Consider the following 55,069-nt stretch of genomic DNA (forward strand, 5'->3'; position numbering starts at 1 on the left):
ACGGATGTTCTCGTCGCTGGCGGGGATGCCGCTGTCGGAGTACGTCCGGCGACGGCGCATGACGGTGGCCGCGGGCGACCTCGTCGGCGACGAGGAACTCCTGACCATCGCGGTGCGCCACGGGTACGGCTCGACAGAGGCCTTCTCTCGGGCGTTCCAGGCGGTGCACGGCATCGCCCCCGCCGCGGTGCGACGCAACGGTGGCCCCCTCCGCACACAACCGCAGCTCAGGTTCCGCCTGACCGTAGAAGGGAGCATCCCCATGGACACCCGCATCATCGACCGGCCCGCGTTCCGCCTCGTCGGCCACGCCGCCCGCGTGCCCCTCGTGCATCGCGGCGCGAACCCCGCCATCCAGGCGCACATCGCGGCCCTCCCCGTGTCGGAGCACGCACGGCTGAAAGGGTTGAGCGACACCGAGCCGGCAGGCCTGCTGCAGGTGAGCGCGGACGTCGACCCGGACTACACCGAAGGAAGCGAGCTGACCTACCTGCACGGCGTGGCGCGCGCGGGGAACAGTCCGACTTTCGACGACCTCGACGTCATCGACGTCCCTGCCGGGACGTGGGCCGTGTTCCGCACCAGCGGCGCCTACCCTGATGCGCTGCAGACGACGTGGGCCTCGACGGCGACCGACTGGTTCCCCGCGAACCCGTGGCGGCTACGTCCCGGCCCGTCGATCGTGTCGGTGCTCGATCGGGCGGACGACTTCTCGACGGCGACGTGCGAGCTCTGGCTGCCGGTGGAGCGCGAGCGTCAGCCGTAGTCGGGGGCGGGCTCGAGCCCGAAGAACTCCTCGAGGGTGTGGAAACCGCCGTCGTGATAGGCGCCCGCCAGCTCGCGCCCGACGAACCTCAGGTGCCACGGCTCGGCGGAGTATCCCGTCGTCTCGGTGTGTCCGTCCTCGTACCGGACGATGAAGCCGTAGCGCCAGGCGTTGGCGGCGATCCAGTCCGATTGCGCCGTGCCGCCGAAGCCGTCGTGGTCGCCGCACCCGGAGTCGCACGCCACGACGTCCACAGCGAGCCCTGTCTGATGCTCGCTGTGGCCGGGGCGTGCGCTCCGGAGGTCGGCCGCCGCCTTGCCGCGCATCGCGACGTAGCGGTTGTAGGTGTCGACCTGGAAGTCGTAGGGGCGGAATCCGCTGCTCACACCGATGCTGCCCGCTGCGTCCCTCACATCGGCTGAGAGCTCGTCCAGCGCTTCCGCCGTCTGGTCGAGCAGCCATCCCCCCGCGATGATCCGGGTGTCCTGCGGACGTGCCTGAGGGGTCGGCCAGTAGTCGACCGGGTTCAGCGGATGCCGCTTGTTGGCGACCACCCAGATGCGCCCTGCCTCGTGCAGGTCGACGCACGGAGCGTCGCCCTCGGCGATCGCGGCGCGGAACTGCTCGGCTCCCCCGAACGCGGCGATCACGTCGCGGTCGGAACCATCCTCGAGCGCGGCGGCGACGGCATCCGTCTCGCACAGCGGGGTCTCCACCTCGGGCACCGGCGGTGTCGACGTGGGTGTCGCGGCGGGCGCGGGCGATGACGGAACCGGAGCGGATGCCGGCTCGGCCGCGGCGTCGGCGGGCGTGAGAGCGCGAGGGAGGATCACGACGAGCGCGGCGATCACCGCGGTGACCAGGCCCAGCAGGACCAGTGCGCGACGCTGGCGGCGCCGACGGAGCACCCGCCGCCGGGCGGCGCTCCTCGACTCTGACACGACACCATTGTTCCAGCCGACCCGCCGTGTCCTCGATGTTCTAGACAGCCGGGCGCGCCGTTGACGCATCATCGAATGTGTGTTCGACTGGGATTCATGCGGTGGCAGGGGCAGGATATCTCGACGGTCGACGACGCCGCCCTGCCCGGCCTCGAGTCCATGGGCGGTCTCGTCCGCTCGGTGACGACGCCGGAGTTCGCCGGGATGACGTTCCACGAGGTGGTCGCGAAGTCCGCCCTCAATCACGTGCCGAGTGGTTCCGCGATGCCGTTCTCGTGGACGGTGAACCCCTATCGCGGCTGCTCGCACGCGTGCACGTACTGCTTCGCCCGCAACACGCACACGTACCTCGACCTCGACGCGGGCGCCGACTTCGATTCGCAGATCGTCGTGAAGGTCAACGTCGCAGATGTGCTCGCCCGCGAGCTCGCCAAAGCGTCCTGGCGGCGCGAACCGGTCGCCCTCGGCACGAACACCGACCCCTATCAGCGGGCCGAGGGGCGTTACCGGCTGATGCCGGGCATCATCGATGCGCTCACCTCCAGCGGCACGCCGTTCTCGATCCTCACGAAGGGCACGCTGCTGCGACGCGACCTGCCTCAGCTGACGGATGCCGCGACCCGCGTCCCGATCCACATCGCCATGTCGATCGCGATCCCCCACGAATCGCTGCGCCAGCTGCTCGAGCCCGGCGCGCCGTCCTTCCAGGCGAGGCTCGACACGGTGAAGGCAGCGACGGACGCCGGATTCTCCGTGACGGTGTTCCTCATGCCGATCGTGCCGCACCTGACCGACGGAGTCGACGTCCTCGACGACGCGATCGGTCGGATCGCCGCATCCGGCGCTCGACGGGTCGTCTTCGGGGCCCTGCACCTGCGGCCGGGGGCGAAGGAATGGTTCTGGCAGTGGCTGGAACGCGAGTGCCCCGACCTCGTGCCCGCGTACCGCGGACTGTATCCGGGGGTCTCCGTCTCGGCACCGAAGGGCTACCGCTCGTGGCTGTCCGCGCGGGTGCGTCCACTGCTGCGTCGACACGGACTGCACGGCAGGCTCGAGGAGGAGGACGTCCCGCCGCGCGGCGGACCGGGTCCCGTGCGCGCCACGGGGCCGGTCATGAAGACCGCGACGCGCGAGCAGGCCGCGGCGATGCTCTTCTGACTCAGTCGTCCGGGATGAGTCGCTTGCCGAGCACCGAGGTCGCGTCCCGGGCGTAGCCGATGGCGTCGTAGAAGTCGGCGACCGCGTCGTTGCCCTCGCGGACCATGAGCATGACCTTCGGACACCCCAGCGTTTCGAGCCGTCGTTCCGCCTCGGCCACCAGCATCCGGCCGATCCCCTCGCCCCGGCGATCGGGAGCCGACGCCAGGTAGTACAACCAGCCGCGGTGCCCGTCGTATCCGGCCATCACCGAGCCGACGACGCGGTCGCCGTCGGAGGCCACCAGGAGCAGCTCGGGCCAGACGGCCCGTGCCCGCGCGATGTCGCGATGCGGGTCGTTCCACGGACGGGTCAGGCCGACTTCGTGCCAGAGGGCGACGACCTGATCGACGTCGGGATCACCGAGGGGGCGGATGACGATCGGCATCCGCCCACCCTAGTGAACCGCTCAGGCGTCGACGTTCGCGGCCTGACGGCCGGTGATCTCCTCGAGGACGTCGTCGCCGACGCGCGCCTCCTCGAACGGCGCGTCGATCTCGGCGCGCTCGAGCATCTCGGTCATGCGCCGGCGACGCTGGCGCGTGATGAGCGTCACGACCGTGCCGGCGCGACCGGCGCGACCCGTGCGACCCGAGCGGTGCGTGTACGTCTTGTACTCGTCGGGGGCGTCGGCCTGCACGACGAGGTCGATGTCGTCGACGTGGATGCCGCGGGCCGCGACGTCGGTCGCGACGAGCACGGTGACCTTGCCGTCGGTCAGGCGCTGCAGGTTGCGCGTGCGCTTGGCCTGGTTGAGGTCGCCGTGGAGGGCGACGGCGGCGATCCCGGCATCCTCGAACTGCTCGACGAGCATCTCGGAGTACGCGCGGGTGCGTGTGAACACCAGCGTCTTGCCGTCACGGTCGACGAGGGAGGTGAGGATCTCGGCCTTGTCGCGGTGGTCGATGACGAGGACGCGGTGGTCGATCGTGCTGGTCTCCTGGGTCTCGCCGGCGACCTCGTAGACGGCCGGGTCGACGAGGAACTCGTCGACCAGCGCCGCGACCTCGCGGTCGAGCGTCGCCGAGAAGAGCAGCTTCTGGGCGTCGTCCTGCACGAGACGGAGGATCCGCTGCATCGGCTCGAGGAAGCCGAGCTCGCTCATGTGGTCGGCCTCGTCGAGGACGACGATCCCGATCTCGGAGAGGTCGAGCTTGCCCTGCTTCTCGAGGTCCTCGATGCGGCCGGGGGTGCCGATCACGATGTCGACGCCCTTCTTGAGCGCACCGACCTGACGACCCTGGGGGACGCCGCCGTAGATCTGCGTCGTGAACAGCCCCACGCTCTGTGCGAGCTCCTGCACCGTACGGTCGATCTGCAGCGCGAGCTCGCGCGTCGGCGCGAGGATCAGCGCCTGCGGTGAGCGACCCCAGGCGCGGCGCTTGCCGGCCTGGCCGCGCAGCACGCGCTCGACGAGCGGCGCACCGAAGGCGATCGTCTTGCCCGAACCGGTGCGACCGCGCGCGAGCACGTCACGGCCCTCGAGGATGGGACGGACGGTGGCCGCCTGGATCGGGAACGGGCTCGTGGCGCCGAGGCCGTCGAGGGTCCGGACGATGTTCTGGCCGAGACCGAGGTCGGCGAACGAGAGCTGCTCGACGGATGCGGCATCCACGGCCTCGGCCTGCAGCCGCTCGTGGACGACGTCGACGTGGTCCTGGTGCGCCTTCGACTTCTCGGCGGCACCCCAATCCGACCGGTTCGGCCGCTCGTCGCGGCGCGGACGGTCGTCGCGGCGCGGACGGTCGTCGAAGCCCCGGGCCGGGCGGCCATTGCCTCGGAGATCCTGTCGGTCACGGCCGTATCCGGCGTCCCGAGGGGCGCGACGATCCGAATCTCCGGAGTTGTTGCCGCGCGACCGGTCGAACCGCGGGCTGTCGTCGCGGCGCGGGCGGTCGTCGAAGGACCGCGCCGGGCGGCCGTAACTCCTCGTGTCCTCGCCGGATCGGCGCGAGTCCGCGCCGCGCGCGGACCGACCCGCAGAATCGGAGGAGTTACGGTCGAACCGCGGGCGGTCATCCCGGCGCGGACGGTCGTCGAACGAGCGCGCGGGGCGCTCGGCGCGGTCGAACGAGCGCGCGGGACGCTCGGCGCGGTCGGAACGCGGCCGGTCGTCGAACGAGCGCGCGGGACGCTCGGTGCGGTCGAAACGCGGCCGGTCGCCGTCGGCGTCGCGGCGCGGGCGGTCGTCGAAGCGACGGTCGCCGCGGGCGTTCGAGCGGATGCCGCGGGCCTCGGCCCGGCCGGCGCGGTCCTGCTCGGTCCAGCGCGCCTTCTGGGGTGCTGCATCGTCGGTCGCGCGGTAGCCGCGGTGCTTCGGGCTCTTACTGCCGGTGGTGCCGGCGGAAGCCTGTCCGGGACGACGCTTGGCGTCCTGGTACGAGGTCTTCTTGCCGTAGCGGGGCTCGAAGTTCTGCGCGCGGCCGCCGGCCGGCTTCTTGTTCTTGGGCATGCGTGTGCTTTCTGGGTTCTCGCACGAAACAGCGCCGTGCGCGCACGCACGGTGAGACCCGGACTTCCGTCGGCCGGGGGCCATTCCAGTTACTGGTTCCGACACCACGGAGCGGGTGTCGGGATCGGCCCCGAGGACTACACAAGATGCCCGCGCACAGCGCGGTGTCCTCCGCCGACTCCCCCACGATACCGGGCCCACCTGGGAACCCGCCGCGCCGATACGCTGACCGCATGACCGCCGACCCCACGGGAACCCGCTTCACCCTCCACGCCGCCGACGTCTCCGCCGAGATCACCGAGGTGGGCGCAGCCCTCCGGGCGCTGCGCGTCGGCGCGGTCGACCTGGTCCCCGACTACCCCGACGACGTGCCGACACCGGCGGCATCCGGGATCGTCCTCGTCCCCTGGCCGAATCGGATCCGCGACGGCCGCTGGGAGGACGACGGCGAGCTGCGCCAGCTCGCGATCACGGAGCCGAAGCTCGGCAACGCGTCGCACGGGCTGCTGCGGTTCACCGCCTACCGCCTCGAGGAGCAGACGGATGCCGCGCTCACCCTGCGCGCAGACGTCGTGCCGCAGACCGGCTACCCGTATCACCTCGACACCCGCGTGACGTACCTGCTCAGCGAGCGCGGCATCCGTGTGACGCACGAGATCCGCAACATCGGCGCGGGCGACGCGCCGGTCGCCCTCGGGACGCACCCCTACTTCCGCATCTCGGATGTCGACACCGCGGACCTGTCCGTGCAGCTCGAGGCGCGCACCTGGTTCCGCCTCGACGACCAGAGCATTCCCGTCGCCGAAGAGCCGCTCGACGCCGAGCACGACCTGCGCGAGCCGCGTCGCGTGGGCGACCTCGCGCTCGACGTGGCCTTCGCGGGTCTTCCCCGCCGGGACGGACGGATCGAGGCGCACCTCGTCGCGCCGGACGGGCGTCGCGTGACCGTCTGGGCGGGCGAGGGGTTCGAGTACATGCAGGTTTTCACGACCGACCGCTTCCCCGGTCACGACCTCGCCGTCGCGATCGAGCCGATGACCGCGCCCGCCGACGCCTTCAACTCCGGACGGAGCCTGCGGCGACTCGCACCCGGCGAGACCTGGTCACTCGAGTGGGGCGCCCACCTCGTCGGCTGAGCCTCAGTCCTCGCGGCGGGGCTCCTCGTCGGACGACGCGGACCACTCGACGGCCGGGATCTCGACGTCCGGGGACTCCTCGATGACGAGCGCCGTGTCCACGGCCGCCGCGCCCGTGACCGCAGCTGCCGACGCGGCCGCATCCCGTCGTGCGCGCCGCGTCAGCGGAGCCTCGCTCGCAACCGCCGCCGCCGATGCCGTGTCACCGCGCTTCGCGGCCCGACGCTCCTTGGCGCCCTCGACGAGGTTGTAGAGCGCGGGCAGCACGAGCAGTGTCAGCACGGTCGACGACACGAGTCCGCCGATCACGACGATCGCGAGCGGCTGCGAGATGAATCCGCCGTGGCCCGTGATGCCGAGGGCCATCGGCGTCAGCGCGAAGATCGTGGCGAGGGCCGTCATGAGGATCGGCCGCAGTCGTCGCGCACCACCGGCGAGGACCGCCTCGGGGGTCGACAACCCCTTCTCGCGGTACTGGTTCACGAGGTCGATGAGCACGATCGCGTTGGTGACGACGATGCCGACGAGCATCAGCACGCCGATGAGCGAGGCGACGCCCAGCGGCACGCCTGAGACGATCTGCAGCAGGATCGCTCCCGTCGCGGCGAACGGCACCGACACCAGGAGCAGCACCGGCTGCCGCAGCGACTTGAAGGTCGCGACCATGACGATGTAGACGATGAGGATCGCCGCGAGGATCGCGAGGCCCAACTGCGCGAATGCGTCCTGCTGCTGCGTGACGACACCGCCGATCTGCGCGTCCGCGCCCTGCGGCAGGTCGACGTCGGCGAGCGCCGCGGTGACGGTCGCGTTCGAGGCGTTCAGGTCGTCGGTGGCCGGGGTGACGGTGACGGATGCCGTGCGCTGACCGCGCTCGCTGGTGATGGACGACGGCCCCTCGGACTGTTCGACCGTCGCGACCTCGTCCAGGCGAACGAGCCCCGACGCGCTCGCGATCTCGAGCCCGCGCAAGTCCTCGATGGTCTGCGGGATGTCGGCGGCTTTCAGGTAGACCGTGAGCGACGCGTCATCGATCTCCACGGTGCCGATCTGCCGGGGCTGCATCGTGTTCGACACGAGCCCGCCGACGGCGACCTCCGAGAGGCCGAGCTCCGCCGCCTTGTCGCGGTCGACCGCGACCGAGACGAACGGGAGGGATGCCGACAGGTTGGAGTCGACCTGCTCGATGCCGCCCGCGTCCGTCAACGCCGCGACGACCGCGTCCGTCGCGTCGCGAAGCACACCGGCGTCCGGCGCGGTCACGTCGACCTCGATGTCGGTCGAGCCGAAGCCGCCCTGCGACGCCGAGACGACGATCTCGCCGGCATCCGGGAGGTCGGTGACGGCCTGCTGCACGTCGGTGCGGATGCGCTCCTGGTCGGCGTCGGGGTCGGTCGTGATCGAGTAGGTGATGCCCGCGCCGCCGCCCGAGAAGGCGTCGCGGAGGGCGGAACCGGTCGAGCCGATGGAGGTCTGCACGGTGTCGATGCCGTCGACGTCGAGCAGGACCTCCTCGACGCGCTCCGCGGCGGCGTCCTGCGTCTCGAGGCTCGCGGTGTCGCCGACGTTCTGCGTGACGGTGAAGGTGTTCTGGCCGGAGTCGCCGAGGAAGTTGACCTTCATGAGCGGAGCGACAGCGATCGTCCCACCGAGGACGACCCCGGCGAGCAGCAGGGTCACCGCCGAGTGGCGCAGCGTCCAGCGCAGCACCGGCAGGTAGGACTGCTGCAGCCGACTCGGCGGAGCGGCGGGGTCCTCGGGGTCGATCGCCCGACCCGCGGCATCCGTCACCGGCTTGCCGGGCCGGAGGAACCAGTACGCGAGGACGGGCACGATCGTCAGCGCGACGAAGAGCGAGGCGAGCATGGCGATCGTGACCGTCAGCGCGAACGGTCGGAACAGCTCGCCGGTGAGGTCGCCGACGAAGGCGATCGGCAGGAAGACGGCGACGGTCGTGAGGGTGGATGCCGTGATCGCCGCCGCGACCTCGCGGACCGCGAGGAGGATCGACTGCAGCTTGTCGGCGGCGCCGACGTAGTGCCGTTTGATGTTCTCGATGACGACGATGGAGTCGTCGACGACGCGACCGATCGCGATCGTGAGCGCGCCCAGCGTGAGGATGTTGAGCGAGTAACCGAACGCCTGGATGCCGATGAAGGTGATCAGCACGCTCGTCGGGATCGAGATCGCCGTGACGAGCGTCGAGCGGACCGACAGCAGGAAGATCAGGATGACGACGACGGCGAAGGCGAGCCCGAGGAGACCCTCCTGTGCGAGCGCCTCGATCGACTGCTCGATGTAGGGGGCCTGGTCGAAGACGACCGTGATGGTCGCGCCGCTGCCGATGTCGTCCTGCAGGGTGTCGATCGAGTCGCGCACGAGGTGCGAGACGTCGACCGTGTTGGCCGCGGGGAGCTTGGTGATCGACACCGTCAGGGCGGGCTCGCCGTCGACGCGCGAGATCGAGGTCACCGGGTCGGTGTCGAGCACGACGTCCGCGACGTCACCGACGGTCACCGCTCCGGCGGCGAACTGGTCGGCGTCCGTGGGGACGAGCGGGAGCGCGGCGATCTCGTCGACCGAGTCGAGCTTCGTTCCGGTCTGGACGGTGAGGGTCTGGTCGCCTTCGTCCACCGTGCCACCGGGGAACAGGACGCCGTTCTGATCGAGGGCGTCCGTGATGGCGGTCTGCGTGTAGCCGGCGGCGGCGAGCTCAGCCTGGTCGGGGGTGATCGTCACCCGCGAGGTCTGTCCGCCGACGATCTGGGCTGCGGCGACTCCGTCGAGGTCCTCGATGTCGGGGACGACGGCGTTCTCGAGACGCGTCTGCACCTCGGTCGCATCCTCGTAGCCGGTGACGGCGAGGGAGATGACGGGGAGGTCGTCGGTCGAGAAGGCGAGCACGCTCGTGTCGAGACCGTCCGGCAGCGTGTCGTCGATGCGGTTGATGGCCTGCAGGATCTTCTGCTCCGCCGTCGCCAGGTTGGTGCCGTAGGCGAAGGATGCCCGGACGATCGACGCATTCGTCGTGCTCGTCGACGACGTGGACTCGAGATCGGGCACGGCCTGGATCGCCTGCTCGATGGGGGTGGAGACGTCGTTGTTCACGACGTCGGGCGATGCGCCGAGATACGTGGTGAGGATCGACAGCTGCGGCAGCTGGATCGGCGGGATGAGCTCCTGCTTGAGGTTCGTGAGGGCGAGCCCGCCGAAGATCGCCGCGACGATCGTGATGAGGGCGATGAGCGCACGGTTCTTGAGGCTCAGGACAGCGAGGTTCGACAACGAAGGCCCATTTCCACGGTGCAGGTGAAGGGTGCAGGGAGGGGCAAGTATCCCACGACGCCCTGCGCCTCCGGCTGGAAGTCAGGCCATGATGAGCGTGCGGATCGCCGACTCGGGCGAGACGTTGGTGTCGAGCAGGATGCCGCGCCGATAGCGGTCGAACACGCGCGGATCGATGTACGAGCTCCGCGCGACCGAGGGGGTGTTCCCGAGCGCCTCGGCGGTGATCTTCACCGCCAGCACCTCGTTCTTCTTGAGATCGGACTTCTTGACGGCGGGTCCGATGCGGGCGAGCGCGTCGGCGGCGGTGATCGTGCCTCGCAGCGTGCGGAAGTCCTTCGCGGTGAAGATCCCGCCCGTCATCGACCGCACGTAGAGGTTGACGTCCTTGGGAGTGAGGGCCACCCGGCGTCGTCCGCGGAGGTAGGCGAGCAACGGGGAGCTGGGACGGCCGGCGACGAGCAGCTCGACCGCTGCGGCCAGATCGGGGTCGTCGACCTCCATCTCCTGACGCTGCCCGCTCTTGCCGGGGAAGCGCAGGGCGACCACTGTTCCGTCGACGAGCGCGTCGCGGCGCAGCAGGGTGGTGAGCCCGCGACTGCCGTGCTTGACGAGGTACTTCTCGGCGCCGACGCGCGGTGCGGCGAGGTCGAGCAGCCGGAAGGCCGCGGCCAGGACGCGCTCCTGGTCGATGTCCTCTCGGCGGATCGAGGTGGTGACCCGCCCACGGGCCCGGGGCAGTGCCTCGGCGAGCTGGAGAGCTCGGGCGTACTTGCCCTTGTCGCGGCCAGCCGTCCACTGCGGGTGGTAGCGGTACTGCACCCGACCGGCTTCATCGATGCCGGTCGCCTGGATGTGGCCGTACGGATCGGAGCAGATCCACACGTCCTGCCATGCGGGCGGCAGCACGAGGGCGCGCACGCGGTCGGCCTCCGCCTTCGGCAGGGCATCGCCGTCGGCATCCACGTATCGGAACCCGGTCCCGGAGCGGAGCCGGCGGTACCCGACGTCGGTGCCCGGGCGCACCCGCTTCAGTCGCGGCACGTCAGTGGGACCGGAGCATGTCGATGAGGTCCGCCTTGCGCGCGTGCGAGTACCCGCGGATGCCGAGTTCCTTGGCCCGGGCGCGGAGGTCGGCGACCGTCCAATTCTCGTAATCGCCGGACTCGCCGCCCCGGCGACCGACCGCGCCGCGTCCATCGCGCGCTGCCGCGTTCGAGATGCGGGCCGCTTTCTCCTTCGACGCGCCGTCCTTGCGGAGCTCTTCGTAGAGCTCAGGGTCCTTCAGGCTGTTCGAGCCACGTCCTGCCGGCATGATGCACCCGCCTCACATGATCGCAGCGGGCAGAGAGCGCCCGCGTCCGGCCACGTTATGTCACCGGCCGCTGCGCCTGTCAAGGGCCTCATCCGGCTGAGAGAACGCTGATAGCAATGTGTACGACGCACACCCGCGTCACCCCCGCTCCGGCGGACAACGGAGACAAACAGAGGGAGCCTCCAATGAACCTCGCACTTATCATCATCATCGTGATCGCCATCGTGCTGGCGATCGTGGGTGGCATCACGGAAGGTCTCCAGTTCCTGCTCTGGGTGGCCATCATCGTGGGTGTCATCGCGCTGATCGCCTTCTTGCTGCGGGTACTCCGCCGCAACACGTGATCGTCTGACGCGCACCCCCAGGCGCGTCAGCGGCGCTCTCCCCCAAGGGCGCACCGAGGCCCCCTCCCGATCCAGGTCGAGGGGGCCTCGTCACGTCCGCTCACGAGTGGTCGATGTGGTGGCGGAGTGCGGCGCGGACGAACTCCGCGCCGCGGGTGCCGCCGTAGTTCGCGGCGAACCGGTCGTCCGCCACGTACATGTCCGCAAGTCCCAGGACGTATCCGCGGAGATCACCGCCGTCGGCAGCGGGAGTGCCGGGGATGCCCTGCAGCCAGGCCACGTGACGCGCGGCGAGCTGCCGAGCCTCGTCGGAATCGGGACGGATGCCGCGCGCCGCCGCGTCGCTCCAGTCGGAGGTCAGCTGCGCGCTCCGCTCCATCCACGCCTTCTTCTCGTGGGCCGACATGCCGCGCCACCAATCGTCGGATCGCACGTAGGCGTCCGCACCCCACCGTTCGGTCACCTCCTCGCGGTGCACGGTGTGATCGAAGCCGTCGAACATGTTCTCGGGCATGGGTTCCTCTCCTCTTCTCCTCGCGTCGAGGGTCGATGCGACAGCGGCGATCTGCCGGTCGACGCGCGCGCGTTCGGTCTCGAGCCAGCTCAGGTGGATGGCCAACGCCTCGACTTCGTCGATGTCCTCGGAGAGGACCTCGGCGATACGGGGCAGTGCCAGTCCCAGCTCGCGCAGGAGCAGGATGTGCTGGAGGCGACGCAGGGCCGCGGCGTCGTAGAACCGGTAGCCCCCGGCGCCCGTCCGCGTCGGCGGCAGGAGTCCGATCTGGCCGTAATGGCGCAGCGTCCGACTCGTCGTGCCGGCGAGCCGGGCGAGTTGCTGGATCGACCATTCGCGCGTCATGACGGCCACGCTAGGAGTTGACGCCGCGTCAAGGTCAAGTCCTCCGACGGAAGAGATCTCGACAACTCGAGATATATCGTGTTACCGTGATCGCAACGCGATATATCTCGATTCGCGCTAGACCGCAGGAGACAACATGACTCTCGAGAAGTGGCTGATCCAGCCCGGGGAGACCCGCATCATCGACCTCGACGGCATCCGTCGACTGAAAGTGGGACTCGTCGGCGGGCAGGTCGACGTCGTCGCCCACGACGAGCCCGGCGTTCGCATCGAGGTGCACTCCGTCACCCAGAAGGAGTTGCGCATCGAGGCCCGAGACGGCGCCATCGAGATCGATCACGCACAGCTGCGATGGGACAACTTCCTGTCCTCCTTCCGCAACTTCGGCAGCGGCGGGCCCCAAGCCGAGGTGAGCATCGCCGTTCCGCGCGACGTCGCCCTCAACCTCGGCGTCGTCAGCGCGAGCGCCCTTGTGGCCGGGCTCGCCACCGACGCGAAGCTCAACACCGTCTCGGGCGACATCATCGTCGACGGCCTCACCGGCGACGTGACGGTGAACTCCGTCTCGGGCGACGTGCAGATCCGCGGCCTGACCGGCACCTTGAGCGCCAACGCGGTCTCCGGCGCCATCACCGCAGCCGGGGAGATCCGCACCGCATTCGCCGACACCGTGAGCGGCGCCGTCCTCATCGACTCGAGCGGGCCGACCCAGAACGTGTCGTTCAACACCGTCAGCGGTGCGGCAACGCTGCGGCTCGACGAGGCCGTGGCGGCGAAGTACACACTCCGCACCGTCAGCGGAAAGCTGCTCGTGGACGGTGTCGATCGCTCGCAGAGCGGCATCGGGTCCAACTACACCGGATCGGTCGGCGAGCTCAGCGGCTCGTTCGCGGAGGTCCGTGCCAACACCGTGTCGGGCGACGTCTCCGTCATCCGCCGTGTCACGTCGGCGATCACCGACGAGGCCCCCGTCGCGGAGGAGTACTGAGATGCCCCCCGTCTTCTCCCACGGCGACCTGCGTCTCTATCTCCTGAGCCTGCTCGACGAGGCCCCCCGCCACGGGTACGACCTCATGCAGGCACTGTCCGATCGCACGGGCGGCACGTACACGCCGAGCGCCGGCACCATCTATCCGCGTCTGTCGAAGCTCGAAGAGGAGGGCCTCGTCACCAAGACGGTGGACGGACGAAAGACGGTCTACGAGATCACGGATGCCGGTCGCGCCGAGGTGGCGTCGCGCTCCGGCGACCTCGCGGGGATCGAAGCCGGATTGGCCGACAGTGTCCGCCTCATCGCCGACGAGGTACGCGCCGGAGTGCGCGAGGCGATGCGCAGTCTGCAGGCCGACCTCGCCGCGGCATCCGCTGCGCCCCGCCGGCCCGCGGCATCGACGACACCCGATCCCCGTGCCGCCTCGCGTGAACAGGTACGACGCGCGGACGAGCTCCTGTCCGAATTCCGGGCGGAACTGCGCGCCGACCTGCGTGCCCACGTGGCACGCGGCGGCGAGCTCGCGGCATCCGTCGTCGACGAACTCGCGACAGCCCTCGACGACGCGGCGGACGCCGTCCGCCGAGCGCTGCGCGGCTGAGTCAGCCGCCGGGCCAGAGCTCCTCGGGCCAGTTCTGCCGCTCCCGCCAGGGATCCTCGTCGTCCTTCACGGGCTCGCCCAGGGGGACGACGAGGACCGGGCGCGGCTGCCGGTGCGCGAGGCGGGCCGCGACCGATCCCGTGAAGAACTCCCGGATCGAATCCCCGATACCGCGCTTGCGTGTGCCGACGACGATGAGGCGGGCCTCGGTGCGCTCGGCCAGGTCCTTCATGGCCAGTGCCGGGTCACCCGCCAGCATCTCGAGCGACCACGTGACCTCGACGCCCGACAGGGCGGCGCCGGCCTGGTCGCGCAGCTGGGATTCGAGCGCCTCGCTGGGGATCGCGTCGAGGTTGATCGGCGCGGTGTGGACGTACCCGTCGGGATCCTCGTACGAGACGAACCGGGTGATGTCGACGTGGGCGACGAGCAGCGCGGCGCCGTGCAGCCGGGCGTACTGAGCCGCCTCACGGAGGACACGCGGAGGCTGCCCGGGAACGATGCCCGCGATGACGGGGCGGTGGGGACGCCGGGTCTGCGGCTGCGATACGGCATCGGACATGTCGGATCACCCTTCCTGGATCCCCGCCGCGAGGGCGGCGGGAACGCTCCGTGGTAACCTGAATGCTACTCTTCCCGGCCATTGCCGGACTGTGACTCGTCGGGCTGCCGGACCAAGCCCGCACTCGTGAAATGAGGGGGTTACGCATGGGGCGTGGCCGTCAAAAGGCGAAGAACACCAAGATCGCCCGTGAGCTGAAGTACGACACGTACAGCTTGAACATCAACGCGCTCGAGCGAGAGCTCGGCGCGCCCGGTGACGAGCAGTACGAGGACAAGTGGGCCGACCAGTACGCCGACGAGGACGACGAAGAAGACCCGTCTGCTCCGGCCTCGGCCTCGTTCGAGAAGGCCTGACCGCCCCTCGCCGACTCACCACGCTCCGTGGCGCTGTTCCCACTCCTGTTCCACCGTCTTCCGTCGCGCGATCACGACGCCCGCCGGCACGGCGAGCAGTGAGATCGCGAGCAACATGATCAGCGGCACTGTCCACGATGCCGTCGCGTCGTGGATCAGGCCCACGCCGATCGGCATCAGCATCGTCACGCCGTAGCCGAGGCTCTGCGCGAACGAGCTCAGCGCGACCGTCGCGTCGTGGGTGCGCGTGCGCAGACCGACCGACGTCAGCACGAGCGGGAACAGCAGCGGCAGGATGCCGAGCAGCGTGACCCAGAGCCACGGAGCGGATGCCGGGGCCACCAGCAGCCCGCCTGCTCCGAGCACCCCGGAGGCCGACGCGATGAAGAAGAGCGGCAGCACGACACCCCGCCGGGCGACGAGCACCGGCACCACGAGCGACGCGGGCAGCCCGATCAGCGCGAAGAGCGACAGCAGGGTGCCGGCGACCTGCGGCGTCACGCCCGCGGTGTCGACGAGGATCTTCGGCAGCCACGCGAACGACGTGTAGGCGACGGCGCTCGAGACGAAGAAGGTGACGGCGAGGGCCCACGCGGTGGGCAAGCGCCACATCCGGCCGAACACCCGAGTGCTGACGGGTTCGATGTCCACCTCGGCGAGGGCCGCACGGCGGGCGCGCACCGCGAGCACGATCCAGGGCGCGAGACCGGCGAGCGCGAAGACCGCCCACAGCCCCAGCGACGTGCGCCAGCCTGCGGCATCCGCCACGGGCACGGCGATGAGCGGGGGCACGAACGTGGAGATCGCCATCATCGTCGAGTAGACGGTCGTCATCAGGCCGATGCGATCGGGGAAGTACTTCTTCACGAGCGCGGGCAGGAGCACGTTGCCCACCCCGACGCCGGCGAACACGAGCGCGGACCCGAGCAGCAGACCGTAGGCGTCGACCGCCGCGGCACGCGCGACCAGCCCGAGGGCCACGGCGCTCAGCGCGACGAGGGTCGTGCGCTCCAGGCCGAAGCGCCGCTCGAATCCGGAAGCGAGCAGACCGAAGACGGCGAAGCAGAGCGGCGGCACGGTGCCGATCAGACCGAGTACAGCGGCGGGGAGGACGAAATCCTCGCCGATCGCATCGAACAGCGGCGACAGCGAAGCCACCGCGGAGCGCAGCGAGAAGGCGAGGAGGACGATGCCGACGAGGGCGAGGATCCGACCCCGTCGCACGGCGAGGGGATCGGGGGACGTCACCGATTCAGCCTAGGCGGCTCAGGACTCCTGCGTGCCCTCGACCCAGGCGAGGTACTCGTCGCTCACGGTTCCGGTGACGTAGCGACCGTCGAAGCAGCTCATGTCGAGATCCTCGACGTCCGGCGCTCCCTCGAGGATCGCGGCCTTCAGATCGTCGATCTCCTGGTAGACGAGGTAGTCGCAGCCGAGCTCCTCGGCGATCTCGGGGATCGTGCGGTTGTACGCGACGAGTTCGTGGCGCGACGGCATGTTGATGCCGTAGACGTGCGGGAAGCGGATGGGGGGCGCTGCCGACGCGAACGTCACCGACTTCGCCCCGGCATCCCGCGCCATCTGGATGATCTCCCGAGAGGTCGTACCGCGGACGATGGAGTCGTCGATGAGGAGGACGTTCTTGCCCTTGAACTCGGTCGACATCGCGTTGAGCTTCTGGCGCACGCTCTTCTTGCGGATCGCCTGACCCGGCATGATGAACGTCCGACCGATGTAGCGGTTCTTGTAGAAGCCCTCGCGGTACTCGATGCCGAGCTTGCGGGCGACCTGCATCGCGGCGGGGCGCGAGGAATCCGGGATCGGCATGACGACGTCGATCGACCCCTCGGGGGTGTACTTGGCGATCGTGTCGGCGAGCCGCTCACCCATGCGCAGTCGGGCCTCGTAGACCGAGATGCCGTTCATGACCGAGTCGGGGCGGGCGAGGTAGACGTACTCGAACGAGCAGGGGACGAGCTGCGGGTTGGTGGCGCACTGCTTGGTGAAGAGGTTGCCGTCGAGGTCGATGAAGACCGCCTCGCCGGGCTCGACGTCGCGGACGACCTCGAAGCCGCCGTTCTCGAGGACGAGCGACTCGGAGGCGACGGTCCACTCGTACCGGCCGTTCTCTGCTCGACGCGTGCCGAGGATGAGGGGACGGATGCCGAAGGGGTCGCGGAAGGCGAGCAGTCCGTACCCCGCGATGAGCGCGATGGCGGCGTACGAGCCCTCCACGCGCTGGTGCACCCGCGTGACGCCCTCGAAGATCTGCTCGTGGTCCAGCTCGAGGCCCGAGATGACCGCCTGCAGCTCGTTGGCGAGGACGTTCACCAGCAGCTCGGTGTCGGAGCTCGTGTTCAGGTGACGCCGGTCGGTGCGGAAGAGCTCCTCGGTGAGCTCGCGCGTGTTCGTGAGGTTGCCGTTGTGGACGAGGACGATGCCGTACGGCGCGTTGACGTAGAACGGCTGCGCCTCCTCCTCGTTCGAGGCGGTGCCCTTGGTCGCATATCGGACGTGGCCGAGGCCGATCGTGCCGAGGAGCGAGCGCATGTCACGGGTGCGGAACGCCTCGCGCACCATCCCGCGGTTCTTCGCGATGTGGAAGACACCGCTCGGCTCCGCGGTCGCGATGCCGGTGGAGTCCTGACCGCGGTGCTGCAGCAGCAGCAGCGCGTCGTAGACCTCCTGGTTGGCGGGCCCCTGTCCGACGACGCCGACGATTCCGCACATAGGTGTAGCTCAGTCCGTTTCTGCGTAGGAGCCGACGAGGCGGACCGCGCCGCCGTCGACGCCCTTCGCGCCCTGCTCGTAGTCGCCGGCGGGCAGTGCCGCATCCGACACCGTCCCGACCTGCCAGGTGTGGATGCCCTCTGCCGAGAGGGTGGATGCCGCGGCGTCGGCCGCCTCGGCCGAGACGACCGCGAGGAAGCCGATGCCGAGGTTCCAGGTGCCCTCGGTCTGCTCGAGCGAGAGCCCCCCGATGTCGGCGAGGACGCGGAACACGGGCGACGGCGACCACGTGGAGCGGTCGACGTCGACCCAGGTGCCCTGCGGCAGCACGCGCGCGAGGTTCGCGGCGATACCGCCGCCCGTGACGTGGCTGAGGGAGTGGATGGCACCCGGGTGCGCGTCGATCGCGCGCAGCAGCGGGGACGTGTACAGGCGCGTGGGCTCGAGGAGTTCCTCGCCCCACGTCCGGCCGAAGTCGGCGGCGTTGTCGCCGTAGCCGATGCCGGCGTTCGCGATGATGTGACGGATCAGCGAGTACCCGTTCGAGTGGGGACCGCTCGAGGCGAGGGCCAGAACGACATCGCCGGGACGCACCCGGTCGGCGCCCAGGACGGCATCCGCTTCGACGACTCCCGTCGCCGCGCCCGCGACGTCGTAGTCGTGGATCCCGAGGAGTCCGGGATGCTCTGCGGTCTCGCCGCCGACGAGGGCGGTGCCGGTCGCCGAGCAGCCGTCGGCGATGCCTCGGACGATGTCGGCGATGCGCTCGGGGAAGACCTTGCCCGTCGCGATGTAGTCGGTCATGAAGAGGGGCTTCGCGCCGACCACCACGATGTCGTCGACGACCATGCCGACCAGGTCCTGACCGATCGTGTCGTGCTTGTCGATGGCCTGCGCGATGGCGACCTTCGTGCCGACGCCGTCGGTCGAGGTCGCCAGCAGCGGCTTGCGGTACCCGAGCAGAGCGGATGCGTCGAAGAGTCCGGCGAAACCGCCCACGCCACCGAGGACTTCGGGGCCCTGGGTGCGACGGACGGCCGATTTCATCAACTCGACGGCGAGGTCCCCCGCCGCGGTGTCGACGCCGGCAGCGGAATAGGGATCGGTGGGAGTCGAGGCCACTCGCACAGCCTACCGGCCGTCGGATGCCGACTGCTCCCGCCCAGAGCGGACGCAGGCCACGGCCGCGCCATAGGATGTCGCCATGAGCGGGGCTGAGCGGCCCGAATGGGTGGTGCGGGAGGACGCGAGCGCGACGGTGCTCGTGGCCCTGTTCGTGCGCCAGGCGCTCGGCATCCGCGCCCCGGAGGAGTTGCCGCACCTGCGGGGGGCCGCCGCGGCGCCGCCGGCCGGTGACGACGACGACGCGCGGCTGCTGCAGCGACAATGGCTCGCGTACTGGGCGATGGCCGTCGAGCCTCAGGCGCATCCCTCCCCCGTCCCGCTCGACCTCGTCGACGGGTACGAGACCCTCGCCGTCCTCCCCATCGAGGGGTTCGACGAGCTGCGCGCGGCGATGGCGCCCCTCGCCGCCGACGCCGTCGCCTTCGCCCGGTGGGCGAGCGACCGCTACACGATGCAGGCGCGCGCCGGGTCGGCCAGCAGCTACCGCGCCTACGCGAGCGCGATCGCCGAGCACGAACGCCGGGTGGGCCGGCGGGCGCACAGCTTCGAGCTCAACGTCCAGATCCTGCCGCTCACCCAGCGGGGCGTCTGGTGGATCGGATCGCTCACGATCGCCGTGACGGACGGACTGCGCGGCGACGTCGCCGCGTTCGATCCGGCGATCCAGCCGATCATCGCCGAGCTCGCCTGAGGCTCGGGTCAGTCCGTCTCTTCGACGCGCTCCCGCTCGATGCGGACGGTGCGCTGCCTCTTGCTCAGCACACGATCGAAGACGAGGGCGACCACGGCGCCGAGCGCGACCCCGGCGGGCACGCACCAGAGCAGCAGGAAGCCGAACACTTGGCTCTGCGAGTACCGCGCCCCGGTGCTCTCGCTGATCGCGCCGTCGCCGAACGCGAAGGTCAGGATGAGGGCGATGAGGATGCCGAGGGCCGCACCGACCGCGAAGAACGCCGCGAACCGCGGGGTGCGCCGCAGCTCGGCGGACTCGACGTGCGTCTCGGAGTGCTCGGCCATGCTTCCATTGTCCACCCGCGCCTCACGGACGCGGGTCGTCGACCGTCTCCGGCTGTGCCGCGCGGGCACTGTTGCGCTTGCGTCGCTGGACCGATCCGACGGCGAGGACGAGCGTCACCGCCGCGGCGATCCCGACGACGATGAGCGGGACGAGGATGCCGGGGGCCGCGGCATCCTTCTCCTCCTCCTCCTCGACGACCACGGTGTCGCCCGTCGCGGTGCAGTCCGCGGCCACAGTGAGGTCGAGATCGCCGAGCGTGCCCGCCCAGAGCAGGTCGGCGCCGTCGCCGGTCGCGTCGGTCTGCGCGTCGACGCCGTCGAGACTCATCGCGTCGCCCGCCTCGGCGACCGCCGCCGCACGCAGATCGACCTCGGCGAGCGCCGCCTGCGGGATGAGCTCGGTCCCGTCGGGCTGCACGTCGAAGAGCAGGCTCCCGGCGCCGCCGTCGATGACGAGGGTCGGAGCGGACAGGGTCGTCTCCACCCCCGCAGCGCTCGTGTAGCGGAGGGTGCCGTCGAAGCTGATGCTCCCCGTGGGCCCGACCGGCTCGAGCACACCGGCGCCGCCGTCGAGGGTCAGGACGCCGCCGTCCGCGGCGACGGCTCCGTCGGCCTGCAGGTCGCCGGCACCGACGTCCCAGACCGCGCGGGCCTCGGACACGACGCAGCTCGGCGCCGCGGCGTCCGCGGGTGCCGCAGGAACCAGGACGACCAGAGCCGCGCCGATCACCGCGACGGTGAGGGGACGGGTGGCGCTCCGGGGGTGCCGTGCCTGCATGGGGATCCTCTCCGCAGGCGATGGTACCGGCGACGCGTCGCGCGTCAGGGCCTGAGCGGGAGGAGCCCGTCGAGGTTGGCCCTCACGCCCGACGCGCGGACGGTGCCGGCCGTGACGGCGTCGGCCCAGGCGACCTGTCCCGTCGCGAGGGCGATCCACGTCGCGGCATCCGTCTCGATGACGTTCGGCGGGGTGCCGCGCGTGTGGCGCGGACCCTCGACGACCTGGACGGCGCCGAAGGGCGGCACCCGGACCTCGACGGAGTTGCCCGGCGCCTTCTCGACCAGCAGCTGCAGCAGGTAGCGCACGGCGGTGGCCGTGTCGGGGCGGGCCGCCGTGCCTGCGGCGACGGCTGCGAGGGCGTCGCGTCCGTCGCCGGTGCTGATCGTGCGGGCCATGGCAGCCACCGTAACGCGCGAAGGCCGGTCGGTAGGCTGACAGGGTGAAGATCCTGGTCCTCGGCTCGGGCGCGCGCGAGCACGCCATCATCCTCGCCCTCGCCGCCGAAGGCGCCGGGCACGAGATCTTCGCGGCTCCCGGCAACGCCGGCATCGCCGCCGACGCGACGATCGTCGGGGGACTCGACCAGAACGACCCCGTTGCCGTCACCGAGTACGCGAACGAGGCGGCGATCGACCTCGTCGTCATCGGCCCCGAGGCTCCGCTCGTCGCCGGTGTCGCCGACGCGCTCCGCGAGCGCGGCATCCCCGTCTTCGGGCCCGGCAGGGCCGCCGCCCAGCTCGAGGGGTCGAAGGCGTTCGCGAAGCGGGTCATGGATGCCGCCGGTGTCCCGACCGGTCGGGCAGCTCGCGCGCGCACCCACGACGAGGTCGCGGCGGCGATCGACGAGTTCGGCGCGCCCTACGTGGTCAAGGCCGACGGCCTGGCCGCGGGCAAGGGCGTCATCGTCACCTCCGATCGAGACGCGGCGCTCGCCCACGCCGACACGTACCTGTCATCGGGTCCGGTCCTCGTCGAGGAGTTCCTCGCCGGCCCCGAGGTCTCGCTCTTCTTCATCTCCGACGGCGACACCGTGCGCGCCCTCAGCCCGGCGCAGGACTTCAAGCGCGCCTACGACGGCGACGAGGGCCCGAACACGGGCGGCATGGGCGCCTACTCGCCGCTCCCCTGGCTCGACGAGCGCTTCACCAGCGAGGCGGAGTTCGTCGCACAGGTGACCGCTGAGGTGGCCGAGCCCGTCATCCGCCGACTGGATGCCGAGGGCACCCCGTTCATCGGACTGCTCTACGCGGGCCTCATCCTCACCGACGCGGGCGTCAAGGTGATCGAGTTCAACGCCCGCTTCGGCGACCCCGAGACGCAGGTCGTGCTGGCGCGCCTGCGCAGCCCGCTGTCGCGCCTCCTCCTGGCGGCTGCGAGTGGAACCCTGGAGTCCGAGCCGGCACCCGAGTTCTCCCCTGAGGCCGCGGTCACGGTCGTCCTCGCGAGCGAGGGATACCCTGACGCCCCGCAGACCGGCCGTGTCATCGAGGGGACGGATGCGGCGGCATCCGTCGACGGCGTGCACCTGGCTCACGCCGCGACCGCCGTCACCGACGGTGCGCTCGTCGCGACCGGTGGCCGCGTGCTCAACGTCGTCGCGGTGGGCGCTGACCTGAGCGACGCCCGCGAGCGGGCGTACGCGGCCCTCGAGCACATCTCGCTCGAGGGCGCGCACTACCGCCGCGACATCGCCCTCCGCGCCGCGGGCTGAGCGCGGCGCCGCCGGCGCACCACAGCGCCGCGCTGAGAACGGTCAGCGCTGCACGAGGTGCGCCGGGCGGCGCAGGAACAGCACGAGGACGACACCGAGGGCGATGACCGCCGCGGGCAGGATCATGGCCTGCGCCATCGCGGCCGAGAATCCCTCGGCGACGACGGGGGGCATGCCGCCTCCACCGCCGAAATCACCGCTCGCGGCGTCGCCGGCGCCGGGCAGGTTCGCCTCGAGGCGGGACTGCATGACCGCCGCGATCGCTGCGGACCCGATGACCGATCCGATCGTGCGCGTCGTGTTGTAGATGCCCGATCCGGCACCCGCCTGCTGCGGCGGCAGGTTGCGGGTGGCCGTCGTCGCGAGCGGTCCCCACATGCCCGCGTTGGCGACACCGATGACCGCCGACGGGATCAGCAGCAGCAGGACCGGCGCCTCGGTGTTCATCAGCAAAGAGTAGCCGACGAGGCCCGCGGCCATCAGCGTCAGGCCGGGGACCAGCAGCACCCGGGGGTCGACACGGTCGAGGACGCGCCCCGCGAAGGGGGCGAGCACCCCCGAGAGCACCGCCATCGGGATGAGCAGCAGAGCCGACTCGGTCGGCGTCAGCCCGCGGGCGAGCTGGGTGAAGAACGCCATCGGCAGCGCCATGCTCGTCACGGTGAAGCCGACCGCGGCGATCGCAAGGTTGGAGATCGCGAAGTTCCGGTCGCGGAAGAGCTCGAGAGGGACGAGCGGCTCGCTCTTCGTGCGGCCCTGCGTCCAGATGAAGACCGCCAGGACGACGACACCGGCGGCGATCATCGTCCACACCCACGCGGCCCAGTCGTAGTGCTCGCCCTCCTGCAGGCCGAAGACGATGAGGAACAGGGCGACCGCGCTCAGCACGACGCCGAGGATGTCGAACCGGTGCGGGTGCGTCTCGAGCTGCGGCACGAGCCGCCACGCGAGCACGAAGGCCACGACGCCCACGGGGATGTTGACGAAGAAGATCCACTCCCAGCCGAACCCGTCGACGAGCAGACCGCCCGCGAGCGGCCCGACGAGGGTCGCGACGCCGGCGGTCGCGCCCCACAGGCCCATCGCCGCGCCGCGGCGCTCGGCGGGGAAGGTGCGGGTGATGACCGCCATCGTCTGCGGCGTCATCAGCGCGGCGCCGAGACCCTGCGCGGCACGCGCGATGATCAGGGCCGCGAGCGACCCCGACAGTCCGCATGCCAGCGAGGCGAGGGTGAAGATCGCGAGACCGATCAGGTAGATGTTCTTGGGTCCGAAGCGGTCGCCGAGACGGCCGGTGACCAGCAGCGGCACGGCGTACGCCAGCAGGTAGGCAGAGGTGACCCACACGACGTTGTCGAGGTTGCCGGTCGAGGGATCGAGCGCGGCTTTGATCGCGGGGTTCGCGACGGAGACGATCGTCGTGTCGACGAGGATCATGAAGAACCCGATGACGAGCGCCCAGAGGGCGGGCCAGGGGTTCGTGGGGGCGGCGGATGCGCCCGGGGCGCGGACGGTGGACGTGCTCTCGCTCATGCGCGTGCGGCTTCTCTCTGTGCCAGATAGCGGTCGGTGGCGGGGATGTCGATGACTCCCCAGACGGTGTCGGGACGACGGATGAACTCGACCGCTTCGTCGAGCCAGGTGATGTCGGCGTCGAGGACGGCCGCCTGGCGGTGGACCTCGATGAGGAACTGGGGGTGCGATCCGTGCGCGATCGCGTGTTCGTGGGCGCTCCGGTGCGTGTCCCGGGATGCCGCGAGCAGCTCCCGGCGCTGTGCGAAGAGCGCGAGCACCTCGTCGCGGGGCAGGTTGTGCGCCTCGGTGAGGGCGATGCGGAACCGATCCGGGTCGTCGATCGACACCAGTTCGCGGCGGATCCATGAGATGAGGTCGGCGGCACCGGCATCCGTCAACGCGTACGTCGTGCGCTCGGGACGATTCCCATCGCGGTCGCTCCCGACCTGGGCGATGCGGCCCTGCCGTTCGAGTCGGGCCACCGTGTGATAGATCGTGCCGTGAGTGAGGGCGATCAATCGGTCCGCGCGGCGATCGCGGAGCAGGCGCACCATCTCATACGCGTGCATGTCGTCCTCGTGCAGGAGCGCGAGGAGCATGACGGCGGTCGGCGTCAACGTCGCCGTCTTCTGCGCCATGTGCCTCCCCCGCCGCGAATTAGTCCATGTGGACTATACGCCGGTTCGTCGACACCCGGATCACTCGGCCGGACGCAGCACCGCCCACGCTCGCGCGACGTCGTCGCCGCTCATCGAGATCTGGACGCCGACCATCCGGTCGACGCGGATTCCCGTCGTCCGGCCCGGGGCGCTGCACCCCTGCGTGACCGCGATCGGCCCACTGAAGTTCACGGGCGGCTCGTCCTCTCCGACGGCCGGCGAGAGGGACAAGGTGATGGTGGCGTCCCGGGGGATGCAGTCGAACTCGAGGACGTACTCCTGGTCCCTCACCGCACTGGCCGACACGCTCACGACGGACACGGGGTCGACGCCGACCGCGTCGCTCTCGAAGACGAGGCGCGATGCCTCGAGCGGGTCCTGCTCCGGGACGGCGTAGGACGGGTCCGCCGACACCTCGGGCTCGGGTGTCGGCGTCGGGGTCGAGGTCGGCGCGGGCTCCGCAGACGAGGTCGCGGACGTCGACGGCGACGGGGCGGCGTCATCCACCGCGGCCGTCGAGACGCAGCCGCTCAGTCCGATCGACACCGCGAGGGCGGTCAGGGTGAGCAGTCGGCGACGCATCCCGCCACGGTACGCGGTCGGCGCGCCCGACATAATGGGCTGGTGACGGATGCCGCGATCCCCCTGCCCGGATGGACCCACGTGTACTCGGGCAAGGTCCGCGACCTCTACCGGCCCGCCGACGGCGCCGATGACGGCCGCCTCCTCGTCGTCGCGAGCGATCGCGTGAGCGCGTTCGACCACGTCCTCGAGCCGGCCATCCCGGGTAAGGGCGCCCTGCTCAACGCGCTGTCGCTGTGGTGGTTCGATCAGCTCGCCGGCGCCGACGGCGGCCGCGCGGTGGCCAACCATCTGCTGCCCGGGCAGACGCCGCCGGCCGAGACGGAGGGCCGGGGGATGGTCGTGCAGTCGCTCGAGATGCTCCCGATCGAGTGCGTCGTCCGCGGCTATCTGACCGGTTCGGGATGGGTCGAGTACCAAGCCGACGGCACGGTCTGCGGCATCCCGCTGCCGGCGGGCCTCGGCAACGGCGACCGTCTGCCGGAACCGATCTTCACCCCCGCCTACAAGGCCCCGCTCGGCGAGCACGACGAGAACATCTCATTCGAGCGCACCGTCGAGCTCGTCGGGGAAGAGCGCGCGGCCGAGCTGCGCGACGCCTCGCTCGAGATCTACCGGCGAGCTGCGGCCCTCGCCGAGGCGAAGGGACTGATCCTCGCCGACACGAAGTTCGAGTTCGGCCTCGACGCGGATGGCGTCCTCACCCTCGCCGATGAAGTGCTGACGAGCGATTCGTCGCGGTACTGGGATGCCGAGACCTGGCGCACCGGCGAGAGCCCCGCCGCCCGCATGGCGAGCTTCGACAAGCAGATCGTCCGCGACTGGCTGGCCGCGAACTGGGACAAGCAGGGCACGCCGCCCGTCGTCCCCGACGAGATCGTCGCGCAGACAGCGGCCAAGTACCGCGAGCTGCTCGAACGCCTCACCTCCTGACGGCGTCGCTCCCGCGCACTCAGCCGACTCCCAGGTAGCCTGACCCAGGCCACCCCTGATCTGAGGAGTACGCGCATGCCCATCTGGACCCTGCACGGCGACGGTCGTCGCGTCGCCCCCGGTGCCGTCGTCACCCCCCGCGAGCGCCTCGGCTGGGGCACCACGATCGCGATCGGAGCCCAGCACGTCGTCGCGATGTTCGGCGCGACGTTCCTCGTCCCTCTGCTGACCGGGTTCCCCGTCAGCACGACACTGCTCTTCTCGGGTCTCGGGACGCTCCTGTTCCTCCTCCTCACCCGGAACCGCCTCCCCAGCTACCTCGGGTCGTCGTTCGCCTTCATCGCCCCGATCACCGCCTTCGGGCCGGGCGAGGGCAAGCCGCTCGACAGCCCCGAGCAGATCGGGCAGGCACTGGTCGGAGTGTTCATCGCGGGCATCCTGCTCGCCGGCGTCGGCTTCCTCGTGCAGGCCACCGGGACGCGCTGGCTCGAGAAGCTCATGCCGCCGGTCGTGTCGGGGGCGATCGTCGCCCTCATCGGTCTCAACCTCGCACCGGCGGCCTGGAACAACTTCAGAACCGATGCGCTGCTGGCGACGATCACGCTCGTCGCGTGCATCCTCTTCGCCGTCCTGTTCCGCGGCATCCTCGGTCGCGTGTCGATCTTCCTCGGCGTCGTCGTGGGGTACATCGCCGCGCTGATCATGGGGCGGGTCGACTTCTCCGGTGTGGCGGCGCTCATCGAGGACGGCGCCTGGATCGGGCTGCCCGCCTTCCACCTGCCCTCGTTCGGCGACCCGGTGGCGTGGAGTCTGCTCCCCATGTTCCTGCCGGTCGTCCTCGTGCTCGTCGCCGAGAACGTCGGGCACGTGCGCGGCGTCGCCACCATGACCGCGGACCCGACGGTGAACCACCGCACCGGTCGCGCGCTCCTCGCCGACGGCCTCGCCACCACCCTCGCGGGCGCCTTCGGGGGCTCGGGGACGACGACCTACGGCGAGAACATCGGCGTCATGGCGGCCACCCGCATCTACTCCACGGCGGCGTACTGGGTGGCGGGCATCATCGCCGTCCTGCTGTCCTTCTCACCCGTCGTGGGCGCTGTGCTCTTCACGATCCCGAACGGCGTGATCGGCGGCGTGACGACCGCGCTGTACGGCCTCATCGGCGTCATCGGGATCAAGATCTGGGTCGACAACCAGGTCGACTTCTCCCGCCCGGTCAACCAGTACACGGTCGCGGTCGCCTTCGTCATCGCGATCGCGAACTTCACGATGGACCTCGGGGTCCTCCAGTTCGGCGGCATCGTCCTCGGCACCCTCGCCGCGCTCGCGATCTACCACGGCGGCAACGCCATCGCCCGGGCGCGCAAGACCGGGGCGGATGACGGGGGCCCGATCGTCCCGATCGGCCAGCTGGGCGGCGACCCGGACTGAGCTCCGGCACCGCGAGCGCGGGAACAATCACGATGCGGCGGCGTTACTCATTCACATGAATGCGCCCGGACCGGACCGACTCGCGCCCGCGACCTCGATGGGCGCGGTGACCCTCCTCGTCGGAGACCTCGACGGGATGACTCGGTTCTACCGCGACGTGGTCACCCTGACGGTGCTGAGTGCGGAGGGCGACTCGGTGACGCTCGGTCGCGCGAACCGCCCCATCGTCGTGCTCCGCGCCGAGCCGGCGCTGCGTCACGCGCCCGCCGGAGCAGCCGGCCTCTTCCACACGGCGATCCTCTTCGAATCGCAGACCGCGCTGGCGGCGGCACTGTATTCGCTCGCCCGCCACGCGCCGCAGACCTTCACAGGCAGCGCGGACCACCTCGTCAGTCAGGCCTTCTACGCCACCGACCCCGAAGGCAACGGCATCGAACTCTACTGGGACCGCGATCGCAGCGCCTGGTCCTGGACCCACGGTCGGGTCGAGATGGCGACGCTCTTCCTCGACCCGAACAGCTTCATCCGCGAGCACCTGACCGACGCCGCAGCAGACGGCGCGACCGCCGACGACGCGGCATCCGTCGGTCACGTCCACCTGTCGGTGGGGGATGTCGAGACCGCCCGCTCCTTCTACGTCGACGCGCTCGGATTCGACGTCACGGCTGAGCTCGGCGGATCGGCGCTGTTCGTGAGTGCGGGCGGCTACCACCACCACATGGCTATGAACGTCTGGAACTCGCGGGGCGCCGGACCCCGCATGCCGGCGCTCGGCCTCGGCCGCGTCGACCTCGCGCTGCCCGACGGCGACAGTCTCGGCGAACTGGGTGAACGCCTACGGCACCACGGCGTCCAGGTCGCCGACGACGGTCGCACGATGACCTTCGCCGATCCCTGGCGGAACACCCTGCACGCGACCGCCCCGTGACGCCCGTCAGGCGGACTCGCGCACGACCAGCTGCGTGTCGAGCAGGGTCTCGCGCGGCGGGTATCCGCCCGACAGGAGGGTGAGCAGGGTGTCCGCCATCACCTCGCCCTGCTCGAGCGACGGCTGACGCACCGTCGTCAGCGCGGGGGAGACAGAGGTGGCGACGGGCGAATCGTCGTACCCGACGATCGCGACGTCGTCGGGAACGCGCATGCCGGCGCGCGTCAGCTCGGTCAGGACGGCTCCCGCCATCAGATCGCTCGCGACGAACAGCCCGTCGAATCGGGCGCCCGATCGGAGGATCCGCGTGACCGCTGCAGCGCCGCCCGCGGCGGTGAAGTCGCCGTCCTCGACCGCGACGGGCGACAGGCCCGCAGCATCCAGCGCCTCGTGGAATCCGGTCAGGCGGTCGATACCGCCCGGCATCGTCGTCGGGCCCGTGACCATGGCGAGCCGGCGCCGACCCCGGTCGAGCAGATGCTGCGTCGCCACACGGCCCCCCTCGACGTTGTCGACGTCGACGTAGAAGTCGCGCTCGCGCTGCCGGACGGGGCGACCGCCGTAGACGACCGGCATCGCGGCCGCGATGCGGTCGATGAACGCGTCGCTCGTGTGGTGCGACACGATGATCGCGCCATCGACCGCTCCGCTGCGCAGGTACTCGGTCGCCTTGTCGTTCGGGTCGTCGCTCGCGATGATCAGGTTGAGGACGTAGTCGGACTTCGAGATCCGCTTGTTGATGCCGCTGACGATCGCCGCGAAGAACGGGTCGCCGAAGAAGCGGGTCGTGTCCTCGGGGACGACGAGCGCGACGGCCATTGTCGCGCGACTGGCGAGCGAACGCGCGGCCCGGTTGGGGACGTAGTTGAGCTCGTCGATCGCGCGGCGGACGGCGGCGAGGGCGCCCGGACTGACCGCGGTCGATCCGTTCACGACGCGCGAGACCGTGGAGCGGGACACCCCCGCCGCCGAGGCGACCTCTTCGATCGTCACCGGGGGGTGGAGGACATCGGACACGGTCACCTCGCGGAGTGCAGTCATTCCATCGCTCGGGCGGCGATGACCCGACGATACTCCAGGGCGCTGTCTTTGAAGGTCCGTTCCTGCGTGGCGTAATCGACCCGGATGAGACCGAAGCGCTTGTCGTATCCCCACGCCCACTCGAAGTTGTCCATGAGTGACCAGTAGAAGTAGCCGCGGACGTCGACACCGGCGTCGGCGGCATCCAGGATCGCGGCGAGGTGACCGCGCAGGAACCCGACCCGGTCCTCGTCGTGGACCCGGAGGGCGCCATCCTGTTCGACGGTCTCGTCGTCGTACGCCGCGCCGTTCTCGGTCACGAACAGCGCCGTCCCGGCATCCTTCGCGTACTCGTCCCAGACCCGCTCGAGCAGGACGGTCAGCGCCTCGGGCTGCACCTCCCAGTGCATCGCCGTCCGCGGCAGTCCGCGCTCGTACCAGTGGATGTCGTGGCCCGCCGGCCAGGGCGATCCCACCGCACGGTCGGTCGGGGCGTCGCCGGGCAGCGGAGGGTCTGCGGGAGCCGTGCCGCCGACGAACTCGCCGTGGTAGTAGTTCACGCCCAGGACGTCGAGCGACTGCGAGATGGTGTCGAGGTCTCCGGGCCGGACCGCGGCCTCGAAGCGGGAGACGGCGTCGGCGTCCACTGCGCGGATGTCCGCCACGATGTCCTCGGGGTAGCTCGCCCGGAAGATCGGGTCCAGGAACCAGCGGTTGAACTGCCCGTCGATGCGCCGGGCGGCGTCGACGTCCTCGGGCCTGGCCGGATCCGCAGCCTCGGCGACGGTGAGGTTCAGCGTGATGCCCAGGTTCAGCGCCGGATCGCGCCGACGCAGCTCGTCGACGACGAGACCGTGCCCCCGCAGCAGGTGGTGGGATGCCAGCATCCCGTCGGCGATGCTGAACCGCCCCGGAGCGTGGATGCCGCCGGTGTAGCTGAGGAAGGACGAGCACCACGGCTCGTTCAGCGTCGTCCAGTCCGCGACCCGGTCACCCAGAGAGTCATGGACCGAGAGCGCGTACTCGGCGAACCGCTCGCTGGTCTCGCGCGCCGTCCACCCGCCGCGCTCCTCGAGAGCCTGCGGGAGGTCCCAGTGGTAGAGCGTGAGCCAGGGGCGGATGCCGGCGCCCAGCAGCTCGTCGACGAGACGCTCGTAGAAGTCGATGCCCTTCGCGTTCACCGGCCCGCCGTCGGGTCGCACACGCGACCACGAGGTGGAGAACCGGTAGGTGTCGAGGCCGAGCTCCTTCATCAGGGCGACGTCGCCGCGGTAGCGGTGATAGTGATCGCACGCGACGTCGCCGTTGTCCGCGTTGATCACGGCACCGGGGACGCGGCTGAACGCATCCCAGATGGACGCGGTGCGACCGTCTTCGAACGCGGCGCCCTCGATCTGGTAGGCGGCGGTCGCGGCGCCGAAGAGGAAGCCGGTCGGGAACGGGCGGAGGGTGGGGGCGGGCACGGGGGCAGAGTACTCCTGCGAAAGGACGTTCACCGGGAGCCCGTCAGCCCTTGACCGCGCCGGCCATGATGCCGCTGACCAGCTGCCTGCCCGCGAAGACGAACAGCAGGATCAGCGGAACCGTCGCCAGGAGCACCCCTGCGAGCACCTTGCTGTAGTCGACGAAGTAGTTCGCCTGCAGCAGCGACAACGCCACCGGCAGGGTGGGGCTCTCGCGGTCGAGCACGATGAAGGGCCAGAAGAACTGGTTCCACGCGCCGACGAAGGTGAACAGGAACAGCATGGCGGCCGCTGGCCGAGCCGCCGTGACCCCGACGGTCCAGAAGGTGCGGATCTGGCTCGCGCCGTCGACACGAGCGGCCTCGATGAGCTCGTCCGGAACCGTCTGACCGATGTACTGCGTCATCCAGAACACCCCGAAAGCGCTCGTGAGGGCGGGGATGATGACGGCGCCGATCGTGCCGGTCCAACCGAGGTCGGCGAACAGGATGTACAGCGGCACGACACCCAGCTGCATCGGGACGGCCATGGTGGCCACCACGAACGCGAGCAGCACCTTGCTGCCGCGGAACCGCAGCTTCGCGAAGGCCCACCCGGCGAGGGTCGAGAAGACGACGACGGATGCCGCGATCAGAGTCGAGCTGAGGACCGAGTTCCAGAGGGCGAGCCAGAAGTTGACGGCCGGGTCGTTCACGACCGACAGCGCGTTGGTGACGAAGTTCGCACCGGGGATCCACGACATCTGGGGGTCGTTGATCGTGAACTGGTCGCCGGATCCGATCAGGAACGACCAGTAGTAGGGGAAGATCGCCGAGACGGCGACGACGCCCAGCCCGACATAGACCCAGAAGCCGGCGCGGACGCCCCGGATGCGGGTGGTCCGCTCCCCGCGCCGACGTCGCGCGGCGTTCGGGATGTTCTCCTCGACGATGGCCAGGGGCGGTTCGCTGACGGTGGTCATCGCGCGGTGTCCTTTCGTGCGCGTCGCGGCATCTTGACGCCGCGGCCGCCCTCGTCCCGGACGAGACGACGGGTGATGAGGAGGTTCAGGAGGCCGATCACCACGATGATGATGAAGAGGATCCAGGCGAGCGCCGCGGCGCGGCCGAAATTGAACTCGCCCCAGCCGATGTTGTAGAGGTACAGCGTGATCGTCAGCCACTGTTGCGCGGGACCGCCTTCGCCGGTGTTGTCGAACATCCGCGGCTCGTCGAAGATCTGCAGGCCGCCGATCGTCGAGGTGATGATGACGAAGATCAGCGTCGGACGCAGCGACGGCAGCGTGATGCTGAAGAACTGACGGAACGCCCCGGCACCGTCGACGGTCGCCGCCTCGTAGTACTCGCGGGGGACGGCCTGCATCGCGGCGAGCAGGATCAGGGCGTTGTAGCCGGTCCAGCGGAAGTTCACCATCGTGGCGATCGCGACGTGGCTCCAGAACGGGTCCTTGTGCCAGGCGATGGGGTCGAGCCCGACGGCGCTCAGGGCGTTGTTCACGAGTCCGTGGACGTCGCCGAACATGTTGCTGAAGATGAGGGCGACGGCGACGGGGGCCATCACGAAGGGCAGCAGGACGCTCATGCGCCAGAAGGTCTTGGCCCGGATGTTGCGATCGAGCATCGCCGCGATGAAGACGGCCAGGATCAGCTGCGGCACCGTCGAGAGCAGGAAGATGCTGAAGGTGTTGCGCAGCGCGACCCAGAACTTCGGGTCGTTGAGGATCCACGTGTACTGCTCGAACCCGACGAAGGTGCCGGAGTTGCGGATCAGGTCCCACTCCTGGAACGAGATGACCGCGGTGAAGGCGATCGGGAACAGGCCGACGATCGCGAAGAGGATGAAGAAGGGCGAGATGTAGAGGTACGGCGAGACCTTGACGTCCCACCGGCTCAGGCGCTGCCGGAACGAGAGCACACGGACCGGGCGATCCGCGGGCGCGGGCCGATCCTCCAGCGGGGTCCGGGGGCGGATGTCTGTGGTCGTCACGTGTCGTCTCCGTTGTCGGCGTGGATGGTGGGGAGACCGGCCGCTGCAGGGACGGCCGGCCTCCCGGTCAGGGACGGGTCAGAAGGCCTCGACCTCGGCCACCCAGGTGTCCCAGGCGGCGGACTCGGATTCCGAGCCGTCGAAGACGCGGTTGACCGCGTTCTGGAGCGCGTCGTGGTACTTGAAGTAGTTCGCGCTCTTGTAGGGCTGCACGGTGACCGCCTCGGCGCGGTCGGCGCCGATCTCGCCGGTCTTGGCGCCGCCGAAGTAGTCGTTGACGTATGCCGTCAGATCGGCGTTCTCGTACGCCTCGACCTGGCTGGGGAACGCGCCGACGTTGAGGAAGGCCTCGACCTGCTGCTCGGGAGCCGACAGCCAGTCCGCGAGCTTCTGAGCCTCGGCCACGTTCTTGCCGTTGGCGGGGATCGTCAGGTACGACCCGCCCCAGTTGCCGCCGCCGTTCGGGAACACGTTCGCGATCTTCCAGTTCGCCTGGTCGGGCGCGTAGCCGGAGATGATGCCCTGCATCCACCCGGGGCACAGCACCGTCGCGAAGTCGTCCCCCTGGAAGGAGGCCACCCAGTCGTCGCCCCACTGCGCCGAGTAGGCCGCGTTGGGGACGGCGCGCTCGACGACGCTCTTGTACGCGTCGGCGATCTCGGGGTTCGAGGTCGCGATGACGGTGCCGTCGGGCTCGTCGTAGGTGTACTCGATCTGGTTCACGATGCCCTGCAGGACCGAGTTCGCCGAGTCGATCATCGCCTTGCCAGAACCCTCGCGGTACTGGTCGGCGACGTCGAAGTAGTTGTCCCAGTCGCCGTCGAACAGCGCCTCGACCTCGGCCGGCTCGGACGGCAGGCCGGCCGCCTCGAAGAGGTCCGCGCGATAGCAGATCGCCTGCGGGCCGATGTCCGTGCCGTAGCCGATGAGGTTGCCGTCGGCGTCCGTCGCCGCCGCTTCCTTCCAGTCGAGCCAGCGTCCCTTGAGGTCGTCGGGCACCGGCGCGAGCAGGTCCGAGTACTGCATGGCCTCGGACAGCCAGTCGACCTCGACGGCCTCGATGTCGGCGAGTCCGCCCTTGCCGAGCTTCTGGAAGAAGTTCTTGCGGGCGTCGCCCGACTCGGCCGCCTTGTTGTGGACGATCGTGACGTTCGGGTTCTCGTCCTCGTACTTCTGGAGGAACTCGTCGGTGTAGCCGAAGTTGTTGAAGGTGGCGATGGTCAGCGTGACCTTCTCGCCGCTGTTCGCGGCAGGCTCGCCGCCACCGGCACAACCGGCGAGGACGATGGCGGACGTCGACGCGACGGCGGCGAGGACGCCGACGCGTCGCAGGGCGCGTGAGTTCACAGGACACTCCTTTGTGGTGTGGTGAGAGCGAGGTGGTGCACGAGATTTGGGAGCGCTCTCAGGGGTTGCGTGAGACGCTATGGGATCGCTCCCACGAGTGTCAAGAGAGCGCTCCCAGCGCGCGGGTCACGGTTTGGTCACGAGCCCGCGCCGGGAGACGCGACGGCGGCGCGCTGCGGGCTCTAGACTGGTCGCGCACCCCTGCCCGCGACATCCCGGAGCTTTCTGATGCCCACCATCGTCGTCGACGTCATGCCCAAGGCCGAGCTCCTGGACCCGCAGGGGAAGGCCGTCGCCGGCGCGCTGCAGCGACTCGGGCACGCCGGATTCGGCGACGTCCGCATCGGCAAGCGGTTCGAGCTGACGGTCGAGAGCGCCGATGAGCAGACCCTCGCCGCGGTCACGACGATCGCCGAGGAGATCCTGTCGAACTCGGTCATCGAGGACGTCGTGGGCATCGAGGTCGTCGAGTGACCGTCCGCATCGGCGTCATCACCTTCCCCGGCTCGCTCGACGACGGCGACGCGCGCCGAGCCGTCCGACTCGCCGGCGCCGAGCCCGTTGCGCTCTGGCACGGGTCGCACGACCTCGAGGGCGTCGACGCCCTCGTCCTGCCGGGCGGCTTCAGCTACGGCGACTACCTGCGTGCCGGCGCGATCGCCGCGCTCGCGCCGATCATGTCCGAAGTGAAGGATGCCGCCGCCAAGGGCATGCCAGTCCTCGGCATCTGCAACGGCTTCCAGATGCTCGTCGAGGCGCATCTGCTGCCCGGTGGCCTGATCCGCAACGCGCACCAGCAGTTCATCCGCCGCGACCAGCGCCTGACCGTCGAGAACGCCGACACGGCGTGGACGAGCGAGTTCCGCCGCGGCCAAGAGATCGTCATCCCGCTGAAGAACGCCGACGGCGGGTACATCGCCTCCGACGAGACCCTCAAGCGGGTCGAGGGCGAAGGCCTCGTCGCCTTCCGCTACGCGGGCGTCAACCCGAACGGCTCGATGGACGACATCGCCGGACTCACCAACGAGCACGGGAACGTCGTGGGACTCATGCCCCACCCCGAGCACGCGATCGAGCCCGGTTTCGGCCCCGACACCGCCGCTGCCATGCGGTCGGGAGTCGACGGTCTGCGCTTCTTCACCGCCGCGGTCTCGGCGGTCGTGCACACCGCCGCCTGATACCTCAGACGGTTCCGGCGGGGGGCCACAGGCCGATGATCACGGCCATCACCACCGCGACGGTCAGCTCGTAGCCGATCGTGATCACCGTGAGCGACGACGGCCGTCCCTCGAAGCCGTCGTGCGTGATGACCCGCGCGGCGGTGAACCCCGCCCAGAGCAGCACCGCCGTCACGATCGCCGCCCACAGGTACGACCCCGAGTAGAAGTGCCAGGCGATCGTCGTGGCGCCCGCCAGCACCCAGGCCGTCGCGAAGGTGACCGCCGTCGAGACACCGATCGCGATGGCGGCGGACCCCTTCGGGCGATCGGTCACCACGCGAGCCAGGCGCGCCCATCGCGGACCGAAGGTCTTCGGGCCGTACCAGATCGCACCGACCGCCGTGCCGGCGACGGTGGCGAGGATGACGCTCCAGTAGTTGATCTCGGGAACCATGGGGACCTCCTGACGGCGACGGTCGATGTGAGGCGACAGTAGCGCCACAAGGGCGAAACGATGCGGAAATACGGCAGGTCTAGCGTCGGACACGCACCCTCGCATGTCACCCGCAGCATGATCAAGGAGTCCCCTTGCGCCGTCTCGCCCCCCTCGCCGCCCTCGCCGCAGCGGCCACCCTCGTCCTCGCCGGATGCGCCTCCGGCGGTGCACCGGCATCCTCCGGCGGATCGGAGGACCATGGCGAGATCAGCGTCCAGTACTCCTGGATCAAGAACGAGGAGTTCGCCGGCGAGTTCTACGCCTACGAGAAGGGCTACTACGAGGACGCCGGCTTCTCCGACGTCGTCGGCATCTCCGGTCCCGACACCGGCGTCGCGAAGCTCCTCTCCGGCACCGTGCAGGTCGCGCTGAGCGATGCGGCATCCGTCGGCGCGGCCGTCGCCGAGCAGGACGCACCCCTGAAGATCATCGGCGCCACGTTCCAGAAGAACCCCTTCACGATCCTGTCGCTCGCCGACGGCGCGAACATCCAGACGCCGCAGGACCTGGTCGGCAAGAAGATCGGCGTACAGGACTCGAACGCCTCGGTGTTCGCGGCCCTGCTCAACGCCAACGACATCGACCCTGCCGACGTCGAGGTGGTCCCGGTCGACTTCAACCCCACCCCCGTCATGAACGGCGAGGTCGACGGCTTCATGGCGTACCTGACGAACGAGGCCCTCACGGTCGAGCTCGCCGGCTACGACGTGACCAACCTCGCGTACGCCGAGAACGGCGTCCCCTACGTCGCCGAGACCTTCACGGTCACTGACCAGTACCTCGCCGAGAACAAGGAGCTGCTGAAGGACTTCCTCACCGCCGAGATCAAGGGATGGACGCACGTCTTCCAGGAGCCGGTGGCGGACACCGTCTCGCTCGTCGAGAAGTACTACAACCAGGCAGCCGAGGAGTCCGAGGACGGCCTGGAGTCGGTCTTCGGGGCGCTCGACCCCGAGAAGACGACGAAGGGCATCGAGGCGCAGAACCTGCTGATCTCGACCGACGAGACCGAGGCGAACGGCCTGTTCACGATCTCCGACGACCTGCAGCAGCAGACCGTGGACTCGCTCGCGGCTGCGGGCTGGGACGTCAGCGTCGGGGACCTCTTCGACACGACGATCATCGACGAGATCTACGCCGACGACGCCGAACTCAAGGATTACCTGCCCTGACATGACCAGCACCAACGTCGCGGATGCCGGTGCCCTCGCGGGTACCGGCATCCGCATCGACGGTCTCGCGAAGACCTTCCACACCGGTCGTGGCCGCACCGTCGAGGCCCTCTCCGACACCCATCTGCACACGGATCAGGGATCGTTCCTGTCACTGCTCGGACCCTCGGGATGCGGCAAGTCCACGATCCTGCGCATCCTGGCCGACCTCGAGCAGCCCACGAGCGGCGAGGTGCGTGTCGACGGCAAGACTCCCGCGCAGCTGCGGCGCGACCACGACCTCGGGATCGCTTTCCAGGATCACGCGCTGCTGCCCTGGCGGAGCGTGCTCGCGAACATCCGTCTGCCGTTCGAGGTGGCCGGCCGTACACCGGACCGCGACTACATCGACGAGCTCATCGGGCTCGTGGGCCTGCGCGGCTTCGAGAAGGCCAAGCCCGCGCAGCTGTCGGGCGGGATGCGTCAGCGCGTGTCGATCGCCCGGGCCCTGAGTCTCAAGCCGTCGGTGCTGCTGCTCGACGAGCCGTTCGGGGCTCTCGACGACATGACACGGCAGAACCTGAACCTCGAGCTGCTCCGTATCTGGACGGAGAAGCCCGCGACGACGCTCATGGTGACACACGGCATCTCCGAGGCCATCTTCCTCTCCGACCGCGTCGCCGTGATGTCGCCGCGACCGGGTCGGATCACCGAGGTCATCGAGGTCGACCTCCCGCGCCCTCGCCTGCCCGAGATGCAGCGGACTCCCGAGTTCCACGCGCTCGTGGACCGGGCATCCGATCTGCTCTTCACGGGCGACGGCCGCGCGGCCGCTGAGTCATGACGAGCGCTTCCGCCGCGCGCCGCGGACGCCGCGCACCGCGCGGGACCGCCGCCGTCGTGGGGGTCGTCGCCCTGCTCGGCGCGTGGTGGCTGTTCTCCGCGACCGCGTTCGTCCCGGCACCGGGGACCACGTTCACCCCAGTACCCGACCCGTGGACCGTGTTCGCGACGATCGCCTCCGACGGGTTGCCCGCCTACTGGCCGGTGTTCCAGGTGACGATCTCCGAAGCCCTTCTCGGGTTCGCGTGGGGCAACGCGATCGCCCTGCTCCTCGCCTCGGTCGTCCTGCTCGTCCCGAAGGCCGAGACCGTCGTGACGCAGATCGCGGTGGTCAGCTACTGCCTGCCCGTCGTCGCCGTCGGCGGCATCGCCGTCGTGGTCCTGCCGGTCGCGAAGCGCGCGGGCGACCTGAGCGCCACCGCGGTCTTCCTCGCCGCCCTCGCCGTCTTCTTCACCACCGTCGTCGGCGCGCTCGTCGGGTTCAAGGCCGCCGACCGCGCCTCGCTCGACGTCGTCCGCGTCTACGGCGGCTCGCGCCTGACGCAGTTGCGCAAGGTGCGCCTGATCGCCGCGGCCCCGGCGATCCTCAACGCCCTGCAGATCGCGGTGCCGACGGCATTCCTCGGGGCGATCCTCGGCGAATACATGGGCTCGATCGACCAGGGCGTCGGGATCACCCTCATCAAGCTGCAGGGCGACCTCGACTCGCCCCGGGTCTGGGCGGTGTTCCTGCTGACCGCGCTCGTCGCTCTCCTCGGCTATGCGCTGCTGGGCCTCCTGTCGCGGATCGTGACCCCGTGGGTCGCCGGAGCCCGCTCGTGAAGGGCGCCGGCCGCGCGCTGGGCCGTTCCAGTGCGAACGCGGCGCTGACGCTCGTCATCGTCGTCGCCGCCTGGTGGGCGGTGGTCTCCTTCACCGGGATCTCCCCGTACATCGCCAAGGGTCCCGTCGACGTGTGGGAGTTCCTGTTCACGGACGAGGATGCCGCGGCCCACCGCGACGCCCTCAGCCCGCTCGTGCGGCAGACCCTCGGCGACGCCGCGCTCGGCTTCGTGACCGGAATGGCGGCCGCCCTCGTCCTGGCCATCGTCTTCTCGCTCTCCCGTGCCGTCGAAGCGGGCGTGATGCCGCTCGCGCTGCTGCTTCGCAGCATCCCGCTCGTCGCCATCGCCCCGGTCATCATCCTCATCACGGGACGCGGCACCCCGGCATCCGTCGCCGTCATCGGCAGCATCGTCGTGCTGTTCCCCGCGCTCGCCTCGATCCTGTTCGGTCTGTCGCGTGCGTCGCAGCAGAGCCTCGACCTCGTCCGCGTCTACGGCGGCGGCCGATGGATGCAGCTGCGCAAGGTCGACGTGCCGGGTGCGCTGCCCTCGCTGTTCGCCGCGGCGCGAGTGTCGGTCCCCGGCGCGGTGACGGGTGCATTGCTGGCTGAGTGGCTGTCGACCGGAACGGGCATCGGCGGGGCGATCCAGAAGCTCACAGCGCAGGCGCGGTTCGACGACCTCTGGGCATCGGTCGCGATCATCACCCTCGTGACGCTCGTGCTCTACAACCTCGTGCAGATCGTCGAGAACGTCGTCCTCGCCCGCATGGGCATGGCGACGACGGTCGAGTGACCCGGCGGTAGCCTCGGGGCATGGCTTCCATCAGCGTCAGCGTGCCCACCGACCGTCTGGCCGAGGACCTCGCCGTTATCGACGGCGCGGAGGTGTTCGTCTGGAAGATGGATGCCGCCTCCCCCCGCCCGCGCATCGACATCGTGGTCCCGCCGTACATGGCCTCCGGCAGCCCCCTCCCCTGGCTCGAGGGCATCGAGGTCGGACTCGTCCAGGGTCAGTCGATCGGCTACGAGGGGATCGAGGAGCGCCTGCCCGCCGGTGTGCTGTTCGCCAACGCGACGACGGTGCACGAGACGTCCACGGCCGAGCTCGCCATTGCGCTGACACTGACGGCGCAGCGGGGCATCGACCGCTTCGTCCGCGCACAGGACGCCCGCGAGTGGCGCCCGTTCCAGGCGACCGGACTCGCCGACCGCCGCGTGCTCGTCCTCGGCTACGGCGGCGTCGGCAAGGCCGTCGCCGCGCGACTCGCGCCCTTCGAGGTCGACCTCGTCGCGGTCGCCTCGACCGCCCGCGACGAGGACGGGGTGCACGTCCACGCGGCCGAGGAGCTCCCCGAGCTCCTTCCGAGCGTCGACATCGTCATCGCGACTCTGCCCGGGGGTGCGGCGACGCGGCACATCGTCGACGACGCGTTCCTGACGGCGCTTCCCGAAGGCGCTCTCATCGTGAACGTCGGTCGCGGGTCGCTCATCGACACGGACGCCCTCGTCGCCCACGTGCGCACCCGTGGCATCCGTGCGGCACTGGACGTCACCGATCCGGAGCCGCTTCCCGCCGACCACCCGCTCTGGACGCTCGACGGCGTAATCATCGCCCCGCACGTCGGCGGCGCGACCGATGCGATGCACCCGCGGGTCGTTCGTCTGCTCCGCCGCCAGATCGGTCATCTGCTGGCGGGCGAGGAGCCGGAGAACGTCGTCATCCGGACGTGAGCGCCCCGCTCAGACGGTGAAGACGCTGTGGACGTCGCCGCAGACCGCGCGTCCCTGCAGTGCGGTCAGCTCCATGAGCACCGACGTGCCGGCGATCGTGTAGCCGAGCTGCTCGAGAAGCTGCTGACCGGCACGCAGCGTGCCGCCGGTGGCGAGGACGTCGTCGACGAGGAGGACGCGGGCGCCGGCGGCGAGGTCGTCCGTCATCTCGATCGTCGCGCTGCCGTACTCGAGGTCGTAGCTGACCGATCCCGCCGGACGCGGCAGTTTGCCGGCCTTGCGGATCGGCGCGAGTCCCGTCCCCGACGCGACCGCGATCGCGCCGGCGAGCAGGAAGCCGCGCGCCTCGACACCGGCGACCACGTCGAACGTGCCGAGGAACGGCTCGGCCATCGCCATCGCGATCGTGCGGAGGGCTGCGGCATCCGCCAGCAACGGCGAGATGTCCCGGAACAGGATGCCGGGCTCGGGGAAGTCGGGGATCGTCGCGATGAGCGACTCGGCTCGGGCGAGGGCGTCGGGATTCACTGGGTCGAGGGTACTCGCCTCACCCGATCAGCGCGGGCACCGAGTGCGCAAGCGCTTGCGCTAGGCTGACGCGCATGACTTCGACCCCCGTCTCCACCGTCACCTCGACGCTGGCCCCCATCGGCGAGAGCCGCCCCGGCGCCGAGTGGTGGCGCACCGCCGTGATCTACCAGATCTACCCCCGCTCCTTCGCCGACGCCTCGGGCGACGGCATCGGCGACCTGCCCGGCATCACCTCGCATCTCGACGACCTCGCCTCGCTCGGCGTCGACGCCGTCTGGCTGAGCCCGTTCTTCACGTCTCCGCAGAAGGATGCCGGTTACGACGTCGCCGACTACCGGGACGTCGACCCGCTCTTCGGCACGCTGGCCGACTTCGACGACATGCTCGAGGCGGCGCACGCCCGCGGCATCCGGGTCATCATCGATCTCGTCCCCAACCACTCCTCGGACAAGCACGTCTGGTTCCAGCAGGCCCTCGCAGCCGAACCCGGCAGCCCCGAGCGCGCGCGCTACATGTTCCGCGACGGCCAGGGCGAGAACGGCGAGCTGCCCCCCAACAACTGGGAGTCCGTGTTCGGCGGCCCGGCGTGGACCCGTGTGCCGGACGGTCAGTGGTACCTGCACCTCTTCGACTCGTCGCAGCCCGACTTCGACTGGGACAACTCCGAGGTGCGCGGCGAGTTCGAGGCGACGCTGCGCTTCTGGCTCGACCGCGGTGTCGACGGCTTCCGCGTCGATGTGGCGCACGGCCTCATCAAGGCTGACGGCCTGCCCGACTACACCCCGCCGGCCGAGGCGGACTCGATGGGCGGCGCCGAGCCGGTCCCCTACTGGGGTCAGGACGGCGTGCACGAGGTGTGGCGGGAATGGCACCGCGTGCTCGACGAGTACGAGGGCGATCGCGCCCTGTGCGCCGAGGCGTGGCTGCCGACGGTCGACGAGACCGCGAAGTGGGTGCGCTCCGACGAGATGCACCAGGCCTTCAACTTCCCCTACGCGATGAGCGAGTGGGATGCCGCGCAGCTCCGCGAGGTCATCAGCGAGTCCCTGCGCGCTTTCCCCGCCGTGGGCGCCCCGGCGACGTGGGTGCTCTCGAACCACGATGTCATCCGCCACGCGACCCGCCTCGCGATGCCCGGTCACCCGCAGGGTCACGGTGTCGGGCCGAAGACCCCCGGAAAGCCCGACGCCGCCGCAGGCCTGCGCCGTGCCCGCGCCGCGACGGCGCTGATGCTCGCGCTGCCCGGCTCCTCCTACCTGTACCAGGGCGAGGAGCTCGGTCTCCCGGAGGCTATGGAACTCCCCGACGACGTCCGGCAGGACCCGACCTGGTTCCGCACCGACGGCGAGCGCTACGGCCGCGACGGATGCCGGGTGCCGCTGCCCTGGACCGCCGACGAGGGCGCCTTCGGCTTCAGCCCGACGGGCGAGAGCTGGCTGCCGCAACCGGCCGAGTGGAACGCGCTCGCCCGCGACGTGCAGGAGGACCAGCCGGAGTCGACGCTCTGGCTCTACCGCACGCTGCTCGCCACCCGCCGCGCTCACGAGCTCGGCTCGGGCGAGCTCGAGTGGCTGGACGAGTACGGCGACGACGTCGTCGCGTTCCGCAACGGCGATGTCACCGTCGTGGCGAACGTCGGGTCGACACCCGTCGCCCTGCCGGAGGGCACACTGCTCGTCGAGAGCGACGCGTTCCTCGGCCGCGACCTGCCCGCCGACACCACGGTGTGGATCGCCGCGGACTGACGTGACGGGCATCGACGACGTCGCCCGCGTCGCAGGCGTGTCGGCGGCGACCGTCTCGCGCGCGCTGAGCGGGCGCGGGCGCATCTCGGATGCGACCCGCGCCCGTGTGCGCGCCGCCGCGGCCGATCTCGGGTACGTCGTCTCGGCGGCGGCATCGGCTCTGGCCACAGGACACGCGGCGAACATCGGCGTCGTGGTGCCGCTGCTCGACCGATGGTTCTTCGCCAACGTGCTCGACGGGATCGCGAGTCGGCTCACCCCGCACGGGTACGACATGACGCTCTACAGCATGAGCGCGGACCGCTCGCAGCGCGACGGGGTCCTCGACGTCTCGCTGCGCCGCGGACGCGTGGACGGGCTGATCGTCCTCTCGCTCACCCTCGCCGACGACGAGGTGGACCGCCTGCTGGCGCTGGATCTGCCCGTCGTGGGGCTCGGGTCCACGAGCCCGCGCCTCCCGGCGCTGCGCGTCGACGACGTCGCCGTCGCGCGCCTCGCCACCGAGCACCTGCTCGGCCTCGGGCACCGGCGCATCGCGCACATCGGGGCCGGGTACCCCGGGGATCCGGGCCTCGACATCCCCTCCCTGCGTCGCCACGGTTTCATGGCGGCGATGGCGGATGCCGGCATCGCCGACGCTGCCTTCGCGCCGGGCGACTTCACGATCGACGCCGGATACCGCGCGACACACAAACTCCTGCAGAGCGCGGCACCGCCGACGGCGATCTTCGCGGCATCCGACGAGCTCGCGTTCGGTGCGCTCTTCGCCGCGCGCGACCAGGGTCTCGACGTCCCCGGGGATCTGTCGGTGGTCGGCGTCGACGGTCACGAGATGGGCGACTTCTTCGGGCTGACGACGATCGCCCAGTTCCCGCACGAGCAGGGCGAGCGGGCCGCCGACGCCGTCCTGGCCGCGGTCGACGGTCGCACCGAGCTCGGTGAGCTGGCGTTCCGCCTGGTCGAACGCACCTCGACGAGCGCTCCGCATGGAGGACTCACGGAGGTACCGGGCGCTCCCGCGCCGTAGGCTCGTGGGCATGCCTCTCGATCTCGAAGCGATTTACACCGATCTGCACCGGCATCCGGAACTGTCGTTCCAGGAGACCCGGACAGCCGGCGTCATCACGCGCGAGCTCGCGGCGCTCGGCCTCGAGTACGAGGAGGGCGTCGGCCGCACGGGTGTCGTCACCGTCGTCCGCAGCGGCGACGGCCCGGTCGTCTGGCTCCGTGCCGACATGGACGGTCTGCCGGTGGCCGAGCAGACCGGTCTCCCCTATGCGAGCACCGCTCGCGGCGTCGACCCCGCCGGCCAGGATGTGCCGGTCATGCACGCCTGCGGTCACGACATGCACGTCACCGCACTGCTGGGCGCGCTCGAGAAGCTGCAGGAGACGCGGGGGGAGTGGTCCGGCACCGTCGTCGCCGTCTTCCAGCCCGCCGAGGAGTACGGCGCCGGCGCCCAGGCCATGATCGCCGACGGCGTCTTCGACCGGTACCCGAAGCCGGACATCGTCCTCGGTCAGCACCTCACCCCGTTGCCGGCCGGCACGATCGGCGTGCGGCCGGGGACCCAGATGGCGGCATCGGACGGCATCACCGTCACCCTGCACGGTCGCGGCGGGCACGGCTCGCGCCCCCACTCGACGATCGACCCCGTCGTGATGGCGGCGGCCACCGTCATGCGCCTGCAGACGATCGTCTCCCGCGAGGTCGACCCGCGCGAGATGGCCGTCGTCACCGTCGGCGCGATCCACGCGGGGCTGAAGAACAACATCATCCCCGCCGAGGCGACCCTCGAGCTGAGCCTGCGCTACCCGAACGACGAGGCGCGGGCTGACATCCTCGCCCGCGTCGAGCGGGTCATCCGCGCGGAGGCCGCGGCATCGGGCGCGGAGCAGGAGCCGACCATCGCGACGCTCCACTCCCTGCCGCCGACGATCAACGATGAGGATGCGACGGCTCGTCTGACGGCCGCGCTCGACCGCGCGTTCGGCGAGGGCACGGTCGTCGATCCCGGCATGTTCACCGGCAGCGAGGACGTCTCGTGGTTCGCTCGCGAGTCCGGCGCCCCGCTCGTCTACTGGTTCTGGGGCGGTGTCGACCCGCAGCAGTACGCGGATGCCGCCGCTGCGGGCACGATCTCGCGCGACATCCCGACGAACCACTCCCCCTACTTCGCCCCCGTGCTGCACCCGACCATCGAGCGCGGCGTCGACGCCCTGACCGTCGCCGCGCGGGAGTTCCTCTCGTGAGCAACGACGACTGGCTGCCCTTCGCCCCCCTCGACCCGCAGGAGCACCGCGAGCCGGAGCGCCCCGAGAACCCGAACCGGGTCCCGATGATCCTGGGCGCGATCGCGGGCGTGCTGCTGGTCGCCGTGATCGTCGTCGTGAGCGCATACCTGCTCCGCGCGACGGAGCCCACGACGGCCGCGCCGCCCGCCGAGAGCTCTGCCGCCGCGCCGCAGCCGGCGCCGTCGACGCCGCAGGAGCAGCCGCAGCCCTCGGCGACGCCGACCGAGGAGCCTCCGGCGGCAGCGTCGACGATCGCGGTGAACGGCTCGGGCTTCACGATCACGACGGCGGACGGTGAGTTCACGCATCAGTGGGCGGATGACGCGGCCCCCGCGATCGCCGCGCTCACCGAGGCGTTCGGCACTGCTCCTGAAGAGGACTTCGTCAACGGCGACGCCGAGAACTGGGCCTACGACATCTACGTCTGGCCGGGCTTCCGCATGTACGACGTCTTCCTCGGCGACGGCGGTCGGTCGCGCAGCGAGGTGCCGGCCCCGACCTGGGTGACCGTCAGCGCGGGTCTGCCGGCCGACGTGCAGGTCACCAACGAGTTCGGCGTCACGGTCGGTCAGTCGATCGATCAGGCGCGCAGCAAGGGTCCCTTCGACGAGTTCGCGCTCACGAACGGACGCCTGCGCCTGACCTACGGCGAAGGCCGCGGCACGTTCTACAACAATGGCGAGCGCGTCTTCAGCGCCTTCGTCGAGTCGGACGAGTCCACGCAGAAGGTCGCGACGATCACCTACACGTTCCGCGCCCGCGGTCAGTGATCCTCGGCGCGCGTCGCGTCCACCGGTGAGACGCGCGCTCGCGCGTCGATCAGGTGACGCCCGGTCACGAGCCCCGGGAGGCCGCGGCCGGAGCGCGTGGTGAACACGAGCACGAACGACACGAGCGCGAACAGCCCGGCGAGCGCGCCGCCATCGCCGAAGGACAGACCGAGCAGCAGGTACCCGCCGATGCCGCCGACGAACCGCAGCAGCCGCGCCACCCACTCCGGCTGACGCCCGCCCTCGTAGCGCAGCTCGACCGCCAGGTCGCCGATCGTGCGGCCGGTGGCCAGGACCACGGTGGACCAGAGCAGGATCGGGGTCCATCCCGCGGCGATGTCGGCGATCGCAGCGTCGGCGACGAGGTCTTCACGACGCAGCGCGAACTGCAGGAAGAGCTGGACGACGGTGCCCGCTGCGCCCCCGACGATCGTGGCGCCGAGGAGGTCGCACACAGCGGCGAGCAGACGGCGCCCCCGCGTCACCGGGCGTGGGGCACCGGCATCCGCTGCTCTGCCGAGCCCGCGCAAGCGCGTCGGGACGAGCAGGCCGGCGACGGAGCCGATCACGGCGCCCAGGGTGTTGGTGGTCAGGTCGCCGACGTCGAAGAGGCGGTAACCGCAGGGGTAGAGGCCCCAGACCCCGGTGAGCTGCGTCAGCTCGATCAGGAGCGACAGACCCAGGCCCGCCGACAGCGCGACGAGCACACCTCGCCGGGTCACGACCCGGAGGAGGAAGCCGAGGGGCACGAACAGCAGGACGTTGAAGACGACCTGCAGCAGCCGGACGTCGGTGAGGGCGGCGCCGTCGGCGAATGCGCCCACGACATCGTCGACGGTGGGTCCGAGCGAGAGCACGGCGCCCGCGCAGCGGTAGTCGTCGGAGGCGGGCAGCGGCAGCAGCGTGTAGGTCCACAGCGCCATGAAGTAGACGAGGGATGCCGCCCAGAAGCCCAGTCGGCCGAAGGTCAAACGTCCGCGCCGCCGGTAGCTGATCGCGACGATGGGGACGAACAGCAGGAGCCCGACGACGGCCCCGAAGAGGACGGCCACCACCGCGGGGAAGATCTGGCCGGTCACCCCTGGAGTCTAGGGATCGAGAGCCCCTCCGCCTCACGTTGCACTGCGTTCGCGGGAGGCGTAATGTCGCCCGCCGTGACCAGTGACAGCCGCGATCCGAACGCGGCCCCCTCCCCCGCCGTGAAGCGCATGCTGATCGGCGAACCCCTCGACACCGAGAAGCTCGAGGGACAGCTGCTGCCCAAGAAGCGGGCGCTGCCGATCTTCGCCTCCGACGCGCTGTCGTCCGTCGCGTACGCGCCGCAGGAACTGCTGATGATCCTGCTGCTCGGGGGGACGGCGTTCATGGCGTTCGCGCCGCCGGTCGCGGCCGCCGTCGTCGTGCTGCTCATCGTCGTCGTGCTCAGCTACCGCCAGCTGATCAAGGCCTACCCCTCGGGCGGTGGCGACTACGAGGTCGCCCGCACGAACCTCGGCGAGAAGGCCGGTGTCGTCGTGGCATCCGCTCTGCTCGTCGACTACGTGCTGACGGTCGCCGTGTCGGTCTCGTCCGGTGTGGACAACATCATCTCGGCGCTGCCGGCCCTCGACCCGTGGCGCGTCGAGCTGGCGGTCGGCTTCGTCATCCTGCTGGTCATCGTGAACCTGCGCGGTGTGCGCGAGGCGTCGCAGGCGTTCGCGATCCCGACCTACGTGTTCATCGGGTCCGTCGCCCTCATGATCGTGACCGGCCTGTTCCGCTGGGCGATGGGCGATGCCCCGGTCGCCTCGAGCGCGGACTTCACCGTCGAAGCCGAGAGCCTGTCGCAGGTGGCTTTCATCCTGCTCCTGCTGCGCGCCTTCTCGAGCGGCTGCTCCGCCCTCACCGGTGTCGAGGCGGTCAGCAACGGGGTGCCCGCGTTCCGGACGCCGAAGATCAAGAACGCGCAGACCACGCTCGTGCTCATGGGCGGCATCGCGATCGTGCTCTTCGCCGGTCTCACCGCGCTGGCTCTCATCGCGGGTGTGCACTACGCCGAGAACCCCTGCCGACTCGTCGGGTTCGACTGCGAGGCGGGCCCGCAGCCGAGCCTCATGGCCCAGGTCGCCGCCGCGACGTTCGGCGGCGACTCGATCCTCTTCTTCGTCATCCAAGCGGCGACCGCCTGCGTCCTGCTCCTCGCGGCCAACACCGCGTTCAACGGGTTCCCGCTGCTCGGCTCGGTACTCGCCCGCGACAGCTACGCCCCGAAGGCCCTGAACTCCCGCGGCGACCGTCTCGTCTTCTCGAACGGGATGCTGATCCTCGGCGGCGCCGCGATCGCGATCCTCATCGTGTTCCAGGCGAACCTGACGACCCTCATCCAGCTCTACATCATCGGTGTGTTCGTGTCGTTCTCGCTCGGGCAGATCGGCATGGTGCGCCACTGGCGGCGCGAGCTGCGACTGCTGAAGAACCGCCCCGCCGCGGTGCGCCGCGAGGCGATGTCGGGACTCGCGATCAACACGATCGGCGCCGCCTTCACCGTCGCCGTGCTCGCGATCGTGACGATCACGAAGTTCACCCACGGCGCGTGGCTCGTCTTCCTCGCGATGCCCGTCCTCGCGTTCCTCATGATCGGCGTCAACCGGTACTACCGCGACGTCGAGCACGAGATCGAGATGGACGACTCCGTGAAGTTCGGTTCGTCCGGCGACCTCGCCATCATCCTCGTCGGCAAGCTGCAGAAGCCCGTCGCGAAGGCGATCGACTACGCCCTGGCCGCGAAGCACGACAAGACCCTCGCCGTGCACGTGGCCGTCACGACCGACGACATCGCCGAGTTGAAGGCCGATTGGGAGTACCACCGGATGCCGGTGCCCCTCGTCGTCGTCGACTCGCCGTTCCGGCACTACGCCACCCCGCTGATCGGCTTCATCGAGAAGTACCGCGAGATGCACGGACCGTCGGTCGTGACCGTCTACCTGCCGCAGTACATCGTCGGCCACTGGTGGGAGACCCCGCTCCACAACCGCCGCGCGCGCCGCATCGCGCAGCAGCTGATGATGGTGCACGGCGTCACCGTGACCCTCGTGCCGTGGCTGCTGGATTCGTCCGAGATCGTCTACGGACGCCGCTCGCGACCACTCCCCGGCGACGACCGCGGCGGCCGCGTCGAGCAGCGTCATTACGGTTTGGTAGAGCATTCCGAAAACTGATGGATGAATGCGCGCGGACTGCCATGATGTGCGCATGGCCGAGTCCCGACGTCCCCGCAACCTCATTCCGCTGCTGACGCTCGCGGGTGTCCTCGCGATCGCCGTCGTCGTCGCGATCGTGCTGATGCTGAACCGGATGCCGGCCCCCGCCGCCGCACCGGGAGCGGGCTCGCCGTCGCCGGAGGCCTCCGGTGCGTCCGAGGCGGCGCCGACGCCCACGGAGACCGAGGCGGAGACAGAGGCCCCGACGGCGAGCGAGGTCGTGCTCGGGGCCGACGGCTTCACGATCGTCGCGGACGACGGATCCGAGCTGTACGCGTACGAGTGGCGCGGCGACGCGGACGCCGCCGTCGCGGCCCTCACCGAGGCGTTCGGCGCGGAGCCGTCCGAGTCGATCTACGAGGGCGACGGCACGCACTTCCCCGACTACACCTCGTACACGTGGGACGGGTTCACCTACTTCGACATGATCCCGACCGAGGGCGGCAAATCGCGGGACGAGTACTTCGTCCCCTCCTACGTGACGGTCACGGGCGCCGACGTGAGCGGCGTCGCGGTGACGCCCGAGTTCGACCTCGCGATCGGTCTCACCGCCGACGAGGTGCGCGCCCTCGGACCCGACCGGGAGGTCGAGATGTCCGACGGCGAACCGCGCTTCTTCTTCGCGATCGACCGCATCAACGGAACGCAGGGCGACGCCGAGCTCGACGGCTACTCGCCGTGGGTCAACACCGACCCCGTGGACGAGACGGTCGTGTCCATCACGTACCGCCCGTGGTCTGACCTCTGAGCCCGGCGCGACCGGCCCCGGGACCCGCCACCGGCGTAGCCTAGAGGGGTGACTTCTCCCGCCCTGTCCGAGACCGCGACGCTCGACGCTGCCCGGCTGCGCGCGGACTTCCCGATCCTCCAGCAGGAGGTGAACGGGCACCCGCTCGTCTACCTCGACTCCGGGGCGACGAGCCAGAAGCCCCGCCAGGTGCTGCAGGCCGAGTACGACTTCCTCACGCGCAGCAACGCAGCCGTGCACCGCGGCGCGCACACGCTCGCCGCCGAGGCGACCGATCTGTTCGAGGATGCCCGGGCCACCGTCGCGCGATTCGTCGGCGCCCGCGCCGAGCAGCTCGTCTGGACCAGCGGCGCCACCATGGGACTCAACCTCGTGGCGTACGCGATCGGCAACGCGACGCTCGGGCGGGGGGCACCGGCATCCGCTCGGTTCGCGCTCCAGCCCGGCGACGAGATCGTCGCGACCGCGACCGAGCACCACGCGAACCTCATCCCGTGGCAGGAGCTCGCGGCGCGGACGGGGGCGGTGCTCCGGCACATCCCCGTGCACGACGACGGCCGGCTCGACCTGGACGCGGCGGCCGAGATCATCGGCGAGCGCACCCGGATCGTGGCGTTCTCGCACGTGTCGAACGTGCTCGGGATCGTGAACCCCGTCGCCGAGATCGTCGCGCTCGCGCACGAGGTCGGTGCGCTCACGGTGCTCGACGCGTGCCAGTCCGCACCGCACATGCGCCTCGACCTGCCGGCCCTCGGCGTCGACCTCGCGGTCTTCAGCGGCCACAAGATGCTCGGTCCCTACGGCGTCGGCGGCCTCTACGGCCGGAGCGACGTGCTCGAGGCGCTGCCGCCGTTCCTCACCGGCGGATCGATGATCACGACCGTGACGCTCGACGAGGCGGGGTACCTGCCGCCGCCGCAGCGGTTCGAGGCGGGCACGCAGCCGATCGGTCCCGCGATCGGACTCGCCGCCGCGGTGTCGTACCTGGAGGACGCGGGGATGCCCGCCGTGCACGCGCACGAGGCGCGACTGGCGGCCCGCATGCGCGAGGGCCTCGTCGACATCCCCGGGATCCGTCTGCTGGGCGACGCCGAGGGCGGCGAGCGCGTCGGGCTCTGGAGCTTCACGGTCGACGGCGTGCACGCGCACGATGCGGGTCAGTACCTGGACGCGCAGGGCATCGCCGTGCGCGTCGGACATCACTGCGCGGCGCCGCTGCACAAGCGGTTCGGGGTGACGGCCTCGGTCCGGGCCTCGACCTCGCTGTACAACACCGACGACGACGTCGATGCGCTGGTGGATGCCGTGGGCGGCATCCGTTCCTACTTCGGAGTGAACGCATGAACGGTCTCGACTCGCTGTACCAGGAGCTCATCCTCGACCACTCGAAGCACCCGCACGGGCGCGGCCTGTCGCCCGAGGAGGGACGCACCGCGAGCTCGCACCAGCACAACCCGATGTGCGGTGACGACATCACGCTGCGCGTGCGCGTCGACGACGCGGGTGAGCGCATCACCGACCTGTCCTGGGAGGGGTCGGGCTGCTCGATCTCGCAGGCGTCCGCGTCGATGCTCGCCGCGCTGATCGAGGAGGACGGCGGCGACGCAGGTCTGCCGCGCGAGGAGGCTGTCACGCTGATCGACGGCTTCCGCGAGGCGCTGCGCTCCCGTGGCGCGATCCCCCTGGACGAGGAGAGGTTCGCCGACGCGGCGGCGTTGTCCGGCGTCTCGAAGTTCTCGGCCCGCGTGAAGTGCGCGATGCTCGCGTGGGTCGCGCTCGAGGACGCCCTCGCCCGGGCCTGAGCCGGCGGACGAGGGCGTCGCCTCGGAGCCGGGTTAGGCCGCCTGCAGCACCTCGCGCTCGAGGCGGGCGTAGGAGGTCTCCATGCCGTCCGCCATGCCGGTGGCGAGGATCATGTCGCGTGTCTCCTTGTCGGGGTACTCGATGAGCAGCGTCAGCAGAGTGGCACCGTCCTCCTCGTAGAACTGCAGGTCGTTCGTGGTCGAGGGGCCGTCCATGCCGATCATCTTCTCGGTGCTCACCGAGCGGCGCGGCTCATCGAGCAGCAGGGTGTCGCCTTCGAACCCGAAGCGGGTCTCGGGGTTGCCGCCCTCCTCCCAGACGTAGCGGTACTGGTCGCCGACGACGCACTCGACCAACGCCCAGCCGTCGGGCCCCAGCATCCACTTCCTCAGGAGTTCCGGATCGTGGTGCGCGCGCCACACGAGCTCGCGGGGACCGTCGACGAGCCGCGTGATGCGCACGTGCGCGTCGTCGAGGAGCTCGACGTTCGTGCCCTTGCCCTGGAACCACTCGCGCAGGTCGTGCAGCACGGTGTCGAGCTGGTCCATCGCCATGCGGGATCCCTCGACGGCGCCCATCGCGACGACCTGCTCCAGAGCCTCAGCCGAGGTGAAGTGAGTCACGTTGGACAGGCGCGAGCCGCCGGCGGTCTCGGTGAACGAGAAGACCATGCGCATCGAGGGGAACTCGGCGATGGGCTGCCCGTCCTCGTCGGCGAATGCGTCGAGCACCTCGAAGCCGCGACCCTCGTCGATGGCGAGGAACTCCCACGTCCCGCGGGACTTCTCGCCCTGCGGGCTGGTCATGGCGTAGTGAGCGCGGCCGCCGACGGTGAAGTCGAAGGCGGTGAAGGTGGCCGGCCAGCCGGGAGGACCCCAGAAGCGCTCGAGCTGACGCGGCTGGGTGAACGCCCGCCAGAGGCGGTCGACCGGGGCGTCGACGTCGGCGGTGAGGGTCATCGTGAGGTTCTCGGTGTCGGTCGTGATGTCGGTGACGGGCATGTCCTTCTCCTTCGTGGGACGGTCGGTCAGTTCTCGGGTTCGGCGAGGAGCGCGTCGAGGCGGTCGATGCGGGCGCGCCAGAGGTCTTCGTACTGCGCGAGGAGCGCACGGGCGCGGGCGATCATGTCGGGGTCCGCTCGGACGAGGCGCTCGCGCCCCTCGGCACGCTTGACGACGAGTTCTGCCGCCTCGAGCACGGCGATGTGCTTCTGCACCGCCGCGAACGACATGTCGTAGTCCGCGGCGAGTGCAGAGATCGACTGCTCGCGCTGGAGCGTACGGCGCAGGATGTCCCGGCGCGTCGCGGTAGCGAGCGCGTGGAAGACGCGGTCGATCTGGTCATCGCTGGGCTCCGTTTGTGCAACCATTTGGTTGTACGTTAGGGCAGCGGATGCCGCGTGTCAAGAGGCGGCGGCGGCGCCGATACCAGCCCGCCGCCGTGGTCTACCGACCGAGGCCGACTCGATCGATCTTGCGGTGGTAGCGCATGCCGGCGAGGCCTCCGAGGATCGCGCCGATCAGCGCGACCACCGCGGCGCCGATGGCGGTCAGGATGCCCGTCGTGGTCGCCGCCTCGGGATCGACGGGGATCCGCGGGAAGCTGTCGAGATTGCCCAGGAGATCCCACTGGCTGCCCGCCACGGCCGTCACGATGGCGACGACCACGGCGATGGCGATGGCCCAGATCCAGACGGCGATCCCCTGCTTCGCCCCGCTGAAGCGGGCCATCCGACCGGCGACGTACCCGCCCGCGAAGTACGAGACGAGCAGGACGATGCCGAGGAGGACAGCACCCAGGATGCTGGCGGTCCCCGCATTCCGGGTGGCCGTCTCGGCGGCCTCCTCCGGGGCGGTCCCCGTACTGGCGCCCACCCAGGTCCCGGTCGCGGCGACGAGTGCGGTGAGCAGGACGGCCGTACCCGTGGCGGTGAGCCAGCCGAAGAACGCCGACCCGAACTTGAAGCCGCCGAACTCCGCCTTCTCACGCTGGAGGACGTCGTGGTGAAGGGTGTGTCCGGAATCGGACACCTGTGCCTCAGCCGGGGGCGTCGCCCCGCGGGCGGGAAGGTTCGCGGCGTCGCGATCGCGGTTCTCGGTGCTCATGGGGCGAGGATCCACCGCCTGCACCGCCGATCGACGAGGCTTGCCTGATCCGCGCTTCGGGCGTACTGTTCCGCCACCCTGCTGGACGAGGTCGCACCGGCGGTGGGGTCGGAATACCATCGCGGGCAGCACCGGAGCAATCCCCGCATCCCGTCCCGCCCGTGGCATCACACTGGCGACAGCAGCGGACTTCGCCGCAACACACCACAGAGAGTGTGCGCACTGAGGGCGCTCACTCCGTCGCCGGCAGCCGCAGATGCCGAGGACGATCGTGAAAGGTCACATCATGAACATCGGCAACGCACTGGAGAACGGGCTCGCGGCCGTGGTGACATTCGTCCCACAGGCTCTCCTGTTCCTCCTCATCCTCATCGTCGGACTCATCGTCGCCAAGCTGATCTCGAAAGCCCTCGAGAAGCTGCTCGAGAAGGTCGGCTTCGACCGTCTCGTGGAGCGCGGCGGTATCAAGAGGGCCCTCGCCAAATCCAAGCTGGACGCGTCCGACATCGTCGCCAAGATCGTGTACTACGCCCTGGTCCTGTTCGTCCTGCAGTTCGCGTTCGGTGTCTTCGGTCCGAACCCCGTCAGCGACCTGCTGGAGGGCATCATCGCCTTCCTGCCGAAGATCATCGTCGCGATCATCATCATCGTGATCGCGACGGCCATCGCCGCCGCCGTGAAGGGGCTCATCCAGAACACGCTGAGCGGCCTCTCCTACGGCAAGGTCCTCGCGAACATCGCCGCCGTGTTCATCATCTTCCTGGGCGTCACCGCCGCGCTGAACCAGATCGAGGTGGCCACCTCGGTCACGACGCCGATCCTGATCGCCGTCCTGGCCATCATCGCGGGCGTCATCATCGTCGGTGCCGGCGGCGGCCTCATCAAGCCGATGCAGCAGCGATGGGAAGCCATCCTCACCAAGGGCGAGGAAGAGGCTCCGAAGATCGCCCAGCACGCGAAGGGCGCGCCTCCCGTCGCCGTCCAGGCGGAGGAAGCAACTCGTACCCTCCGGCAGCAGACGCAGCCGGCGGCCCCGACGCAGCCGGCGGCCCCGACGCAGCCGGCGGCTCCGACTCGACCGACTCCGCCCGTTCCGCCCCGGCCGTGAACTCCGAGGGCCCTGCCTCCCAGGCAGGGCCCTCAGCTCAGGAGGCGCATGCCACGCACATCGTGGCCTGCGGGCGCACCTCGAGGCGCGCCTCGGGGATCGGCCGTCCGCACCGCTCGCAGACGCCGTAGGTTCCGGCATCCACCCGCGCCAGCGCGATCGCGACCTGCGCGAGTTCATCGCGCGTCGACATCCGGAGAGCATCGACGCGCTGCCACTCGCCCGAGAGCGTGGACCCCTCGGGGTCGTGCTCGTCGTCGGCCGTCGCGTCCGAGCGATCGACCCGCAGCGCCGCGTCATCGGCATCCAGCCGCGCGAGCTGTGCCTGCAGCTCACGCTCGCGCTCCCGCAGTCGCTCGATCGGATCCATCCGGTCAGCGTAGGCCTACCGACCGACGTCGGTGCCGTCAAGACCATCGCGACCGCGGCATCACACCCGCACAGTGGAAGCAACGGAAGGAGCCGTCATGGCCGACAACGAAG

The 55,069-nt window shown here is 70.2% G+C and carries 58 protein-coding genes (2 of these 58 running past the window's edge); 29 read left to right on the forward strand and 29 right to left on the reverse strand.

Going from position 1 to position 55,069, the window contains the following annotated elements; genetic code table 11:
• On the forward strand, window positions 1–766 hold the 3' portion of the coding sequence (locus AB0259_RS09505; protein ID WP_366222048.1) for an AraC family transcriptional regulator. It extends 110 nt beyond the left edge of the window; 766 of the gene's 876 nt are visible here — the last part of the coding sequence; its start codon lies beyond the left edge, outside the window; it ends in the stop codon at window positions 764–766.
• Here the strand turns inward: AB0259_RS09505 and AB0259_RS09510 are convergent.
• Window positions 757–1,707, reverse strand: coding sequence for a M15 family metallopeptidase (locus AB0259_RS09510; protein ID WP_240741267.1), 951 nt, complete (start codon window positions 1,705–1,707; stop codon window positions 757–759). The genes AB0259_RS09505 and AB0259_RS09510 overlap by 10 nt on opposite strands.
• Window positions 1,708–1,803: 96 nt before the next feature.
• On the opposite strand from AB0259_RS09510, the gene AB0259_RS09515 reads away from it, so the two are divergent.
• A complete protein-coding gene (locus AB0259_RS09515) occupies window positions 1,804–2,865 on the forward strand; it encodes an Rv2578c family radical SAM protein (RefSeq protein WP_366222047.1) in 1,062 nt (353 codons plus the stop codon).
• A 1-nt stretch (window position 2,866) separates the two neighbouring features.
• On the opposite strand, the gene AB0259_RS09520 is transcribed toward AB0259_RS09515, so the two are convergent.
• Entirely contained in the window at window positions 2,867–3,292 is a 426-nt protein-coding gene (locus AB0259_RS09520) for a GNAT family acetyltransferase (protein WP_366222046.1), read from the reverse strand.
• Between the two features lie 21 nt (window positions 3,293–3,313).
• The gene (locus AB0259_RS09525) at window positions 3,314–5,356 is read right to left on the reverse strand and encodes a DEAD/DEAH box helicase (RefSeq protein WP_366222045.1); all 2,043 of its coding nucleotides are present in this window, start codon (window positions 5,354–5,356) and stop codon (window positions 3,314–3,316) included.
• A gap of 233 nt (window positions 5,357–5,589) precedes the next feature.
• Here AB0259_RS09525 and AB0259_RS09530 point away from each other — a divergent pair, with 233 nt between their 5' ends.
• A complete protein-coding gene (locus tag AB0259_RS09530) occupies window positions 5,590–6,492 on the forward strand; it encodes an aldose 1-epimerase family protein (RefSeq protein WP_366222043.1) in 903 nt (300 codons plus the stop codon).
• 3 nt (window positions 6,493–6,495) lie between these two features.
• Here AB0259_RS09530 and AB0259_RS09535 read toward each other — a convergent pair whose 3' ends face one another.
• The 3 genes from AB0259_RS09535 to AB0259_RS09545 all read right to left on the reverse strand — a co-directional run bounded on the left by AB0259_RS09535 (window position 6,496) and on the right by AB0259_RS09545 (window position 11,092).
• Window positions 6,496–9,777, reverse strand: coding sequence for an efflux RND transporter permease subunit (locus AB0259_RS09535; protein ID WP_366222042.1), 3,282 nt, complete (start codon window positions 9,775–9,777; stop codon window positions 6,496–6,498).
• Between the two features lie 81 nt (window positions 9,778–9,858).
• The gene (locus AB0259_RS09540) at window positions 9,859–10,821 is read right to left on the reverse strand and encodes a DNA topoisomerase IB (RefSeq protein ID WP_251577599.1); all 963 of its coding nucleotides are present in this window, start codon (window positions 10,819–10,821) and stop codon (window positions 9,859–9,861) included.
• Window position 10,822: 1 nt separating this feature from the next.
• The gene (locus AB0259_RS09545) at window positions 10,823–11,092 is read right to left on the reverse strand and encodes a Rho termination factor N-terminal domain-containing protein (RefSeq protein WP_366222040.1); all 270 of its coding nucleotides are present in this window, start codon (window positions 11,090–11,092) and stop codon (window positions 10,823–10,825) included.
• A 185-nt stretch (window positions 11,093–11,277) separates the two neighbouring features.
• Here AB0259_RS09545 and AB0259_RS09550 point away from each other — a divergent pair, with 185 nt between their 5' ends.
• Window positions 11,278–11,436 (forward strand): hypothetical protein, encoded by a 159-nt coding sequence (locus AB0259_RS09550; RefSeq protein WP_251577595.1) that lies wholly within the window; start codon window positions 11,278–11,280, stop codon window positions 11,434–11,436.
• A gap of 100 nt (window positions 11,437–11,536) precedes the next feature.
• Here the strand turns inward: AB0259_RS09550 and AB0259_RS09555 are convergent, their stop codons facing one another.
• Window positions 11,537–12,295, reverse strand: coding sequence for a MerR family transcriptional regulator (locus tag AB0259_RS09555; protein ID WP_366222038.1), 759 nt, complete (start codon window positions 12,293–12,295; stop codon window positions 11,537–11,539).
• 136 nt (window positions 12,296–12,431) lie between these two features.
• On the opposite strand from AB0259_RS09555, the gene AB0259_RS09560 reads away from it, so the two are divergent.
• On the forward strand, window positions 12,432–13,283 hold the full coding sequence (locus AB0259_RS09560) for a DUF4097 family beta strand repeat-containing protein (protein WP_251577591.1): 852 nt from the start codon (window positions 12,432–12,434) through the stop codon (window positions 13,281–13,283).
• Window position 13,284: 1 nt separating this feature from the next.
• The gene (locus AB0259_RS09565) at window positions 13,285–13,887 is read left to right on the forward strand and encodes a PadR family transcriptional regulator (RefSeq protein WP_251577589.1); all 603 of its coding nucleotides are present in this window, start codon (window positions 13,285–13,287) and stop codon (window positions 13,885–13,887) included.
• 1 nt (window position 13,888) lies between these two features.
• On the opposite strand, the gene AB0259_RS09570 is transcribed toward AB0259_RS09565, so the two are convergent.
• A complete protein-coding gene (locus tag AB0259_RS09570) occupies window positions 13,889–14,449 on the reverse strand; it encodes a universal stress protein (protein WP_366222036.1) in 561 nt (186 codons plus the stop codon).
• A gap of 146 nt (window positions 14,450–14,595) precedes the next feature.
• Between AB0259_RS09570 and AB0259_RS09575 the strand changes: the two genes are divergently transcribed.
• Window positions 14,596–14,805, forward strand: coding sequence for a DUF3073 family protein (locus AB0259_RS09575; RefSeq protein ID WP_251577585.1), 210 nt, complete (start codon window positions 14,596–14,598; stop codon window positions 14,803–14,805).
• Window positions 14,806–14,820: 15 nt separating this feature from the next.
• On the opposite strand, the gene AB0259_RS09580 is transcribed toward AB0259_RS09575, so the two are convergent.
• The 3 genes from AB0259_RS09580 to purM are packed head-to-tail and all read right to left on the reverse strand — an operon-like array spanning window position 14,821 to window position 18,657.
• The gene (locus AB0259_RS09580; RefSeq protein WP_366222034.1) at window positions 14,821–16,053 is read right to left on the reverse strand and encodes an MFS transporter; all 1,233 of its coding nucleotides are present in this window, start codon (window positions 16,051–16,053) and stop codon (window positions 14,821–14,823) included.
• A gap of 18 nt (window positions 16,054–16,071) precedes the next feature.
• Window positions 16,072–17,535, reverse strand: coding sequence for an amidophosphoribosyltransferase (gene purF, locus AB0259_RS09585; RefSeq protein ID WP_251577582.1), 1,464 nt, complete (start codon window positions 17,533–17,535; stop codon window positions 16,072–16,074).
• A 9-nt stretch (window positions 17,536–17,544) separates the two neighbouring features.
• The gene (gene purM / locus AB0259_RS09590) at window positions 17,545–18,657 is read right to left on the reverse strand and encodes a phosphoribosylformylglycinamidine cyclo-ligase (protein WP_251577580.1); all 1,113 of its coding nucleotides are present in this window, start codon (window positions 18,655–18,657) and stop codon (window positions 17,545–17,547) included.
• An 82-nt stretch (window positions 18,658–18,739) separates the two neighbouring features.
• Between purM and AB0259_RS09595 the strand changes: the two genes are divergently transcribed.
• On the forward strand, window positions 18,740–19,351 hold the full coding sequence (locus tag AB0259_RS09595) for a zinc-binding alcohol dehydrogenase (RefSeq protein ID WP_251577578.1): 612 nt from the start codon (window positions 18,740–18,742) through the stop codon (window positions 19,349–19,351).
• An 8-nt stretch (window positions 19,352–19,359) separates the two neighbouring features.
• Here the strand turns inward: AB0259_RS09595 and AB0259_RS09600 are convergent, their stop codons facing one another.
• From AB0259_RS09600 to AB0259_RS09610, 3 genes are read right to left on the reverse strand one after another with little or no spacing between them, the layout of a single operon-like run.
• Window positions 19,360–19,677 carry a potassium transporter Trk gene (locus tag AB0259_RS09600; protein WP_251577576.1) on the reverse strand — a complete coding sequence of 106 codons (318 nt, stop codon included), beginning with the start codon at window positions 19,675–19,677 and terminating at the stop codon, window positions 19,360–19,362.
• Window positions 19,678–19,699: 22 nt separating this feature from the next.
• Entirely contained in the window at window positions 19,700–20,455 is a 756-nt protein-coding gene (locus AB0259_RS09605; RefSeq protein WP_366222032.1) for an HtaA domain-containing protein, read from the reverse strand.
• Between the two features lie 44 nt (window positions 20,456–20,499).
• On the reverse strand, window positions 20,500–20,853 hold the full coding sequence (locus AB0259_RS09610) for a sterol carrier family protein (protein WP_366222031.1): 354 nt from the start codon (window positions 20,851–20,853) through the stop codon (window positions 20,500–20,502).
• A gap of 44 nt (window positions 20,854–20,897) precedes the next feature.
• Between AB0259_RS09610 and purD the strand changes: the two genes are divergently transcribed.
• The gene (gene purD, locus AB0259_RS09615; protein ID WP_366222029.1) at window positions 20,898–22,169 is read left to right on the forward strand and encodes a phosphoribosylamine--glycine ligase; all 1,272 of its coding nucleotides are present in this window, start codon (window positions 20,898–20,900) and stop codon (window positions 22,167–22,169) included.
• Between the two features lie 42 nt (window positions 22,170–22,211).
• Here the strand turns inward: purD and AB0259_RS09620 are convergent, their stop codons facing one another.
• Genes AB0259_RS09620 through AB0259_RS09630 form a run of 3 tightly spaced genes read right to left on the reverse strand, consistent with a single transcriptional unit; the run spans window position 22,212 to window position 24,925 of the window.
• On the reverse strand, window positions 22,212–23,702 hold the full coding sequence (locus tag AB0259_RS09620; RefSeq protein WP_251577568.1) for an MFS transporter: 1,491 nt from the start codon (window positions 23,700–23,702) through the stop codon (window positions 22,212–22,214).
• Window positions 23,699–24,322, reverse strand: coding sequence for a PadR family transcriptional regulator (locus AB0259_RS09625; protein WP_251577566.1), 624 nt, complete (start codon window positions 24,320–24,322; stop codon window positions 23,699–23,701). Before AB0259_RS09625 ends, AB0259_RS09620 begins: the two co-directional genes overlap by 4 nt.
• A gap of 60 nt (window positions 24,323–24,382) precedes the next feature.
• Window positions 24,383–24,925 (reverse strand): hypothetical protein, encoded by a 543-nt coding sequence (locus AB0259_RS09630; protein WP_366222027.1) that lies wholly within the window; start codon window positions 24,923–24,925, stop codon window positions 24,383–24,385.
• A 42-nt stretch (window positions 24,926–24,967) separates the two neighbouring features.
• Here AB0259_RS09630 and AB0259_RS09635 point away from each other — a divergent pair, with 42 nt between their 5' ends.
• The 3 genes from AB0259_RS09635 to AB0259_RS09645 all read left to right on the forward strand — a co-directional run bounded on the left by AB0259_RS09635 (window position 24,968) and on the right by AB0259_RS09645 (window position 28,220).
• Window positions 24,968–25,858, forward strand: coding sequence for a phosphoribosylaminoimidazolesuccinocarboxamide synthase (locus AB0259_RS09635; protein WP_366222026.1), 891 nt, complete (start codon window positions 24,968–24,970; stop codon window positions 25,856–25,858).
• Between the two features lie 75 nt (window positions 25,859–25,933).
• The gene (locus tag AB0259_RS09640; protein WP_366222025.1) at window positions 25,934–27,292 is read left to right on the forward strand and encodes a solute carrier family 23 protein; all 1,359 of its coding nucleotides are present in this window, start codon (window positions 25,934–25,936) and stop codon (window positions 27,290–27,292) included.
• A gap of 55 nt (window positions 27,293–27,347) precedes the next feature.
• On the forward strand, window positions 27,348–28,220 hold the full coding sequence (locus tag AB0259_RS09645; protein ID WP_251577558.1) for a VOC family protein: 873 nt from the start codon (window positions 27,348–27,350) through the stop codon (window positions 28,218–28,220).
• Window positions 28,221–28,226: 6 nt separating this feature from the next.
• Here AB0259_RS09645 and AB0259_RS09650 read toward each other — a convergent pair whose 3' ends face one another.
• The 5 genes from AB0259_RS09650 to AB0259_RS09670 form a co-directional block, all read right to left on the reverse strand.
• Complete coding sequence (locus tag AB0259_RS09650) at window positions 28,227–29,261, reverse strand: LacI family DNA-binding transcriptional regulator (protein ID WP_251577556.1); 1,035 nt, start codon at window positions 29,259–29,261, stop codon at window positions 28,227–28,229.
• On the reverse strand, window positions 29,258–30,703 hold the full coding sequence (locus AB0259_RS09655; RefSeq protein ID WP_366222023.1) for a GH1 family beta-glucosidase: 1,446 nt from the start codon (window positions 30,701–30,703) through the stop codon (window positions 29,258–29,260). The genes AB0259_RS09650 and AB0259_RS09655 overlap by 4 nt, the downstream gene beginning before the upstream one ends.
• Before the next feature lie 43 nt (window positions 30,704–30,746).
• Window positions 30,747–31,664 carry a carbohydrate ABC transporter permease gene (locus tag AB0259_RS09660; RefSeq protein ID WP_366222021.1) on the reverse strand — a complete coding sequence of 306 codons (918 nt, stop codon included), beginning with the start codon at window positions 31,662–31,664 and terminating at the stop codon, window positions 30,747–30,749.
• On the reverse strand, window positions 31,661–32,689 hold the full coding sequence (locus AB0259_RS09665) for a sugar ABC transporter permease (RefSeq protein WP_251577550.1): 1,029 nt from the start codon (window positions 32,687–32,689) through the stop codon (window positions 31,661–31,663). Before AB0259_RS09665 ends, AB0259_RS09660 begins: the two co-directional genes overlap by 4 nt.
• 78 nt (window positions 32,690–32,767) lie before the next feature.
• Window positions 32,768–34,036, reverse strand: a complete 1,269-nt coding sequence (locus AB0259_RS09670; protein WP_251577548.1) for an ABC transporter substrate-binding protein — start codon at window positions 34,034–34,036, stop codon at window positions 32,768–32,770.
• 228 nt (window positions 34,037–34,264) lie between these two features.
• Between AB0259_RS09670 and purS the strand changes: the two genes are divergently transcribed.
• Both purS and purQ read left to right on the forward strand, forming a co-directional pair.
• The gene (gene purS / locus AB0259_RS09675) at window positions 34,265–34,510 is read left to right on the forward strand and encodes a phosphoribosylformylglycinamidine synthase subunit PurS (RefSeq protein ID WP_251577546.1); all 246 of its coding nucleotides are present in this window, start codon (window positions 34,265–34,267) and stop codon (window positions 34,508–34,510) included.
• Window positions 34,507–35,214 carry a phosphoribosylformylglycinamidine synthase subunit PurQ gene (gene purQ / locus AB0259_RS09680; protein WP_251577545.1) on the forward strand — a complete coding sequence of 236 codons (708 nt, stop codon included), beginning with the start codon at window positions 34,507–34,509 and terminating at the stop codon, window positions 35,212–35,214. The genes purS and purQ overlap by 4 nt, the downstream gene beginning before the upstream one ends.
• A 4-nt stretch (window positions 35,215–35,218) precedes the next feature.
• Here the strand turns inward: purQ and AB0259_RS09685 are convergent, their stop codons facing one another.
• Window positions 35,219–35,650 carry a DUF1761 domain-containing protein gene (locus AB0259_RS09685; protein WP_366222018.1) on the reverse strand — a complete coding sequence of 144 codons (432 nt, stop codon included), beginning with the start codon at window positions 35,648–35,650 and terminating at the stop codon, window positions 35,219–35,221.
• A 134-nt stretch (window positions 35,651–35,784) separates the two neighbouring features.
• Between AB0259_RS09685 and AB0259_RS09690 the strand changes: the two genes are divergently transcribed.
• The 5 genes from AB0259_RS09690 to AB0259_RS09710 are packed head-to-tail and all read left to right on the forward strand — an operon-like array spanning window position 35,785 to window position 40,243.
• The gene (locus AB0259_RS09690) at window positions 35,785–36,864 is read left to right on the forward strand and encodes an ABC transporter substrate-binding protein (protein WP_366222016.1); all 1,080 of its coding nucleotides are present in this window, start codon (window positions 35,785–35,787) and stop codon (window positions 36,862–36,864) included.
• A gap of 1 nt (window position 36,865) precedes the next feature.
• Window positions 36,866–37,687, forward strand: a complete 822-nt coding sequence (locus tag AB0259_RS09695) for an ABC transporter ATP-binding protein (RefSeq protein WP_251577539.1) — start codon at window positions 36,866–36,868, stop codon at window positions 37,685–37,687.
• Window positions 37,684–38,508 (forward strand): ABC transporter permease subunit, encoded by an 825-nt coding sequence (locus tag AB0259_RS09700; RefSeq protein WP_366222015.1) that lies wholly within the window; start codon window positions 37,684–37,686, stop codon window positions 38,506–38,508. The genes AB0259_RS09695 and AB0259_RS09700 overlap by 4 nt, the downstream gene beginning before the upstream one ends.
• On the forward strand, window positions 38,484–39,305 hold the full coding sequence (locus AB0259_RS09705; RefSeq protein ID WP_366222013.1) for an ABC transporter permease subunit: 822 nt from the start codon (window positions 38,484–38,486) through the stop codon (window positions 39,303–39,305). The genes AB0259_RS09700 and AB0259_RS09705 overlap by 25 nt, the downstream gene beginning before the upstream one ends.
• Window positions 39,306–39,325: 20 nt before the next feature.
• Window positions 39,326–40,243, forward strand: a complete 918-nt coding sequence (locus AB0259_RS09710; protein ID WP_366222011.1) for a 2-hydroxyacid dehydrogenase — start codon at window positions 39,326–39,328, stop codon at window positions 40,241–40,243.
• Window positions 40,244–40,252: 9 nt separating this feature from the next.
• Here AB0259_RS09710 and AB0259_RS09715 read toward each other — a convergent pair whose 3' ends face one another.
• A complete protein-coding gene (locus AB0259_RS09715) occupies window positions 40,253–40,771 on the reverse strand; it encodes an adenine phosphoribosyltransferase (RefSeq protein ID WP_251577533.1) in 519 nt (172 codons plus the stop codon).
• A gap of 74 nt (window positions 40,772–40,845) precedes the next feature.
• Here AB0259_RS09715 and AB0259_RS09720 point away from each other — a divergent pair, with 74 nt between their 5' ends.
• From AB0259_RS09720 to AB0259_RS09735, 4 genes are read left to right on the forward strand one after another with little or no spacing between them, the layout of a single operon-like run.
• Window positions 40,846–42,519, forward strand: coding sequence for a glycoside hydrolase family 13 protein (locus AB0259_RS09720; RefSeq protein WP_366222009.1), 1,674 nt, complete (start codon window positions 40,846–40,848; stop codon window positions 42,517–42,519).
• Between the two features lies 1 nt (window position 42,520).
• Window positions 42,521–43,546 carry a LacI family DNA-binding transcriptional regulator gene (locus AB0259_RS09725; protein ID WP_251577529.1) on the forward strand — a complete coding sequence of 342 codons (1,026 nt, stop codon included), beginning with the start codon at window positions 42,521–42,523 and terminating at the stop codon, window positions 43,544–43,546.
• 10 nt (window positions 43,547–43,556) lie between these two features.
• Entirely contained in the window at window positions 43,557–44,771 is a 1,215-nt protein-coding gene (locus AB0259_RS09730) for an amidohydrolase (protein WP_251577527.1), read from the forward strand.
• Window positions 44,768–45,583: a hypothetical protein gene (locus tag AB0259_RS09735; protein WP_251577525.1), complete on the forward strand. Its 816-nt coding sequence runs from the start codon at window positions 44,768–44,770 to the stop codon at window positions 45,581–45,583. The genes AB0259_RS09730 and AB0259_RS09735 overlap by 4 nt, the downstream gene beginning before the upstream one ends.
• Here the strand turns inward: AB0259_RS09735 and AB0259_RS09740 are convergent.
• A complete protein-coding gene (locus tag AB0259_RS09740) occupies window positions 45,577–46,662 on the reverse strand; it encodes a VanZ family protein (protein ID WP_366222006.1) in 1,086 nt (361 codons plus the stop codon). The genes AB0259_RS09735 and AB0259_RS09740 overlap by 7 nt on opposite strands.
• A 63-nt stretch (window positions 46,663–46,725) precedes the next feature.
• Here AB0259_RS09740 and AB0259_RS09745 point away from each other — a divergent pair, with 63 nt between their 5' ends.
• From AB0259_RS09745 to sufU, 4 genes are read left to right on the forward strand one after another with little or no spacing between them, the layout of a single operon-like run.
• Window positions 46,726–48,780, forward strand: a complete 2,055-nt coding sequence (locus AB0259_RS09745; protein ID WP_251577521.1) for an APC family permease — start codon at window positions 46,726–46,728, stop codon at window positions 48,778–48,780.
• Between the two features lie 34 nt (window positions 48,781–48,814).
• A complete protein-coding gene (locus AB0259_RS09750; protein WP_251577519.1) occupies window positions 48,815–49,570 on the forward strand; it encodes a hypothetical protein in 756 nt (251 codons plus the stop codon).
• A 48-nt stretch (window positions 49,571–49,618) separates the two neighbouring features.
• Window positions 49,619–50,914 carry a SufS family cysteine desulfurase gene (locus AB0259_RS09755; protein ID WP_251577516.1) on the forward strand — a complete coding sequence of 432 codons (1,296 nt, stop codon included), beginning with the start codon at window positions 49,619–49,621 and terminating at the stop codon, window positions 50,912–50,914.
• On the forward strand, window positions 50,911–51,372 hold the full coding sequence (gene sufU, locus AB0259_RS09760) for a Fe-S cluster assembly sulfur transfer protein SufU (RefSeq protein ID WP_251577514.1): 462 nt from the start codon (window positions 50,911–50,913) through the stop codon (window positions 51,370–51,372). Before AB0259_RS09755 ends, sufU begins: the two co-directional genes overlap by 4 nt.
• 33 nt (window positions 51,373–51,405) lie before the next feature.
• Here the strand turns inward: sufU and AB0259_RS09765 are convergent, their stop codons facing one another.
• The 3 genes from AB0259_RS09765 to AB0259_RS09775 all read right to left on the reverse strand — a co-directional run bounded on the left by AB0259_RS09765 (window position 51,406) and on the right by AB0259_RS09775 (window position 53,478).
• On the reverse strand, window positions 51,406–52,374 hold the full coding sequence (locus AB0259_RS09765; RefSeq protein WP_366222002.1) for an SRPBCC family protein: 969 nt from the start codon (window positions 52,372–52,374) through the stop codon (window positions 51,406–51,408).
• Window positions 52,375–52,400: 26 nt separating this feature from the next.
• Window positions 52,401–52,742 carry a helix-turn-helix domain-containing protein gene (locus AB0259_RS09770; RefSeq protein WP_366222000.1) on the reverse strand — a complete coding sequence of 114 codons (342 nt, stop codon included), beginning with the start codon at window positions 52,740–52,742 and terminating at the stop codon, window positions 52,401–52,403.
• Between the two features lie 76 nt (window positions 52,743–52,818).
• Entirely contained in the window at window positions 52,819–53,478 is a 660-nt protein-coding gene (locus AB0259_RS09775) for a hypothetical protein (RefSeq protein ID WP_251577508.1), read from the reverse strand.
• Window positions 53,479–53,764: 286 nt separating this feature from the next.
• Between AB0259_RS09775 and AB0259_RS09780 the strand changes: the two genes are divergently transcribed.
• Entirely contained in the window at window positions 53,765–54,586 is an 822-nt protein-coding gene (locus AB0259_RS09780) for a hypothetical protein (protein WP_251577506.1), read from the forward strand.
• A gap of 37 nt (window positions 54,587–54,623) precedes the next feature.
• Here AB0259_RS09780 and AB0259_RS09785 read toward each other — a convergent pair whose 3' ends face one another.
• The gene (locus AB0259_RS09785; protein ID WP_251577504.1) at window positions 54,624–54,956 is read right to left on the reverse strand and encodes a TraR/DksA C4-type zinc finger protein; all 333 of its coding nucleotides are present in this window, start codon (window positions 54,954–54,956) and stop codon (window positions 54,624–54,626) included.
• A gap of 97 nt (window positions 54,957–55,053) precedes the next feature.
• On the opposite strand from AB0259_RS09785, the gene AB0259_RS09790 reads away from it, so the two are divergent.
• Window positions 55,054–55,069: the 5' end (the start) of a hypothetical protein gene (locus AB0259_RS09790; protein ID WP_251577502.1), read on the forward strand. The gene runs 200 nt beyond the window's last position; only the first 16 of its 216 coding nucleotides appear in the window; the start codon lies at window positions 55,054–55,056; the stop codon falls past the right edge of the window.

Source organism: Microbacterium sp. NPDC080005 (assembly GCF_040702445.1).
Classification (GTDB): domain Bacteria; phylum Actinomycetota; class Actinomycetes; order Actinomycetales; family Microbacteriaceae; genus Microbacterium; species Microbacterium oleivorans_D.

Bases quoted from the DNA above. Each gene is read 5' to 3' on its own strand.
- AB0259_RS09515 (WP_366222047.1), top strand. From the start codon at position 1,804: ATGCGGTGGCAGGGGCAGGATATCTCGACGGTCGACGACGCCGCCCTG.
- AB0259_RS09520 (WP_366222046.1), bottom strand. From the start codon at position 3,292: ATGCCGATCGTCATCCGCCCCCTCGGTGATCCCGACGTCGATCAGGTC.
- AB0259_RS09525 (WP_366222045.1), bottom strand. From the start codon at position 5,356: ATGCCCAAGAACAAGAAGCCGGCCGGCGGCCGCGCGCAGAACTTCGAG.
- AB0259_RS09530 (WP_366222043.1), top strand. From the start codon at position 5,590: ATGACCGCCGACCCCACGGGAACCCGCTTCACCCTCCACGCCGCCGAC.
- AB0259_RS09545 (WP_366222040.1), bottom strand. From the start codon at position 11,092: ATGCCGGCAGGACGTGGCTCGAACAGCCTGAAGGACCCTGAGCTCTAC.
- AB0259_RS09550 (WP_251577595.1), top strand. From the start codon at position 11,278: ATGAACCTCGCACTTATCATCATCATCGTGATCGCCATCGTGCTGGCG.
- AB0259_RS09555 (WP_366222038.1), bottom strand. From the start codon at position 12,295: ATGACGCGCGAATGGTCGATCCAGCAACTCGCCCGGCTCGCCGGCACG.
- AB0259_RS09560 (WP_251577591.1), top strand. From the start codon at position 12,432: ATGACTCTCGAGAAGTGGCTGATCCAGCCCGGGGAGACCCGCATCATC.
- AB0259_RS09565 (WP_251577589.1), top strand. From the start codon at position 13,285: ATGCCCCCCGTCTTCTCCCACGGCGACCTGCGTCTCTATCTCCTGAGC.
- AB0259_RS09570 (WP_366222036.1), bottom strand. From the start codon at position 14,449: ATGTCCGATGCCGTATCGCAGCCGCAGACCCGGCGTCCCCACCGCCCC.
- AB0259_RS09575 (WP_251577585.1), top strand. From the start codon at position 14,596: ATGGGGCGTGGCCGTCAAAAGGCGAAGAACACCAAGATCGCCCGTGAG.
- purF (WP_251577582.1), bottom strand. From the start codon at position 17,535: ATGTGCGGAATCGTCGGCGTCGTCGGACAGGGGCCCGCCAACCAGGAG.
- AB0259_RS09595 (WP_251577578.1), top strand. From the start codon at position 18,740: ATGAGCGGGGCTGAGCGGCCCGAATGGGTGGTGCGGGAGGACGCGAGC.
- AB0259_RS09600 (WP_251577576.1), bottom strand. From the start codon at position 19,677: ATGGCCGAGCACTCCGAGACGCACGTCGAGTCCGCCGAGCTGCGGCGC.
- AB0259_RS09605 (WP_366222032.1), bottom strand. From the start codon at position 20,455: ATGCAGGCACGGCACCCCCGGAGCGCCACCCGTCCCCTCACCGTCGCG.
- AB0259_RS09610 (WP_366222031.1), bottom strand. From the start codon at position 20,853: ATGGCCCGCACGATCAGCACCGGCGACGGACGCGACGCCCTCGCAGCC.
- AB0259_RS09620 (WP_251577568.1), bottom strand. From the start codon at position 23,702: ATGAGCGAGAGCACGTCCACCGTCCGCGCCCCGGGCGCATCCGCCGCC.
- AB0259_RS09625 (WP_251577566.1), bottom strand. From the start codon at position 24,322: ATGGCGCAGAAGACGGCGACGTTGACGCCGACCGCCGTCATGCTCCTC.
- AB0259_RS09630 (WP_366222027.1), bottom strand. From the start codon at position 24,925: ATGCGTCGCCGACTGCTCACCCTGACCGCCCTCGCGGTGTCGATCGGA.
- AB0259_RS09640 (WP_366222025.1), top strand. From the start codon at position 25,934: ATGCCCATCTGGACCCTGCACGGCGACGGTCGTCGCGTCGCCCCCGGT.
- AB0259_RS09645 (WP_251577558.1), top strand. From the start codon at position 27,348: ATGAATGCGCCCGGACCGGACCGACTCGCGCCCGCGACCTCGATGGGC.
- AB0259_RS09650 (WP_251577556.1), bottom strand. From the start codon at position 29,261: ATGACTGCACTCCGCGAGGTGACCGTGTCCGATGTCCTCCACCCCCCG.
- AB0259_RS09660 (WP_366222021.1), bottom strand. From the start codon at position 31,664: ATGACCACCGTCAGCGAACCGCCCCTGGCCATCGTCGAGGAGAACATC.
- purS (WP_251577546.1), top strand. From the start codon at position 34,265: ATGCCCACCATCGTCGTCGACGTCATGCCCAAGGCCGAGCTCCTGGAC.
- AB0259_RS09685 (WP_366222018.1), bottom strand. From the start codon at position 35,650: ATGGTTCCCGAGATCAACTACTGGAGCGTCATCCTCGCCACCGTCGCC.
- AB0259_RS09695 (WP_251577539.1), top strand. From the start codon at position 36,866: ATGACCAGCACCAACGTCGCGGATGCCGGTGCCCTCGCGGGTACCGGC.
- AB0259_RS09700 (WP_366222015.1), top strand. From the start codon at position 37,684: ATGACGAGCGCTTCCGCCGCGCGCCGCGGACGCCGCGCACCGCGCGGG.
- AB0259_RS09710 (WP_366222011.1), top strand. From the start codon at position 39,326: ATGGCTTCCATCAGCGTCAGCGTGCCCACCGACCGTCTGGCCGAGGAC.
- AB0259_RS09720 (WP_366222009.1), top strand. From the start codon at position 40,846: ATGACTTCGACCCCCGTCTCCACCGTCACCTCGACGCTGGCCCCCATC.
- AB0259_RS09730 (WP_251577527.1), top strand. From the start codon at position 43,557: ATGCCTCTCGATCTCGAAGCGATTTACACCGATCTGCACCGGCATCCG.
- AB0259_RS09745 (WP_251577521.1), top strand. From the start codon at position 46,726: ATGTCGCCCGCCGTGACCAGTGACAGCCGCGATCCGAACGCGGCCCCC.
- AB0259_RS09750 (WP_251577519.1), top strand. From the start codon at position 48,815: ATGGCCGAGTCCCGACGTCCCCGCAACCTCATTCCGCTGCTGACGCTC.
- sufU (WP_251577514.1), top strand. From the start codon at position 50,911: ATGAACGGTCTCGACTCGCTGTACCAGGAGCTCATCCTCGACCACTCG.
- AB0259_RS09765 (WP_366222002.1), bottom strand. From the start codon at position 52,374: ATGCCCGTCACCGACATCACGACCGACACCGAGAACCTCACGATGACC.
- AB0259_RS09770 (WP_366222000.1), bottom strand. From the start codon at position 52,742: ATGGTTGCACAAACGGAGCCCAGCGATGACCAGATCGACCGCGTCTTC.
- AB0259_RS09775 (WP_251577508.1), bottom strand. From the start codon at position 53,478: ATGAGCACCGAGAACCGCGATCGCGACGCCGCGAACCTTCCCGCCCGC.
- AB0259_RS09780 (WP_251577506.1), top strand. From the start codon at position 53,765: ATGAACATCGGCAACGCACTGGAGAACGGGCTCGCGGCCGTGGTGACA.
- AB0259_RS09785 (WP_251577504.1), bottom strand. From the start codon at position 54,956: ATGGATCCGATCGAGCGACTGCGGGAGCGCGAGCGTGAGCTGCAGGCA.